Source organism: Levilactobacillus bambusae, assembly GCF_003124125.1.
In the GTDB taxonomy this organism is placed as follows: Bacteria; Bacillota; Bacilli; order Lactobacillales; family Lactobacillaceae; genus Levilactobacillus; species Levilactobacillus bambusae.
The window spans coordinates 57,231-114,901 of the sequence record NZ_QCXQ01000006.1 but is presented as its reverse complement, the minus strand read 5'-3'; the positions used below and the strand labels follow the sequence as shown (position 1 = coordinate 114,901).

At 46.4% G+C, this 57,671-nt stretch carries 54 protein-coding genes and 1 tRNA gene (1 of these 55 only partly in view); 7 read left to right on the top strand and 48 right to left on the bottom strand.

Annotated elements, in window-relative coordinates; all coding sequences use genetic code 11:
* On the top strand, positions 1-142 hold the 3' end of the coding sequence (locus DCM90_RS08345; RefSeq protein ID WP_109250910.1) for an LURP-one-related/scramblase family protein. It extends 446 nt beyond the left edge of the window; the window shows 142 of its 588 coding nt (coding positions 447-588); its start codon lies beyond the left edge, outside the window; the stop codon is at positions 140-142.
* A gap of 20 nt (positions 143-162) precedes the next feature.
* Here the strand turns inward: DCM90_RS08345 and smpB are convergent, their stop codons facing one another.
* The 9 genes from smpB to gap form a co-directional block, all read right to left on the bottom strand.
* Positions 163-636, bottom strand: a complete 474-nt coding sequence (gene smpB / locus DCM90_RS08340; protein WP_109250909.1) for an SsrA-binding protein SmpB — start codon at positions 634-636, stop codon at positions 163-165.
* A 21-nt stretch (positions 637-657) separates the two neighbouring features.
* Positions 658-3,000 carry a ribonuclease R gene (rnr, locus tag DCM90_RS08335; protein WP_109250908.1) on the bottom strand — a complete coding sequence of 781 codons (2,343 nt, stop codon included), beginning with the start codon at positions 2,998-3,000 and terminating at the stop codon, positions 658-660.
* Positions 3,001-3,120: 120 nt separating this feature from the next.
* Positions 3,121-3,357, bottom strand: a complete 237-nt coding sequence (secG, locus tag DCM90_RS08330; protein ID WP_109250907.1) for a preprotein translocase subunit SecG — start codon at positions 3,355-3,357, stop codon at positions 3,121-3,123.
* 86 nt (positions 3,358-3,443) lie between these two features.
* The gene (locus tag DCM90_RS08325) at positions 3,444-4,988 is read right to left on the bottom strand and encodes a ClC family H(+)/Cl(-) exchange transporter (protein ID WP_109250906.1); all 1,545 of its coding nucleotides are present in this window, start codon (positions 4,986-4,988) and stop codon (positions 3,444-3,446) included.
* Positions 4,989-5,032: 44 nt separating this feature from the next.
* Positions 5,033-6,091, bottom strand: a complete 1,059-nt coding sequence (locus tag DCM90_RS10170) for a hypothetical protein (protein ID WP_109250905.1) — start codon at positions 6,089-6,091, stop codon at positions 5,033-5,035.
* Between the two features lie 125 nt (positions 6,092-6,216).
* Positions 6,217-7,536 carry a phosphopyruvate hydratase gene (eno, locus tag DCM90_RS08315; RefSeq protein ID WP_109250904.1) on the bottom strand — a complete coding sequence of 440 codons (1,320 nt, stop codon included), beginning with the start codon at positions 7,534-7,536 and terminating at the stop codon, positions 6,217-6,219.
* A gap of 107 nt (positions 7,537-7,643) precedes the next feature.
* On the bottom strand, positions 7,644-8,408 hold the full coding sequence (gene tpiA / locus DCM90_RS08310) for a triose-phosphate isomerase (protein ID WP_109250903.1): 765 nt from the start codon (positions 8,406-8,408) through the stop codon (positions 7,644-7,646).
* A 149-nt stretch (positions 8,409-8,557) separates the two neighbouring features.
* Positions 8,558-9,760, bottom strand: coding sequence for a phosphoglycerate kinase (locus DCM90_RS08305; RefSeq protein WP_109250902.1), 1,203 nt, complete (start codon positions 9,758-9,760; stop codon positions 8,558-8,560).
* A gap of 156 nt (positions 9,761-9,916) precedes the next feature.
* Positions 9,917-10,927 (bottom strand): type I glyceraldehyde-3-phosphate dehydrogenase, encoded by a 1,011-nt coding sequence (gap, locus tag DCM90_RS08300; RefSeq protein ID WP_109250901.1) that lies wholly within the window; start codon positions 10,925-10,927, stop codon positions 9,917-9,919.
* Between the two features lie 375 nt (positions 10,928-11,302).
* Here gap and DCM90_RS08295 point away from each other — a divergent pair.
* Positions 11,303-11,374 (top strand) — tRNA-Arg (locus DCM90_RS08295).
* 227 nt (positions 11,375-11,601) lie between these two features.
* Entirely contained in the window at positions 11,602-12,195 is a 594-nt protein-coding gene (clpP, locus tag DCM90_RS08290; RefSeq protein WP_109250900.1) for an ATP-dependent Clp endopeptidase proteolytic subunit ClpP, read from the top strand.
* A 41-nt stretch (positions 12,196-12,236) separates the two neighbouring features.
* Here clpP and whiA read toward each other — a convergent pair whose 3' ends face one another.
* The 29 genes from whiA to DCM90_RS08145 all read right to left on the bottom strand — a co-directional run bounded on the left by whiA (position 12,237) and on the right by DCM90_RS08145 (position 43,080).
* Positions 12,237-13,175, bottom strand: coding sequence for a DNA-binding protein WhiA (gene whiA, locus DCM90_RS08285; RefSeq protein ID WP_109250899.1), 939 nt, complete (start codon positions 13,173-13,175; stop codon positions 12,237-12,239).
* A gap of 22 nt (positions 13,176-13,197) precedes the next feature.
* Positions 13,198-14,193 carry a gluconeogenesis morphogenetic factor MgfK gene (gene mgfK / locus DCM90_RS08280; protein ID WP_109250898.1) on the bottom strand — a complete coding sequence of 332 codons (996 nt, stop codon included), beginning with the start codon at positions 14,191-14,193 and terminating at the stop codon, positions 13,198-13,200.
* Positions 14,190-15,071, bottom strand: coding sequence for an RNase adapter RapZ (rapZ, locus tag DCM90_RS08275; RefSeq protein WP_109250897.1), 882 nt, complete (start codon positions 15,069-15,071; stop codon positions 14,190-14,192). Before rapZ ends, mgfK begins: the two co-directional genes overlap by 4 nt.
* Before the next feature lie 127 nt (positions 15,072-15,198).
* Positions 15,199-15,741 carry an HdeD family acid-resistance protein gene (locus tag DCM90_RS08270; RefSeq protein WP_109250896.1) on the bottom strand — a complete coding sequence of 181 codons (543 nt, stop codon included), beginning with the start codon at positions 15,739-15,741 and terminating at the stop codon, positions 15,199-15,201.
* A 210-nt stretch (positions 15,742-15,951) separates the two neighbouring features.
* The gene (gene uvrA, locus DCM90_RS08265) at positions 15,952-18,837 is read right to left on the bottom strand and encodes an excinuclease ABC subunit UvrA (protein WP_109250895.1); all 2,886 of its coding nucleotides are present in this window, start codon (positions 18,835-18,837) and stop codon (positions 15,952-15,954) included.
* A gap of 22 nt (positions 18,838-18,859) precedes the next feature.
* Complete coding sequence (gene uvrB / locus DCM90_RS08260; protein ID WP_109250894.1) at positions 18,860-20,863, bottom strand: excinuclease ABC subunit UvrB; 2,004 nt, start codon at positions 20,861-20,863, stop codon at positions 18,860-18,862.
* A 112-nt stretch (positions 20,864-20,975) separates the two neighbouring features.
* Positions 20,976-21,500 carry an acetyltransferase gene (locus tag DCM90_RS08255; RefSeq protein ID WP_109250893.1) on the bottom strand — a complete coding sequence of 175 codons (525 nt, stop codon included), beginning with the start codon at positions 21,498-21,500 and terminating at the stop codon, positions 20,976-20,978.
* A gap of 11 nt (positions 21,501-21,511) precedes the next feature.
* A complete protein-coding gene (locus DCM90_RS08250) occupies positions 21,512-22,144 on the bottom strand; it encodes an HD domain-containing protein (RefSeq protein WP_109250892.1) in 633 nt (210 codons plus the stop codon).
* A 274-nt stretch (positions 22,145-22,418) separates the two neighbouring features.
* A complete protein-coding gene (trxB, locus tag DCM90_RS08245; protein ID WP_109250891.1) occupies positions 22,419-23,366 on the bottom strand; it encodes a thioredoxin-disulfide reductase in 948 nt (315 codons plus the stop codon).
* A 105-nt stretch (positions 23,367-23,471) separates the two neighbouring features.
* The gene (gene galU / locus DCM90_RS08240) at positions 23,472-24,383 is read right to left on the bottom strand and encodes a UTP--glucose-1-phosphate uridylyltransferase GalU (RefSeq protein ID WP_109251085.1); all 912 of its coding nucleotides are present in this window, start codon (positions 24,381-24,383) and stop codon (positions 23,472-23,474) included.
* A gap of 34 nt (positions 24,384-24,417) precedes the next feature.
* A complete protein-coding gene (locus DCM90_RS08235) occupies positions 24,418-25,431 on the bottom strand; it encodes an NAD(P)H-dependent glycerol-3-phosphate dehydrogenase (RefSeq protein ID WP_109250890.1) in 1,014 nt (337 codons plus the stop codon).
* Between the two features lie 18 nt (positions 25,432-25,449).
* Positions 25,450-26,304 carry a prolipoprotein diacylglyceryl transferase gene (gene lgt / locus DCM90_RS08230; protein ID WP_109250889.1) on the bottom strand — a complete coding sequence of 285 codons (855 nt, stop codon included), beginning with the start codon at positions 26,302-26,304 and terminating at the stop codon, positions 25,450-25,452.
* Between the two features lie 14 nt (positions 26,305-26,318).
* Entirely contained in the window at positions 26,319-27,272 is a 954-nt protein-coding gene (gene hprK, locus DCM90_RS08225) for an HPr(Ser) kinase/phosphatase (protein WP_109250888.1), read from the bottom strand.
* A 70-nt stretch (positions 27,273-27,342) separates the two neighbouring features.
* A complete protein-coding gene (locus tag DCM90_RS08220) occupies positions 27,343-27,687 on the bottom strand; it encodes a phage holin family protein (protein ID WP_109250887.1) in 345 nt (114 codons plus the stop codon).
* An 11-nt stretch (positions 27,688-27,698) separates the two neighbouring features.
* On the bottom strand, positions 27,699-28,019 hold the full coding sequence (locus DCM90_RS08215; protein ID WP_109250886.1) for a PspC domain-containing protein: 321 nt from the start codon (positions 28,017-28,019) through the stop codon (positions 27,699-27,701).
* A gap of 105 nt (positions 28,020-28,124) precedes the next feature.
* Positions 28,125-28,778: a phosphate signaling complex protein PhoU gene (gene phoU, locus DCM90_RS08210; protein WP_109250885.1), complete on the bottom strand. Its 654-nt coding sequence runs from the start codon at positions 28,776-28,778 to the stop codon at positions 28,125-28,127.
* 15 nt (positions 28,779-28,793) lie between these two features.
* Positions 28,794-29,552: a phosphate ABC transporter ATP-binding protein PstB gene (gene pstB, locus DCM90_RS08205; RefSeq protein ID WP_109250884.1), complete on the bottom strand. Its 759-nt coding sequence runs from the start codon at positions 29,550-29,552 to the stop codon at positions 28,794-28,796.
* Positions 29,553-29,562: 10 nt separating this feature from the next.
* Positions 29,563-30,360, bottom strand: coding sequence for a phosphate ABC transporter ATP-binding protein PstB (pstB, locus tag DCM90_RS08200; RefSeq protein ID WP_370738411.1), 798 nt, complete (start codon positions 30,358-30,360; stop codon positions 29,563-29,565).
* Between the two features lie 35 nt (positions 30,361-30,395).
* Entirely contained in the window at positions 30,396-31,280 is an 885-nt protein-coding gene (gene pstA, locus DCM90_RS08195) for a phosphate ABC transporter permease PstA (protein WP_109250882.1), read from the bottom strand.
* Positions 31,280-32,206, bottom strand: a complete 927-nt coding sequence (pstC, locus tag DCM90_RS08190) for a phosphate ABC transporter permease subunit PstC (RefSeq protein ID WP_109250881.1) — start codon at positions 32,204-32,206, stop codon at positions 31,280-31,282. The genes pstA and pstC overlap by 1 nt, the downstream gene beginning before the upstream one ends.
* Positions 32,207-32,208: 2 nt before the next feature.
* The gene (locus tag DCM90_RS08185; protein ID WP_109250880.1) at positions 32,209-33,087 is read right to left on the bottom strand and encodes a phosphate ABC transporter substrate-binding protein PstS family protein; all 879 of its coding nucleotides are present in this window, start codon (positions 33,085-33,087) and stop codon (positions 32,209-32,211) included.
* Between the two features lie 169 nt (positions 33,088-33,256).
* Positions 33,257-34,612 carry a sensor histidine kinase gene (locus DCM90_RS08180; RefSeq protein WP_109250879.1) on the bottom strand — a complete coding sequence of 452 codons (1,356 nt, stop codon included), beginning with the start codon at positions 34,610-34,612 and terminating at the stop codon, positions 33,257-33,259.
* Entirely contained in the window at positions 34,605-35,309 is a 705-nt protein-coding gene (locus DCM90_RS08175) for a response regulator transcription factor (protein WP_109250878.1), read from the bottom strand. Before DCM90_RS08175 ends, DCM90_RS08180 begins: the two co-directional genes overlap by 8 nt.
* 11 nt (positions 35,310-35,320) lie before the next feature.
* Complete coding sequence (locus DCM90_RS08170; protein ID WP_109250877.1) at positions 35,321-36,478, bottom strand: PDZ domain-containing protein; 1,158 nt, start codon at positions 36,476-36,478, stop codon at positions 35,321-35,323.
* 118 nt (positions 36,479-36,596) lie between these two features.
* A protein-coding gene (gene prfB, locus DCM90_RS08165) for a peptide chain release factor 2 (RefSeq protein WP_109250876.1) occupies positions 36,597-37,713 on the bottom strand; the annotation gives its coding sequence in 2 pieces (ribosomal slippage) (positions 36,597-37,640 and positions 37,642-37,713; 1,116 coding nt in all).
* A 64-nt stretch (positions 37,714-37,777) separates the two neighbouring features.
* Positions 37,778-40,141 carry a preprotein translocase subunit SecA gene (secA, locus tag DCM90_RS08160; protein ID WP_109250875.1) on the bottom strand — a complete coding sequence of 788 codons (2,364 nt, stop codon included), beginning with the start codon at positions 40,139-40,141 and terminating at the stop codon, positions 37,778-37,780.
* A gap of 195 nt (positions 40,142-40,336) precedes the next feature.
* Entirely contained in the window at positions 40,337-40,909 is a 573-nt protein-coding gene (gene hpf / locus DCM90_RS08155; RefSeq protein ID WP_109250874.1) for a ribosome hibernation-promoting factor, HPF/YfiA family, read from the bottom strand.
* Positions 40,910-41,056: 147 nt separating this feature from the next.
* Positions 41,057-41,743, bottom strand: coding sequence for a ComFC family protein (locus tag DCM90_RS08150; protein WP_109250873.1), 687 nt, complete (start codon positions 41,741-41,743; stop codon positions 41,057-41,059).
* Positions 41,728-43,080 carry an ATP-dependent helicase ComFA gene (locus DCM90_RS08145; RefSeq protein ID WP_109250872.1) on the bottom strand — a complete coding sequence of 451 codons (1,353 nt, stop codon included), beginning with the start codon at positions 43,078-43,080 and terminating at the stop codon, positions 41,728-41,730. Before DCM90_RS08145 ends, DCM90_RS08150 begins: the two co-directional genes overlap by 16 nt.
* A gap of 79 nt (positions 43,081-43,159) precedes the next feature.
* Here DCM90_RS08145 and DCM90_RS08140 point away from each other — a divergent pair, with 79 nt between their 5' ends.
* Positions 43,160-43,798, top strand: coding sequence for a YigZ family protein (locus tag DCM90_RS08140; RefSeq protein ID WP_109250871.1), 639 nt, complete (start codon positions 43,160-43,162; stop codon positions 43,796-43,798).
* A 64-nt stretch (positions 43,799-43,862) separates the two neighbouring features.
* Here the strand turns inward: DCM90_RS08140 and DCM90_RS08135 are convergent, their stop codons facing one another.
* Complete coding sequence (locus DCM90_RS08135; protein ID WP_109251084.1) at positions 43,863-44,978, bottom strand: glycosyltransferase family 4 protein; 1,116 nt, start codon at positions 44,976-44,978, stop codon at positions 43,863-43,865.
* A 283-nt stretch (positions 44,979-45,261) separates the two neighbouring features.
* Here DCM90_RS08135 and DCM90_RS08130 point away from each other — a divergent pair, with 283 nt between their 5' ends.
* The gene (locus DCM90_RS08130) at positions 45,262-45,711 is read left to right on the top strand and encodes a CidA/LrgA family protein (RefSeq protein WP_109250870.1); all 450 of its coding nucleotides are present in this window, start codon (positions 45,262-45,264) and stop codon (positions 45,709-45,711) included.
* An 18-nt stretch (positions 45,712-45,729) separates the two neighbouring features.
* Entirely contained in the window at positions 45,730-46,524 is a 795-nt protein-coding gene (locus tag DCM90_RS08125; protein ID WP_109250869.1) for an LrgB family protein, read from the top strand.
* 53 nt (positions 46,525-46,577) lie between these two features.
* Here the strand turns inward: DCM90_RS08125 and DCM90_RS08120 are convergent, their stop codons facing one another.
* From DCM90_RS08120 to DCM90_RS08100, 5 genes are all read right to left on the bottom strand, one after another.
* The gene (locus tag DCM90_RS08120) at positions 46,578-47,486 is read right to left on the bottom strand and encodes a DUF956 family protein (protein WP_109250868.1); all 909 of its coding nucleotides are present in this window, start codon (positions 47,484-47,486) and stop codon (positions 46,578-46,580) included.
* 82 nt (positions 47,487-47,568) lie between these two features.
* A complete protein-coding gene (locus DCM90_RS08115; protein WP_109250867.1) occupies positions 47,569-48,420 on the bottom strand; it encodes a PTS system mannose/fructose/sorbose family transporter subunit IID in 852 nt (283 codons plus the stop codon).
* 17 nt (positions 48,421-48,437) lie between these two features.
* Complete coding sequence (locus DCM90_RS08110; protein WP_109250866.1) at positions 48,438-49,247, bottom strand: PTS mannose/fructose/sorbose transporter subunit IIC; 810 nt, start codon at positions 49,245-49,247, stop codon at positions 48,438-48,440.
* A gap of 109 nt (positions 49,248-49,356) precedes the next feature.
* Complete coding sequence (locus tag DCM90_RS08105) at positions 49,357-49,854, bottom strand: PTS sugar transporter subunit IIB (protein ID WP_109250865.1); 498 nt, start codon at positions 49,852-49,854, stop codon at positions 49,357-49,359.
* Positions 49,851-50,276: a PTS sugar transporter subunit IIA gene (locus DCM90_RS08100; protein ID WP_109250864.1), complete on the bottom strand. Its 426-nt coding sequence runs from the start codon at positions 50,274-50,276 to the stop codon at positions 49,851-49,853. Before DCM90_RS08100 ends, DCM90_RS08105 begins: the two co-directional genes overlap by 4 nt.
* A 472-nt stretch (positions 50,277-50,748) precedes the next feature.
* Here DCM90_RS08100 and ptsP point away from each other — a divergent pair, with 472 nt between their 5' ends.
* A complete protein-coding gene (ptsP, locus tag DCM90_RS08095; protein ID WP_109250863.1) occupies positions 50,749-52,476 on the top strand; it encodes a phosphoenolpyruvate--protein phosphotransferase in 1,728 nt (575 codons plus the stop codon).
* Between the two features lie 123 nt (positions 52,477-52,599).
* On the opposite strand, the gene kimA is transcribed toward ptsP, so the two are convergent.
* The 4 genes from kimA to DCM90_RS08075 form a co-directional block, all read right to left on the bottom strand.
* Entirely contained in the window at positions 52,600-54,435 is a 1,836-nt protein-coding gene (gene kimA / locus DCM90_RS08090; protein ID WP_109250862.1) for a potassium transporter KimA, read from the bottom strand.
* A 327-nt stretch (positions 54,436-54,762) separates the two neighbouring features.
* A complete protein-coding gene (groL, locus tag DCM90_RS08085; protein WP_109250861.1) occupies positions 54,763-56,385 on the bottom strand; it encodes a chaperonin GroEL in 1,623 nt (540 codons plus the stop codon).
* A gap of 49 nt (positions 56,386-56,434) precedes the next feature.
* Positions 56,435-56,719 carry a co-chaperone GroES gene (gene groES / locus DCM90_RS08080; RefSeq protein ID WP_109250860.1) on the bottom strand — a complete coding sequence of 95 codons (285 nt, stop codon included), beginning with the start codon at positions 56,717-56,719 and terminating at the stop codon, positions 56,435-56,437.
* 184 nt (positions 56,720-56,903) lie between these two features.
* Positions 56,904-57,551 (bottom strand): redox-sensing transcriptional repressor Rex, encoded by a 648-nt coding sequence (locus tag DCM90_RS08075; RefSeq protein WP_109250859.1) that lies wholly within the window; start codon positions 57,549-57,551, stop codon positions 56,904-56,906.
* Between the last annotated feature and the right edge of the window lie 120 nt (positions 57,552-57,671).

The following is a 57,671-nucleotide window of genomic DNA, read 5'->3' as shown; positions in this document are numbered from 1 at the left end:
CCGCTGGGCTAGGCGTCGTGATAAACATCGGTTCCCGACTTTAAGGTGGGGCCATTCCCAAAACAACCCCTTAACGTCGTACACCCTCAAACTAACCGTTTCTGAAAAGACAAAAAAGCCACAAAGGCACCCCAATTTTTAGGGCCTTTGCGGCTTTTTAAATTAATAATGCTTGAGTACGCGGTCAATTTGTCGCTGCTGATCGCGTTTCTTAATGGATTCACGCTTGTCATATTCATGCTTACCTTCAGCAACACCCAGAAGAACCTTGGCAAAGCCATTCTTAATGTACACCTTTAAAGGTACAATCGTAATTCCCTTATCCTTGGTCGCCTGTCCTAACCGTTGAATCTGTTTTTTATGCAGAAGCAGCTTCCGGTTTCTCAGGGGATCATGGTTAAACTGATTGCCATGGTCATACTCACTAATGTGAATGTTCATCAGCCAAGCCTCACCGTTTCGGATTTGAGCGTACCCATCCTTTAGGTTGACCCGGCGATCCCGGACGGACTTAATTTCGGTTCCCGTTAAAACCAATCCGGCTTCAACGGTATCACTAATTTTATAATCATGGCGCGCCTTTTTGTTGGTTGCCATCAGATTATCATCTTTAGCATGAGTTTTCCGTTTTGCCATCGGAACGCACCTCGCTTACTCTTAGTGTGACGAACGTTGGTTACTGTTATTTGTTGGTTTAGTCGTTGACCGACCGCCGTTATTTCGGCTATGGGTATTGGATGAATGCCGCCGGTTCCGGTTGTTACCTGATCCCCGGTGGTTACCACCCCGATCCCGCTGACGGTTATCACGTTTGGGCAGGTATTCAGACTTTGGGGCATCCTGTGGGTTGACGATATCAAAATCAATCTGACTTTGTTCCTTATCCACGTGAATAACCTTTACCCGAATGGGCTGACCAATCCGGTAGGTGCGTCGCGTATTCCGACCTACTAAGGCCATATACTTTTCAACGTATTCATAGTAGTCATCCTTCATCCGACTAATATGAACTAGCCCTTCAATAGTGTTTGGCAACTCAATAAAGAGCCCGAACTTCATGACCGAACTAACGACGGCGTCAAATTCTTCACCAACATGATCGGCCATGTACTCAGCCATCTTCATAGAGTTGGTGTCCCGTTCGGCATCAATTGAGCGTCGTTCGCACGTTGATGAATGACTGGCAATTTCATCTAGTAAGTCAGCGTACTTTTCCTTACTCTTTTGGTTAATTCCATTGTCTTCGTACCAGTGGATCAACCGGTGAACCATGGTATCTGGATACCGTCGAATTGGCGAAGTAAAGTGGGTGTAAAACTCGGCGCCTAACCCAAAGTGCCCAAGTGATTGATCAGCATAGCGCGCTTGCTTCAAGCTACGCAGCATCATCACTTGAACCGCAGCCTCCTCTGGCTTGCCAGCAACCTGCTTCAAAATATTTTGCAGCGTCTTAGGTTTGAGGTGGCTAGGATCTCCCTTGACGTTAATTCCAAACGCCGTCAAAAATTCAAAGAAGGACTTAACGCGGTCAGCATCAGGCGTTTCGTGAATCCGGTAAATAAACGGAACGTTCTTTTCAAAAGCATGCTGGGCAACGGTTTCGTTGGCAGCTAGCATGAAAGATTCAATCATCCGTTCCGCTAACCCACGGGTTCTTAGTTGAACGTCAATGGCATGACCATCCTTATCCACAATGATTTCTGCTTCGGTATCATCAAAGTCAATGGCCCCCCGCTTCTTCCGGTGCTTGTACAAAATCCGGTGGAGGTCACCCATGTCTTCAAACATTGGCACTAACTCTTCGTACTGCTTCATTGTTTCTGGATCGTGCGCTTCCAAAATTTTATTTACGGCGGTATAGGTCATCCGGGCCTTAGACCGCATAACGCTTGGGTGAATCCGTTCCTTAATCACGTTACCAGAGGGGTCAATTTCCATTTCACAACTCATACAAAGTCGTAGTTGGCCCTCATTTAACGAACAGATCCCGTTAGATAGGCGACGTGGCAGCATTGGAATCACACGATCAGTTAGGTACGTACTTGTCCCACGCTTGTAAGCTTCCTTATCAAGCGGTGAATTTTCTTTAACGTAGTGGGACACATCAGCAATGTGCACCCCTAAATGATAATTCCCGTTAGGTAATTTCCAGACGGTGACGGCATCATCTAAATCCTTTGAGGATTCCCCATCAATGGTGACCAAGGTCTGGTCCGTAATATCTTCCCGACCGGCCGTTTCTTCCTCGGTGACGTGATCTGGAATCGCATCCGCCTCTTCAATGACGTCCTGTGGGAATTCCACTGGAATTTCATGGGCGTATACAATTGATAGAATATCGATACCTGGGTCGTCAACGCTCCCAATAACCTGTTTGGCAATTCCGACCATGGCATTAGGGTGTTCCGCGTTAGGGTACTCCGTAATCTCTGCCGTAATCACTTCCCCAGGCGTTGGGTGAAGACCGACGTTCGTGACAAAGAAATCATACTTCATAATTTTTTTGTCAGTTAGGCGAATCCGACCTAAATAACCGTGATCGTCATCGGTAACTTGGAATTCACCAACTACTTGTTCATAGTGGTGTTCCACAATCTTAGTCACTTTACCCTCTGGTCCCTGATCCTTCTTAGCATCCCCGGGGCGTAACACCTCAATTTCCACTAAATCCCCATTTAACGCATTCATGGTGTGATCAGGTGCAATATAGGCATCTGGTTCAACCTTATTTTCATCATAGGCCACAAACCCAAAGCCCTTGTCGTTCGCATGAAAAACTCCGGTTAAGACCCGTTGGCTGGGGTCCAGCTGAAAGTTGCCCTGGGTTGTCACTTGCACTAAGCCGTCCCGCTCCATTTGGGCCAGTTCCTGCACAATAATTTTAAATGCTGCAGCTCCATGATAGTGAAGTGCATCTGAAAGCTGCTCCACCGAAAAGTTTTCGGCTGGATGCAACCGTAAATATCCTAATAAATCTTGTTGTAATGTTTTATCTTGCACGTTTTATTCCTCGTATTTTCAAATATTTCTTTGGTTATCTATCGTTCTTTATCACGCTAAAGGGCTTTACGGTCTCGTAAAAAAGCCCCCTGTGTCTTAATCATACAGGAGGCTTTCATGCTAATGAGCTGAAAGATATGCCAGTGCGATAGCAAATACAAAGAAAAGGATTCCTAAAACAACGGTCACCTTTTGCATAAATGCTTCGAACCCGCGCGGCTTTTGTTTAGCGAATAAATCATCCGCACCTCCAGAAAGGGCGGATAATGCATCACTTTGTTTTGCCGGCTGCATCATGACTGCGATAATAATTAAGACACTGACAATCAACATGCCTGTCATCAGTAAATTATACAAGAAAGATACCTCCTACCCTACTTAAAGGTGTGATCATACTCATATAATTTATCATATTTTCCCAAAAATTACCAGTCATTGACCGATCAGTTAAATTGCTTTGTTAACCGAATTAAATCTTCGGTCACTCGCTGCCGTTGCCGAACTCCAGTCACTACGACTAAGGTATCGCCACCCTTGATGACGGTGTCGCCGTGCGGAATTAGGTAACGGTCACCGCGTCTGACCGCCGCTAAAATGGCGTCTTTAGGCCAGTTAAGGTCTCTAATCATATGTTCCGTCATCGCCGCACCTTCAAATAGCGGAAATTCAAACCGATCAAGTGGCCCGTGCAAACTTTTTACGGTCGGAAATTGCATTTGTTTGAGTAAGGCATCATAAATTGGTTGTCCGCCGCACACATCAACAGTTAAGTACGCTACGATGGCCACCATGGCTAACGGTAAGAGATGCTGGAGTGTTCCCACCATTTCCGTAATAAGTAAAATGGCGGTAAACGGAGCTTTGCTAATGCCCGCAAAATACCCGGCCATTGCATAGACCATCATGTTGGCTGCCATATTAGGGGATAACCAACCTAACCCGATAAAAATACGACCTGCAATGGCCCCCAGTAACGCCCCTAACGTTAAAATGGGTAGAAAAATCCCCCCGGGTAACCCTGACCCGTAAGAAATCATTGAAAATACAAACCGCAATAAAAAATAACCCATTAAAGGTACCAATCCGGGAACGTGCTGGGCAAAGGTAATAATCATCTCGTTTCCCCCGCCTAACGTCAACGGTAAGGTTAACCCTATTGGAATGACTAATAAAAACGGAACGATTCCATCTAAGTAACGGGGTAAAAATTGGAGCAGCGAATACCAGTAACCAACCCGTAAAATAACCCACTGGTATAAAACACCTAAAAGTCCTAGTCCGATCCCTAATAAAAGTAGCAAAAAATACTGAGATTGGGGCAGTGAACGCGTTAACTTGATGTAAAGAACAGGTTGAAGCCCAAAAACCACCTTAGAAATATAATCGGCAGTTACCGCTCCCGTTAGCGAGGATAACCAAACGGCCGGGGAGAAATTGTGATATACCTCTTCTAAAATAAAGAGGGTCCCGGCAATTGGAGCGTTAAAGGCGGCTGATAATCCAGCGGCCGCACCACTAGCAATCATAATTCGACGATCGGCTCCATGAAGGTGACCAGCTTCTGCTAATCCCTGGGCCGCCGTTGCACCTAATTGAATGGACGGCCCCTCTCGGCCTAGATATAATCCGGACCCGATGGCCAAGATACCCCCGACAAACTTGCGCCAGAGGACTGGCCACCAAGCGTAATCAAAATCACCGGCCAGTTGACCTTCAACCTGTGGAATTCCTGATCCCTTAGCCATTGGTTCTTGTTTCATCCAACGGCCAATTATCACGGCTAGCCCAATCATCACCGCAACCCACAGCCAAAATCCAACGGACGTCAGGGATAAGTGCGCATAAATTTGTCGTGTCGTCCCTAATAACCATTCAATTAACCATCGAAACAGACTAACCCCCGCGCCAACGACTACCCCAACTAGGCACCCACGACCAGCCGTTTTGAGAATCGTCCAGTCCCGGTTATGCCGATTAACTTTACTCACTGCATCTCATCCTTACCTAATTTGCTACTTTTAGTTTAGCACAATTAGTGACGTTGTTTGAGGCGGTGCCAATATAAGCCTAAGAGACCTAAGCCAACCACCGCTAAGCCCCGTGAAAACCAAGTTTGCTCACCCGTTTGCGGCAACTTATCATTTGACCGTTCAATCTTTTCCCCAACGACTTTGGTCCCCGTCTTTAAGGTTGAGGTTTCTGACTGCCGTTTCTTTTTGGGGTCGCTTTGCTTATTTTCTGATTTTAACTTACTCCCTAATGCTGGTCCCGTAACCTCCGTTTGTTGACCTTCCCCCGTTTGACCTTGAGAATGTTGGTCATCTGGCCGGTGACTCGGTGTTTTTGTGTCGGAGGTTGAATGCTCAGGATGATCGATCGGAGTCGATTGGTCAGGATGCTTAGGCGATTCCGGCTGTAGCGGAGACTGCGGCAACTCCGGTTGTTTTGGGTCTAACGGCGATTCCGGACTTACCGGTTTTTCAGGCTGCTCAGCGGGTGGGTTAATGGGCCCTGGCTGAAGAGGTTGAGTCCCATTAGGGGCTGGTGAATCACGTTCAACGTCAATCAACTGTGATTCCCGGTTTAAGCACCAGTAATCTCCTTGGGAAGGATCGACTAGATGATAGCCCTTAGGAACTAGTTCTTGGACGTTAACATGATCCCCCATTCCCAACGAATGGGTCCACGTTGCCACGTTTTCGCCGCTGGTACGATCAAAGAGGACAATTTTGCCAATGACTAGGTGAGAGTAGGAAAAATAATTCACCGTGACCGTTTGCCCCGCTAAGTCTGGGGTAACCGGTACGGATGCTGGCTGACCCTTCGCTAAACTGAAGGATTCTGCATCTAAGATCTGTGGTCGAATAAACGTGTAATTCTCGCCGGCGGTTCCCGTAACCGTTTCTTCTTTTAACTGATACTGTCGGTCCATAATACTAATCATGTATCGAACCTTAAACGTTACGGTTTGCTTGTCTGGTGTGGTGGTTGCAGCATGAACGATTGGAACCGAGGCGTTACTGGGCATTAGCCCCGTCACCCCCATCAAACAACTCGCCGCAATCAAAACGTATGCCTTTGTCTTAATCATCCTAATTAATCTCCTTTAACTGTGATACTTATAGGTTCGTTAGGAGACGCCGAATCGACTAATTTAGGCAAAAAAAGATCAGACCTTGTCTATAAGGTCTGATCTTTTATGAATGATCAATTCAATTATTTGTTGATAATTGCTTGACGAGCTGATTCGCTCAAGTTGTAGAAGGAGTTAATTCCCTTGTATTCTGAAACGCCAGCTAATTGATCTTCAATCCGCATTAATTGGTTGTACTTAGCGATCCGTTCGCCACGGCTCATTGAACCGGTCTTGATTTGACCTGCGTTCATGGCAACAACTAAGTCGGAAATCGTGGTATCTTCAGTTTCACCAGAACGGTGAGAGATGATTGCCGTGTAACCAGCTTCCTTAGCCATGTTAACCGCGTTAACCGTTTCGGATAAAGTTCCAATTTGGTTTAACTTGATTAAGATTGAGTTAGCAACGCCCTTGTTGATACCCTTTTTAAGGTAGTCAGTGTTAGTAACAAATAAATCATCACCAACAATTTGAACCTTGCTGCCTAAGCGCTTAGTAGCCATTTCCCAATCTTCCCATTCGTTTTCATCCAGAGGATCTTCAATGGAAACGATTGGGTACTTATCAACAATTCCTTCAAGCAAGGAAACGAATTCATCAGCGGTGTAATCCTTACCATCGCCTTCTAACTCGTACTTCTTAGTGTCAGCATTGTAGAATTCTGATGCGGCACAGTCAAAGGCAATTGCAATATCCTTACCTGGCACATAGCCGGCACGTTGGATAGCGTTGATCAAAATTTCGAAAGGTTCTTCGTTATTCTTTAAGTCAGGGGCAAATCCACCTTCATCACCAACAGCAGTTGAGTAGCCTTCTTCATTCAAGATTGCCTTTAAGTTATGGAAGGTTTCTGAGCCCATCCGAATTGCTTCCTTGATGCTCTTAGCACCAACAGGCATAATCATAAATTCTTGGAAATCAACTTTATTGTTAGCATGCTTACCACCGTTGATAACGTTCATCATTGGGGTTGGTAAGACACGTGCGTCAAAACCGCCTAAGTAGTTGTACAAAGGAAGGCCGAGTTCGTCGGCAGCAGCACGGGCAGCAGCCAATGAAACACCTAAAATAGCGTTAGCGCCGAGCTTACCCTTGTTAGGTGTTCCATCAAGTTCGATCATGGTCTTATCGATGGCTAATTGATCCGTAACATCCATACCAACAATTGCCTTGGCAATGACAGTATTAACGTTGTTAACCGCCTTAGTAACACCCTTCCCCATGAAACGACTCTTGTCGCCATCACGAAGTTCAACGGCTTCATGTTCACCAGTAGAAGCACCTGATGGAACGATTCCGCGGCCAAAGCCACCAGCTTCGGTGTAAAGTTCAACTTCAACAGTTGGGTTACCACGTGAATCAAGAACTTCGCGTGCATAAATATCAGAAATTAAAGACATTATTTTCTCTCCTTTGTGAAATCTCATCACGGGATCCAAATTCTTCCCATGTTCCTATTTTATTAGTTTGTTCATGATCTTTCAATTAAATTTAGCGACTTTTCTTATTAATCTGCAAGTTTTTGGTAATTTGCCAATTGAATGAACGATTCCGACTTCAAACTGGACCCACCGGCCAAGATACCATCAATATTCTGTTTGGCCATTAACCCGACCACATTTTTAGGGGTAACACTGCCCCCATACAATACCCGAATACCATCGGCTAATTCATCTGAGTATAAATCAGCGATAGTCTGGCGAATGAGGTAGCATCCCTCTTCCGCTTGATCGGCCGTGGCTGAATCCCCGGTGCCGATTGCCCAACTTGGCTCGTAGGCGATCACCACACTCTTGGCATCCTCCTCTGACACACCCTTTAAGGCTGCCGCCACCTGACTAACGACCCAATGGATTTTTTCGCCGGATTCCCGGCGGCCCATCGTCTCGTTACAGCATAAAATGGGGACCATATGATTTCGATAGACGGCTAAAATTTTCTTATTAATGATGTCATCCGTTTCATTAAAGTACTTCCGCCGTTCTGAGTGGCCAATAATCGTATAGTGAACTCCCATGTCAGCTAGCATTAACGGGCTAATTTCACCGGTATATGCCCCAGAATCTTCAAAGTAACAGTTTTCGGCTCCGATCTTTAACGTTTTATCGGTCTGAACTTCCATCATTGACTCAATAAATAAATACGGTGCCGCAATTGCGGTTTCAACTTCGGTTGGATCTGGTAGTTGACCCGCAACTTCCTGCATAAACTCCTTTGCCGTATCAAGCGTTTTATTCATTTTCCAGTTTCCTGCAATGAAAGGCGTCCGCATGTGATTCACACCCCTTCTTCAATCTGCCTCAATCATACCGAATCTTTTGGCGTTTGACCAGTTGAACGATTGTTTTATGAACCAAAAATCCCCCAATCCTGTCATTAAACAGGGTTGGGGGTCATCTTAATCCGAACTTACCGGGTTAATTATTTGTTAGAGATTGCAGCGATCCCTGGTAATTCCTTACCTTCAAGGTATTCAAGGGATGCACCACCACCAGTAGAAATATGAGTCAGTTTATCAGCGACACCCAACTGTTGAACGGCAGCGGTCGAATCACCACCACCAACAATTGTGGTTGCATCGGATAAGGTACCTAAGAACTTACCGATCTCGAGGGTTCCCTTAGCATAGTTGCTCATTTCAAACACACCCATTGGGCCGTTCCAAACAACGGTCTTAGCATCCTTTAAGACGTCTTCAAATTCTTGAACCGTCTTAGGGCCAATGTCTAAGGCCATGTAGCCGTCAGGAATGTCGCCTTCAACGATTTTGTGAGGAGCGTCATTGCTGAATTCAGTCGCAACAACTGAATCAACTGGCAAGACAAGTTTGTCGCCAGCCTTATCCAAGATTTGCTTTGCTTCATCGATCTTATCTTTTTCAACTAAGGAATTACCAATGGTCATGCCCTTAGCAGCGTAGAAGGTATAAGTCATCCCACCACCAATAAGAATTTTATCAGCCTTATCTAAGAGGTTGTCAATAACCCCAATCTTATCGGAAACCTTAGCTCCACCTAAGATTGCAACAAATGGCCGCTTAGGATTATTAACAGCGTCACCTAAGAACTTGATTTCCTTTTCCATTAAGAAACCGGCCGCCGTTTGTGGCATATTAGAGGCAATCCCAACGTTTGATGCATGGCTCCGGTGGGCGGTACCAAAAGCATCGTTAACGAAAACGTCACCTAATGAAGCCCAGTATTTGCCAAGTTCTGGATCGTTACCAGATTCGCGCTTAACGTATTCACCATCTTTAACATCTTCAAACCGGGTGTTTTCAACGAGTAAAACATCGCCATCCTTCATGTTGTTGATGGCATCTTCAAGTTGTTTACCCTCTGTAACGGGAACAAAGGTAACGGGTTTGTTGAGTAAGTTAGATAAACGTTCTGCAACGGGACGTAATGATAAGTCCTTCTTGTCGTCTTCAGTCTTGATCCGACCTAAATGTGAGAAGAGAATGGCCTTACCACCCCGATCCGTAACGTACTTAATCGTTGGCAGTGCTGCCACGATCCGGTTATCGTTTTGGATAACCCCGTCTTTAATTGGCACGTTAAAATCAACGCGCATTAAAACTTTTTTGCCCTTTAAATCTAAGTCTTCAACAGTTAACTTAGCCATAAAGCTGACCTCCTAAAAGTAAAAATGATTTCCTTCACAATATTACAGCACTTCAGGACAAAATTCAAAACCCAATCTGCCCTCAAAACTAAAAAAAGCGGAGAAAGTCGCCCTCCTCCGCCTTTTCTATTCAACTAACCTGAATAAACCAGCGGCTTAGAGGGTAGCGAAGTGTTGTAAAGTACGAACCATGTTACAAGTGAAGCCCCATTCGTTGTCGTACCAAGCAACAGTCTTAACTAATTGCTTGTCACCGGCAGTGGTAACTTCAGTTTGAGTTGGGTCGAATACTGAACCGTGATCATCATCAATAATGTCTGATGAAACGATTTCGTCTTCGTTCCAGCCGTAAGCTTCGTTATCAATAGTGTGCTTCTTCATTGCTTCGTTAACTTCATCAGCCGTAACTTCTTTGTCAAGAACAGTCACAAGTTCAGTCAAAGAACCGTCGATTAAAGCAACACGTTGTGCGTGACCCTTCAACTTGCCATCCAATTCTGGGATAACAAGACCGATAGCCTTAGCGGCACCAGTTGAGTGAGGAATCGTGTTAGCAGAGGCAGTCCGGTTGTTACGCTTGTTCTTACCACGAGGTCCATCAAGGATCATTTGAGTGGCAGTGAAGGCGTGGATAGTTGTCATCGTACCAACGGCAATTCCGAAGTCTTGGTTCAAGAAGTATGCCATAGGTGCTAAACAGTTAGTGGTACATGAACCAGCTGAAACGATCTTATCGTCGCCAGTTAAGATGTCCATGTTAACACCAGGAACAACCGTCTTAATGTTACCAGCAGGTGCAGAAATCAGGACACGTTGTGCACCAGCATCGATGTGAGCTTGTGCCTTTTCTTCAGAGGTGTAGAAACCGGTACATTCGAGGACGAATTCAACGCCATCGTTTTCAACCCACTTAAGGTTACCAGCTTGAGGTTCAGCGTAAACAGGGATTTCCTTACCGTTAACAACGATACCCTTGTCAGTTGATGTAACTTCACCTGGGAAACGACCATGAGTCGTGTCGTACTTAAGTAAGTATGCAAGCATTGAAGGCGTAGTTAAATCGTTGATAGCAACAACTTCAATGTTGTCTGCACCAAGTTCAAAAATACGCTTGAAAGCAAGACGACCGATACGGCCGAAACCATTAATACCAATCTTTACAGTCATACTGTGATTTCCTCCTTCAGGAAGTAAATAAATTTTTAAAAGCAGTACAAAAGAATTGTATCACTTATTTAAACCCTTGTCAGTAGCGCTTTCAGCAGTTTTTCGCTAAATGCTGATTACGTGAGAATAATTGATTCGATTAACTGAGTCAACCCAACTATGAAAATCAGTTACAATAGAAAAGATCACTTTTCTACAGCCCTTAGTATATGCCGGGGCTCGTTCTTTTGCAAACGGTCTGTTCATGAAATCGGTCCGACAACGAAAGTTTATGGGGGGCCAATTCTTATAAAAATTAATTTTAAAATTCCCCTTGTATTTTTATTCAGTTTCAGCTATTATAGTTAAGTACTCAAGTGAATGCGTATGGCATTTGCGCCCGTAGTGTAATGGATCGCACGTAAGATTCCGGTTCTTGAGATGGGGGTTCGATTCCCTCCGGGCGCATCAGGTATAACGGCTACTAAGATGACTGATCATCTTGGCAGCCGTTTTTGTTTTTTACTATCAAATTGTTTGGTCTGCTTCCAAACCGTGCTATCATAGGGAGGAAGGTTATGGGGGTTGGCCAATATCCCTGATAAATGATTTGACCTTATCTGACCAATAGCCTAAACTAGTACCATATTCAGGAATGATAACCCATTCCAATAAATTATAAGGAGGCTGCAACTATGACTTTAGTCCCTACGGTTATCGAACAATCATCCCGTGGTGAACGGGCATACGATATTTACTCCCGTTTATTAAAGGACCGAATCATTATGTTGTCCGGGCCAATTAACGATGACATGGCTAACGCCATCATCGCACAATTGCTCTTCTTGGATGCACAAGATTCTGAAAAGGATATTTACCTTTACATTAACTCCCCTGGTGGTCAAGTGACTTCTGGGTTAGCCATTTACGATACGATGAACTTCATTCAAGCTGACGTTCAAACGATCGTTATGGGAATGGCCGCATCAATGGCCAGCGTCTTGGCTTCTTCTGGTACGAAGGGCAAACGTTTTGCACTTCCTCACTCCGAAGTCTTGATTCACCAACCATCCGGTGGTGCTCAAGGTCAGCAAACCGAAATTGAAATTGCTGCCGAAGAAATCTTGAAGACGAGAAAGTTGATCAATGAAATCTTAGCTGAGAATTCAGGTCAACCAATCGAAACGGTTAACAAGGACACGGAACGTGACCACTACTTAACTGCTCAAGAATCCGTTGATTATGGTCTGATTGATAAGATCATGACAAACAGCAAGGAACAAAAGTAACCTCGTAAAAAGGCTGAATCCATCTGGATTCAGCCTTTTTATTATGCCAACGCCCCTGACCGGAGCTTATCAGCATAGTCATTAATTTTTCGCAACCGATGGTTAATCCCAGATTTTGAGATGGGTCCTCCCGGCACTAACCCGCCTAATTCCTTTAAACTAACTTCTTGGTGCGCCAGCCGAGCTTGAGCAACATCCTGTAATTTTTGGGGCAGCTGGCTCAATCCCACCGTTTCATCAATAAATTGAATATTCTCAATTTGCTTAATTGAGGCGGAGGCCACCTTATCCAGGTTAGCGTTCTCACAGTTGACCAAGCGATTAACGGAATTTCGCATGTCCCGCATAATTCGAACGTCCTCAAATTTAAGCATGGCACTCGTCGCCCCAATTAACGACAAAAAGTCAGCAATCTTTTCGGCTTCCTTTAAGTAGGTAATGTATCCACTACGTCTTACCGTTGTCCGGGCATTCAAATCATACTTATTCATCATTTTTTCAATCATTGCGTTTTGATCTTCATACAATGAATAAATTTCTAAGTGGTACCGGCTTGTTTCCGGATTATTGACGGAACCGCCCGCTAGAAAGGCGCCCCTTAGGTACGATCTGAGCTGACCTTCTGAATTAAGAATTTCAGCTGGAATGGTATCTAGTAGCTGGAGACCATCAAAAATCCCGAGGTCCTTTAAAACTTCACTGGTCCCGTTCTTAACGCGGACAATGTATAAGTTATTTTTCTTGAGTTTCATTTTGCGTCGAACCAAGAGTTCACTATCGATTTCATAGAACTTGCGCAAAAGTTGATAGATCCGTCTGGCAATGGCGGGATTTTCAGATTGAACATGAAGGACAAACCGATGATCCTCAAGGCTCAAGGTTCCGTTCATTCGAATTAACGCCACTAATTCCGCTTTGGCGTTTTCCCGGTGAACTTCAAGAGTGGTTAATTCTTTTTTTACATCACTCGCATACGACATTGCTCACCCTCCCTTCCCTGGCTTAATAGTTGGTTTGACCAATTAAATTCAACAGTTCCCGAACGACTTCCTGTCCGTTATGAAAGGCACCGTTATCACGTAATTCTAGAAAATCGGACGAAATAACCCGGCACCCTAATCGGCGAAGACCGTTAAAATCATGGGTGACCTGTGTCGACATTTCTGTCCAGCGCTGGTAATCAATGTATTCGTCCGGAACTTTTTTTGAATTGACCAAAACCGTGTTAATGAATGGGGCCCCTAAGTGTTCGTTTAATACTTGAACATGGTCCGCATCCGAAAAGTTTTCGGTTTCACCCTTTTGGGTCATAATATTACAAATATAAACGACCTCGGCGGAGGTGGTCCGCACTGCCTCCCCCACGTTGCTAATCATCAGGTTCGGCAAGATACTGGTAAATAGGCTGCCTGGGCCTAATACAATCTGATCGGCGTTCATGATGGCATCAATCACTGGTTGAACTGCTTCTGGCTCATCATCAGAATCAGCGTCCTCTACCCAAACCCGTTGAATTAACTTGTGGGCCCCGGTAATTTCAGATTCGCCGGTCATAGTTGTTCCATCCGAGAACTGAGCGTGTAGCTCTAGCGGCTCGTTTGAAGCCGGAAAGATGTGTCCCCGAACCTTCATCATTTCAGACAGCTCCTGGACGGCATCAAAGATTCCGCCCTTCATTTCAGATAGAGCTGCAATAATCAAGTTGCCGATGGCGTGGCCCGCAAAAAAATCATCGTTCGTGTCGAACCGGTATTGAAAAATATCCTTCTCAATATTTGGCAGTTCAGACAGCGACACCAACACATTGCGGATATCTCCAGGCGGAACCACGTTAACATAGTGGCGAATAATACCAGAGGAACCGCCGTCGTCTGCGACCGTAACTACCGCCGTAATATCAACGTTTTGATCCCGTAAGTTACCTAAAATAACGGGTAATCCCGTTCCTCCGCCAATCACAACGATCCGTGGTTGACGGGTTGTCAGTGGATCTCTCATGAGCGATTAACACCCTCCTTTCGTCGGTTAACATCACGGTGACTTAAATTCACCGGATAGGCGTTCCCTAAATCATTAGCTAGCCGTCTAGCAATGGAGACGGAGCGGTGTTGACCACCGGTACAACCAATTGCAATCGTCAGGCTAGTTTTGCCCTCCGCCTTGTATCCAGGCATGACAGACACTAGCATTTCTAATAACCGCTGATAAAAATCTTCCGTTTGTGCCTGTTTCATCACGTAATCATAAACGGGAGTATCAAGGCCGGTTAATTCCTTTAATTCGGGAATATAGTAGGGATTAGGCAGAAACCGGACATCCATCACAATATCCGCATCAATGGGCAACCCGTACTTAAATCCAAACGATAACACATCAATGTGAAAAACTTGTTCCGTTTGTGTCTCAAATTTATGAAACATATCCTCGCGCAGTTGACGGGGGGTAATATTTGACGTATCAATGACAAGTTGAGCCCGCTGGCGTAAGGGTTCCAGTAACTGCCGTTCTTTTCGAATCCCATCAACCAGTCGGCCCTCCGTTGACAACGGATGCCGCCGACGGGTTTCCTTATAACGACTAACCAGCGCTTCATCGGACGCATCTAAAAAGACCGTTTTAGCGTGGGTCGCTGAAATCAGAGCATCCGTTTCTGGACTAATTAAATCCTGGTCAAATGCACGTGACCGCATATCAATCACCAAGGCAACCTTTTTCACCTTACCAGATTCTGATAACAGGTCAAAAAACTTTGGTAACAATGTGAGGGGTAAGTTATCCACACAGAAGTACCCTAAATCCTCAAGGCTTTGCATTGCGATCGTTTTGCCAGCTCCGCTCATCCCTGAAATGATAATTAGTTCAATCTTGTCTGACATTTTTATCTCCCCTAGGATTTAAACTTGTGGTAATGGTCAAATTATAGCATACCGGGCGTGTCATTTTAACTAGATTCCACAAAAAAAGCTCGAAGAATTAACTTCGAGCCCTAAGACTGCGGTTGTGTTATTTGTTTCCGTGGGCAAATGCAATGAAAATGGCGTTAAACCCAGCAATAAATAGGTAAATAACGACAAACATGGCTAATGCTGCAATCGAAACAACGGGAACAAAGATGAGGTAAAGACCAAGGATTAACATGATAATATCCAAGATCACTGATAACCACATCCAACCTGAGCCGAACGCGCTTAAGTGGTCAACCACGATGAGTCGTTCAATGGCATCAATAATGAACCAAATTGCAAAGAGGTAGCCTAATACGGCAATTCCTAGGTTAATGTCAACGAGAACCCAAATCCCCAGTAAAACATCAACAATTCCTAAAAATAAAGCAAACCAGCTCCGGCCTCCTGAAACCTTTCTCAACTTACTAAAAGCTGAAAATGAGGTTATGCCCGCAATAATGGCCATAATTCCAAATAAAATAGCTAAAACGGTTAAACCGACTCCTGGGTAACGTAAAACCCCACAGGCTGCAATAATAAAAAGAATTCCGAGAATAAACTCGCCCCAGTCAAATCCCCAGTGTTCGTCACTTGTAAACATACTAACATCTCCTTATTTCATACATCACTGATGTATGTCTCTAAAATCACTTTACTGTTTTTTTAAGAATTGGACAAGCGTTTACACTTGGCAATCGATTGTATTCGTTTTCAATCGTTTACAAACTAAAAATTCAGGCTAGATAACGGGTTCACTCTACTAAAAAGATCGATGAAATCATTCAGATTTCATCGATCTTTTTAGTTAACTTTACTTAGCAGTTTGCCGCTTTTTGGCTGGTTGCTTGGCCAACTGTTCCTGAGTTCTTTTTGTATCACGATCTAAAATCGGCTTTAGGTAGTGTCCGGTATACCCCTTAGTTTCATTAGCCAATTGTTCCGGCGTACCAGTAGCAAGGACTTGGCCTCCGCCTTCCCCGCCTTCTGGACCTAGATCAATCAACCAATCCGCCGTCTTAATCATATCTAAATTATGCTCAATCACAACTACTGTATTGCCCTTATCAACTAACCGATTCAAAACGTCCAATAGCCGCTTAATGTCATCGGAATGTAACCCAGTCGTCGGTTCATCTAGGATGTAGAAGTTGCGGCCGCTTGCCTTCTTGTGCAGCTCGGATGCCAGCTTCATTCGCTGGGCTTCCCCACCTGATAACGTCGTCGCAGACTGACCTAGGGTGACATATCCTAGACCAACATCATGAAGGGTCTGAACTTTCCGGGTAATCTTGGGAATGGCAGAGAAAAAGTCAAGGGCTTCATCCACGGTCATCTTAAGAACGTCCGAAATCGTCTTTCCCTTGTACTCCACTTCCAACGTTTCCGAATTATAACGCTGACCATGACAAACCTCACAGGGAACGTACACGTCCGGAAGAAAATTCATTTCGATTTTGATGATTCCCTCGCCCTTGCAGGCCTCACAGCGGCCACCCTTCGTATTAAAACTAAACCGGCCCTTGTTGTAACCCCGTAGTTTGGCGTCGTTCGTTTGGGCAAACAGGCCCCGAATATCATCAAAGACCCCCGTGTAGGTAGCTGGATTGCTCCGGGGGGTCCGACCGATGGGGCTCTGGTCGATATCCACCAGTTTTTCAACGTTGCTGATTCCCGTGATGGTGTCAAACTGGCCCGGTTTAGCTGAGTTGCGGTACAACTTTTGGGCCATCGCCCGTTTTAAGATCTGGTTGACGAGCGTTGACTTTCCGGACCCGGATACCCCGGTAACCACCACAAACTTACCTAACGGAAAGTCAACGGTAATATTCTTGAGGTTATTTTCCTTAGCTCCAGTAATCGTAATCACTTTCCCGTTGCCTTCCCGCCGCTTTTGTGGAATCGGAATAAATTTCCGACCGGACAAATACTGACCGGTTAAGGATTTCCGACTGTGGGAAATTTGTTTGGGAGTTCCCGCTGCCATCACCTGGCCCCCGTTAACTCCAGCACCGGGGCCAATGTCGATAATGTAATCGGCCGCCAGCATGGTATCTTCATCGTGTTCAACTACCACTAACGTATTTCCAAGGTCGACCATTTGTTTGAGGGATTGAATTAACCGATCATTATCGCGCTGATGAAGTCCAATTGACGGTTCATCAAGTACGTATAACACTCCGGATAAGTTCGACCCAATTTGAGTGGCCAGCCTTATCCGCTGAGCTTCCCCACCGGATAAGGTCCGGGCACTTCGGCTTAACGTCAGGTACTCTACCCCCACGTTTTTTAGGAAGGTTAATCGGTCCCGGATTTCCTTCATAATGGGTTTGGCAATTATAACGTCCTGTTCGTCAAATACAAGGCCCTTGAAAAATTCCATTGCCTGATCAATCGATAAGGCGGAGACCTCGCCTAAGTGGCGTCCGTCAATCTTAACGGCCAGCGCTTTCCGGTTCAACCGGTAACCCTGACAGGTCTGACAGGTGAGCTCCGTCATAAACTGGTGCATGACGTTTCGGGTGTAGTCACTGTTCGTTTCCTTGTAACGACGCGCCACGTTGTTGACGACCCCTTCAAACGGGGCATCAGTATCCCGTACCCCACCAAAATCACTATTGAAATGGAAGTGGAAGGTTTTGCCCTTAGAACCGTATAGCACAAAGTTCTGATCCTCTTTTGGCAGATCCTTAAATGGAATGGTCATATTAATGTTAAAGGCTGCGCACGCCTGCTTCAACAGTTCGGGATAGTACTGTGAACTAATCGGATTCCAAGGTTCTAATGCACCGTCAGCCAATGACTTAGTTGGATCTGGAACCACAAGGTCAGGATCCACCTCTAGTTTGACCCCGAGCCCGTCACAATCTGGACAGGCTCCATAGGGTGCATTAAATGAAAATAACCGGGGTTCTAATTCACCCACCGTAAAACCACAGAGGGGACAGGAATAATGTTCTGAAAACGCCAGAGTTTCCCCGTCAATAATATCTGCAGAAGCGTATCCCCCGCTTAACCGTAGCGCCGCTTCAAAGGAATCAAACAACCGGGAGCGCACGCCGTCCTTAACCACGATCCGGTCCACCACGATCTCAATACTATGGGTTTTATTCTTGTCAAGTTCGAAGTCCTCACTAATATCGTGCACTTCACCATCCACTCGAACCCGAACAAACCCTTCGCGCTGAATCTTTTCAAAAACCTTTTTATGCTGTCCCTTTTTTCCCCGAATAATGGGCGAAAGAACCTCTAACCGGGTTCGTTCGGGTAAGGCCAAGACTTCATCCACCATCTGTTCGACGGTTTGACTGGTAATCACGGTCCCATCGTTTGGGCAAATTGGGGTACCAACCCGGGCCCACAGCAATCGGAGATAATCATTAATTTCAGTTACCGTTCCGACCGTTGACCGCGGATTTTTAGACGTTGTCTTTTGGTCAATGGAAATCGCTGGGCTTAACCCTTCAATTGAATCAACATCCGGTTTATCCATTTGACCTAAGAACTGCCGGGCGTAAGCAGAGAGGCTTTCAACATAGCGCCGCTGCCCCTCCGCATACAGTGTATCAAACGCCAGCGAACTTTTTCCCGAGCCAGAAAGACCGCTAATGACCGTTAATTTATTTTTAGGAATATCAACGTCAATATCCTTTAAATTATTCTCACGTGCCCCATGAATTTTAATCTTGTCGTTTGCCAACTATGCTCCTCCTTGTTCGGCGTTAAATCTGAGTCTTCAACTCCATAATGGTATCCCGTAGTGCCGCAGCATGTTCAAAATCCAACTGCTTTGCAGCTTCTTGCATTTCGGCCGTTAAGCGATTTAGCATGTCCTGCTGGTCTGCCTTACTCATGGCTTCAAAGTCCGACTCAATAAAGTCATCCTTTTCGTGCTCATCACCATCGCCAGACTTAGTCGGTGCAATTAAATCCCGAACCGGTTTAATGATGGTCGTTGGCGTAATGCCGTGTTCATCATTATATGCCATCTGAATTTGCCGCCGCCGGGCAGTTTCATCCATTGCAGCTTGCATTGACGCTGTGACCGAGTCTGCATACATAATTACCGAACCCTCTGAATTCCGGGCCGCCCGCCCAATCGTTTGAATTAAGGACCGTTCATTCCGCAAGAAACCTTCCTTATCGGCATCCAGAATGGCTACCAGGGAAACTTCGGGAATATCAATCCCTTCACGCAACAGATTAATTCCAACGAGAACGTCGTACTTGCCTAACCGCAAGTCCCGCATAATTTGCGTCCGTTCCATCGTTTTGATATCACTATGGAGGTAGGCAACCTTAATCCCAAAGTCCTTTAGATAATCGGTCAGATCTTCCGCCATCTTCTTAGTTAAGGTGGTAATAAACACCCGTTGATCCTTCTCAATCCGTTGGTTAATTTCCCCAACGAGGTCATCCATTTCACCCTGAACGGGCTTCACCGTAATGGTAGGATCCAGTAATCCGGTTGGCCGAATGATTTGTTGAACGACCTTATCCGTTTGCGCCTCTTCGTACGGGCCGGGAGTAGCTGACATGTAAATAACCTGATTAACATGCTGCTCAAACTCCTCTAACTTGAGGGGCCGATTATCGAGCGCACTCGGCAGACGGAACCCATAATCAACCAACTGTTGTTTTCTAGCCTGATCACCGTTGTACATTCCCCGGACTTGGGGCATCGTTACGTGTGACTCGTCCACAACCAGTAAAAAATCATCCGGGAAAAAGTCCAGTAATGTGTAGGGCGGCTCCCCCGCTTTTCGACCGTCCATCCACCGGGAATAATTTTCAATCCCACTGGTATATCCCATTTCCCGCATCATTTCGAGGTCGTAGGTCGTTCGCTGTTTTAACCGCTGAGCCTCTAACAACTTACCGTGGCTCTCTAACCACTGAACCCGATCAACCATTTCCTGTTCGATCCCAGCTGTGGCACCCGCCATAACATCATCGTTGGTTAAAAAGTGGGTGGCAGGGAAAATGGCAACATGTTCCCGGTCGCCAATAATTTCGCCCGTTAAGGAATCAACTTCCCGAATTCGGTCAATTTCATCACCGAAAAACTCAACCCGGAGTGCGTGTTCATCGTGGGAAGCCGGAAAGATTTCGACAATATCGCCGTGAACCCGGAACCGGCCCCGCTGAAAGTCAATGTCGTTTCGTTCGTACTGAATATCAACTAGCTGCCGTAACAGTGCGTTGCGGTCAATTTCCTGACCCACCCGAAGTGACAGGGTGTGAGCCCGATATTCCTTCGGATCCCCTAACCCAAAAATGGATGACACACTAGCAACCACGATCACATCGTTTCGTTCAAGCAGCGAACTCGTTGCAGAATGCCGCAGTTTATCAATTTCATCATTAATCGCCGAGTCCTTTTCAATGTAGGTATCACTCGATGGGACGTAGGCTTCCGGTTGATAATAATCATAATAACTGACGAAATACTCAACCGCATTATTAGGGAAAAACTCCTTAAATTCCCCGTAAAGTTGGCCAGCTAACGTTTTGTTATGCGATAACACTAACGTGGGTTTATTAACGTTCGCAATGACGTTTGAAATCGTAAACGTCTTTCCCGTTCCCGTGGCCCCTAATAAAATCTGAGCCTTATCCCCGTCATCAAGTCCCTGGGTTAACTCTGCAATGGCCTGGGGCTGGTCACCGGTTGGCGAATACTTTGAAACTAGGTCAAACTTACGATCATCTTGTCGATCAATCATCCTACTACCTCCCAACGGTTAATTTCATTCTCATCACAAAAAATAGGAAAGTTAAACAACTCTCCTATCAGCTATGCTATTCTACCACATCGAACATACTTTCGCTATTAAATTATACTAAACTCTTTTGCAAGATAATCACGTTACCGCTCATATCCCCACGCATAAAGGTGGTCCGTTTCTTTTCGGTAAAATCAAGGGCCCGCCAAAAGGCTTCTTCGCTTGTCTCCCCAATGTAGACGGCGAGTTGAACCACCTGAGCCCCGGTTGCTTTGAGTATCCGTTCCAAGGTTTGGTAGATATCTAGCCGCGCCGATTGGGGGAACTTAGGATCCGTCATAAATCGGCCAATCCAAACCATTTGTGGGAGGGGATAATCGATAATAATATCTATCGTCGCCACCAGCGTATGACCTTGAAAAATTCCAAGGTAGGTCTTTTGATCCGCCATGGCGTCCCGTGGTAAATCGGTCAGGTCCATTAGCGCTTCCTTTTTCGTCACCGAATGGTTGAGAAAATTATCAAAGTAATCCGGGTGCTGTTTCTGGAGTTGAAAGATCAGATCGCCATCATCGGTCGTTAACTCCCGGACTGAAAACGCTGAAAGTTCCTGGTCTAATAGTGTGGCTAGTTCCACATGAATTCCCCCTAATCTTCTAAAATCGTTTCAGTAATACTACGGAGTTTATCGCGGTCGGAAAACTTTTCATCTAATAAATCAGGCAGTACCTTCGCCAAGAAATATTGAACGCAGGCCATTTGGTCAAACTGCTTGATCGTTTTGAGACTTTCTTCGTAAATCTCCGTAAAAACGGGATCCGGATTCCCCTTCTGAATTTCCCCGAAGGATTCGTACAGAAGGTCTACCTTATCCGCAACGGACAAAATCTTCCCCTCTAAGGTGTCGTCCTTCCCCTCGGAAAGACGACGCTGATACGCAGCCTGAAACTCAGCCGGAATTTCATTATCAATGAAGTTTTCCGTTAAGGAGTCCTCCACGTCCGCTAACATCTGACGTAAAGTTGGGGTGGCATACTTCACGGGTGTCTTAATATCTCCGATAAACCGTTCGGTATAATCATGGTTAAGGGCTTTTTCATAAAGCAGCCGCCAGTTAACTTCATGCCCGGCATTTTCCTCAACGTCCCCCAAAAATTGGGCAACTTCCGTAACCTTCCACGAGTGTGATGCCACGGAGTGCTGTTCAAACTTAAAGTACCCCGGTGCCCGATTAATGGTTTCCAAGTCACTTAAACTCTGTAAATACTGATTCATCCCCACAATAACCGCCTCCTTAATTCGCTGTAACCTTTTTTCCTTAGTATACAAGCCCCATCCGTAAAGATAAAGGGAAGGCTGCGATTAACTTTTTATTCGCAACAGGCCTTAGACCTTTCAGCCCCTTCACTCCTATATCCTTCCCTGAATTCACGTTCAATAAAACAGGCAGCGGAACCGCCTTCGATCAAAATACAATCAAAGCTGGTCACGCTGCCTGTTTAGTAGGTGCTAATCTTCTGATGGGTCCCCCAATTAAGGGGAACCCTCACCTTATTTAATCGTTAACGGATTCAACCGATGAATGGAGACCTTCAAGGTAATTAAATACTTGTTGGCCAGCCAAGCCACCATCACCTACGGACGTCGTAATTTGCCGGAGGTCCTTCTTACGAACGTCACCCGCAGCAAAAATACCGGGGACAGCCGTTTCCATGTGATCATTGGTGATAATCCAACCGTCACCGTCCGTGATTCCTAAGTCACGGAACTGTTCCGTCATCGGCAGGATTCCTACGTAAATGAAGACTCCTGCGGTATTAATCACGGATTCGTCACCGGTCTGATTGTTCCGAACCTTAACCCCGGTGACCTTCATGTCGTCACCTAAGATTTCTTCCACGTTGGTATTCCATACAAAATCGATCTTTTCGTTTGAAAAGGCCCGGTCTTGAATCACTTTTTGGGCCCGAAGTTGATCACGTCGGTGAATAATCGTCACGTGGGAAGCAATACCAGCTAGGTAGGTTGCCTCTTCCACAGCCGAATCGCCACCGCCGACAACAACGACTTCCTTATTCTTAAAGAATGCTCCGTCGCAAACTGCACAGTATGAAACCCCACGGCCACCATACTCTTGTTCACCAGGGACTCCCAGTTTACGATACTCTGAACCGGCGGCAATGACTAAGGCCTCCGTTTCATATTCGTCGCTATCCGTCTTAATTATTTTCAGATTGCCGTCAACCTTAACGCTCTCAACGTTGCCGTACGCGTATTCCGCACCAAATTTAACGGAACCGTCATACATGTTCTTTGCGAGATCAGGTCCTAAAACGGAAGGAAATCCCGGATAGTTTTCGATCTCCGCAGTATTATTCATTTGACCGCCAAAAATTCCACGATCAAGCATCAGTACGGATAAATTAGCCCGTGAGGCGTATAGGGATGCCGTCATCCCCGCAGGACCAGCACCAATGACAATGACATCATACTTTTTTGCCATGAACAATCCACTTCCTTCGTTGTATAAAAGGGTTGAGATTACCTCAACCCTTTTAAAAGTTACTATATTTTACTATTCAAAAGTAAGTTTGTCTAGTCATTCAACCTACTTTGTTTTCTTAGGGGATTGGGCAGCATCTTCCTTTGAAAGCTTAGCCCCTAATTCCTCTATGTACTGTCTTAAATCATTCTTTGTTTGTGGGTGGGTTAGACCGTATTCAATGTTGGTTTCTAACCAGCCAATCTTACTCCCAACGTCAAACCGTTCACCCTTAAACTCATGGGCAAATACCCGCTGCGTCCGGTTTAAGGAATCAATGGCGTCCGTCAGCTGAATTTCGCCACCAACACCAGGCTTCGTTTGTTCCAGTGCATCAAAAATTTCGGGTGTAAACAAGTAACGCCCAATAATAGCTAAATCGCTTGGGGCATCTTCAGGGGCTGGTTTCTCAACAAAGCTTGAAACGTCAAATAAGCCGGGTTGAATTTCAGCCGATGGGTTAATGACCCCGTACTTTGCTGTATCTTCATGGGGAACCCGTTTAACGGCTAACGTTGAAGCCCCCGTTTGGTCAAATCGATCAATTAACTGCTTAGTCAACGGAACGTCACTCTTCATCATATCGTCACCCAGGAGAACAACGAATGGCTCATCACCGATAAAGGCTTTGGCCGTCAAGACTGCGTCCCCAAGTCCACGTGGATAAGGCTGGCGGATAAAGTACAGGTTAATGTCCGTTGTCTTTTGAACCTCTGCTAGTGCTTCATCCTTGTGCTTGTTACGTAAATTGGCCTCTAATTCGGGGTTGGAATCAAAGTGGTCTTCAATGGACCGCTTTGACTTTCCGTCTACGATCACGATGTCTTCAATCCCTGATTTCTTAGCTTCTTCAACAATAAATTGAATTGTTGGCTTATCGACAATGGGAAGCATTTCCTTAGCTAACGCCTTAGTTGCCGGGAGAAAACGTGTTCCTAACCCCGCAGCTGGAATAATTGCCTTCTTTACTTTTCTCATCATTAATTTCCTAACCCTTCTTGGATAATTTTGTTTAAAATTCCGCCTTACCCTCACGTCTCATCAAGTCCGACACGGCTTGGCGAATCTCCTTACCATTATATAATACATCGTAAATTGCCTCAGTAATCGGCATGGATACGCCACGTTGCTGAGCCAATTCATAAGCGGCCTTGGTCGTTGCAACCCCCTCGATAACCATTCCCATGTTATCAACAACCTCGTCTAGAGTCTGACCCTTGGCCAATTCGTTACCTGCCCGCCAGTTACGGGAATTTTCACTCGTCGCCGTCACAATAATATCACCGACACCTGAAAGTCCGATGAACGTCATCGGATCGGCACCAAAGGAAGTTCCCAGACGAGAAATTTCTGCTAATCCCCGCGTCATGAGCGCAGCTTTTGCGTTATCGCCGTAGCCTAAACCATACAGGGCTCCTGCTCCAAGTGCAATGATATTTTTAAGCGCGGCACCGAACTCTACCCCAATAATATCATTATTCGTGTATACGCGGAAATAGTGATTCATAAATATTTTTTGGACGTGTTCTGCGGCATCCATATCTTCACTAGCTGCCGTCACCAACGTAATATCACGCCGGGCAACGTCTTCAGCCTGACTGGGACCGGACAAGACGGAAATTCCCTTTCGCTCCGACTGGGGGATTGCTTCGGCTAAGACCTGTGACATACGCTGATAGGTACTCTGTTCAATTCCCTTGCTGGCATGGACAATCTGGGGACGATCTCCCGTTTTCTTAAGGATCTTGGCCACTTCTTCTGCCACTGAACGGGTGGATTGAGCGGGAACGACAAACAAAATGGTGCCAACCCCCGTAATGGCCTCCTCTAAGTCATCGTAAGCCACCATCGAATCAGAGAACGTAAAATTCTTCATGTACCGTGAATTCGTATGCGCTGTGTTTAATTCCTCAACCTGTTTGGGGTTATAGGACCAAATTCGAACTTCATTCCCGTTTTCATCAAGAAGATTTGCTAAAATGCTTCCCCATGAACCGGCACCAAGTACCGCAATCTTTTCCGTCATAATGCCAAATTCCTCACTTTACTCTGTTTTTTCTGATGCTGATTGATATGGATTTCCCGCTAAGTAGTCTGGTAGCCCTGGGTCATGGCGCCGGCGGTAAAACATCACCCCAATTGCCGTAACAAATAGGAGTAGCGACAATAGCTGCGAAATCCGGATCCCACCGAACAGCATCAGGCTGTCCGTGCGCATACCTTCAATGAAGAACCGGCCAAAGGAATACCAGATAACGTAGGAAAGAAAGACTTCCCCCTGTTTAAAGAGGCCGGGATAATGCCTTAGACTCATCAGGACGATAAACCCCATGAAGTCCCAAGTTGATTCGTATAAAAAGGTTGGCTGGCGGTAGTACCCCGTAATAAACATCTGCTGGATAATCCAGTGCGGTAAATGCAACCCCTCTAAAAACGCGAGGGAGGTTACCCGGCCAAACGCTTCTTGGTTCATAAAATTACCCCAGCGTCCGATTGCCTGTCCCAAAATAACGGTGGGCGCCGCAACATCCAGCATTAACCAGACCGGAATGAAGCGTGAACGGCAAAACAGCCAAACGACAATTCCGGCACCGATCAGTGATCCATAGATCGCAATTCCACCGTCCCAGATTGCAATAATCTGATCAAGATGGTGCTGATAGTACGCCCATTCAAAGATAACGTAGTATAACCGGGCAGAAATAAGGGCAACGGGGAGGGCCCACAGGATCATATCATAAATATCATCCGGATTAATTCCCCGCCTCTGCCCCTCCCTGGTGGCCAGCAAAACGGCTAAGACAACCCCGCACGCAATAATAATTCCATACCAGTGGACCTGGATGGGGCCTAAGTTAAAGGCAATCGGGTTGAGAGCTAAACTAAATGGTGAAACCACCTTGACACCCCTAACTATGAGTTTTCTTTCGTATCATGTTCCGAATTTTGCTGAATTAAGTTCCGTAGGTTATTATCAAAGGTTTGGGTCGCATCATACCCCATCGACTTAGCCCGGAAATTCATGGCAGCCGATTCAATAATGATGGCCAAGTTCCGACCAGTCTTAACTGGGATCGAAATCTTAGGGACCTCAACGTCAAAAATCTTTTGGAATTGATCCCCATTTCCAAGTCGATCAAACTGAGCATCCTTCGACCACAGCTGAAGGTTCACAATCAGGTCAATATCAACCTCACTTCTAACCGCACCAGCCCCAAACAGGTTCATGACATCAATAATCCCAATCCCTCGGATTTCTAGTAGGTGATTTAAAATTTTAGGGGCCGCCCCAACCAAGGTCTGTTCATCCTGTTGGTAAATTTCAACCCGGTCATCAGCCACCAGTCGGTGCCCACGTCTTACTAGTTCCAACGCGGTTTCCGACTTCCCTACTCCGGAATCTCCGGTAATCAGAACCCCAATCCCGTAAATATCCACTAGGACCCCATGAAGAGATTGCCGCTCTGCAAGTTGGCCTTCCAGGTAGTTAGTCATATTACTTAGAACCCGGGAGGTCGTTAGCTTCGTCCCTAAAATGGGAATTTGTGCTTCATCCGCCGCGGTAATTAATTCTTCCGGCGGATCTAACTGCGTTGAAATGACAAAGGCTGGTGTCTCGGGTTGGCACATTTTCCGCATCACCGCCAATAGATTTTCGTGGGTCATTCCCTTTGCAAAGGACGTCTCCGTTATCCCAAGCAGTTGCACTCGTTTGGCGGGATAGTAGTTAAAGTACCCCGTTAGTTCCAAACCTGGTCGTGAAATATCACTGGTCGTAATGACCCGATTATTTAAATAATCTTGGCCGTAATAAACGTCTAAGCGGGTCTTTTCAACTAAATCTGAAACCGTTACACTTTCCGTCACATCAAGCCCTCCTTAATTATCCCGGTTTACGTTTATTTTATCACTTTCCCGATCATATTTTGACCCCAAATCAATTAGCAAAGTGGTTAGATATAATCGCATTGCAAATGGACATAATAATGGCAATCACCATGGTGATCCCAAAGGATGAGAATTCAAACCCGGGGCCCACAATTGCGGACGTCAATTCCAGCATGGCTGCGTTAATGACAATGCTGAAAAGGCCTAACGTTAAAATTGTAATCGGCAGTGAAAGAATTTGCAGCACCGGTTTAATGAGCGCATTAAGAATCGCTAACACAAAAGCTGCTAAAAGTGCCACCCACACGCTGGAAATAAAAAAGGAATTTCTAAAAAATCCTGCTAACGCCAGAAAGATAATCCAATTCACAAAAATTCTTGACCAAAAACCCATTTTAATTCCCCCTACCGATTAACATCATGTTCTTCAGCGTCATGAATCACACGCCGATCAGACTGCTGCTGAGATTGATGTGGCTGATTAAACCCGGTAAACCCACTGAATGGGTTGGATTGAGAAGTCGACCGATCAACCGGCATAACCATAACAAGAATCGCGTAAATTAAGACTCCTATCCATACATGAAGGCCTAGGGTAATGATAACAAAAATCACCCGCAGTAGGGTGGCGTTCCAGCCAAAGTAATTGGCAATCCCACCCAGAACCCCTGCAAAAACCCGGTTATTCTGTGAACGTCCGAACCGTTTTTTAGATGTTGATTTCATATTGTCTTTGTCTCCTTCGTTCCCCAATTTCATTTGTGTTTATACCGCAAGAATAACGAAAGAAGCCCTTGATTGCAACTAATCAAGGGCTTCTTTTGAATAACTTTAATCCAACTCCACGATCCGCCCAGACTTCAGGTAAATAATCCATTCGCAGACGTTAGTCACGTAATCGCCGATCCGATCAAGGTCTTGAGCAACGTTGACATAAATGGAAGCCGCCGTTTTAAATTCAGGGTCGGACTTCATATGTTCATAACTCAAGTTTCTGGCGTCATGGTTTAATTCGTCCAACTCCTGGCCAATTTGAGCAATCTGTTTAGCCCGGTCTTCATCCACCGATGTATAGGCCGTCAAGACGTCCCGGATCATCTGCGTTGTCTTCGTTCCCATCTGATTAATTAGCGCCTCTAATTCCGGAATTCGTTCCTTATCCGTCACCTTTAACGCGGCATGCGCAATATTGCGAGCGTGATCTGCGGCCCGCTCTAAGTCTGACACCGCCTTTAGAATAGTAACGATTTCACGCAGGTCGGTCGTGACCGGTTGGTAAAGGGCAATCATTTCAAATGATTTTTGCTCTAATGCAATTTCCCGTTCATTAACCTCATGATCATGATTAATAACCCGGTCGGCTAACTGAGTATCTCGGTCCGTAAAGGCGGTCACAGCGGCAGAAATGCGGTCCGCCACTAAGAGTCCCATCTCAGTAAAATCTGAATCCAATTCTTCTAGTTCATCGTCAAATAATCGTCGCACGTGATTTCCTCCTCGCTAACCAAATCGCCCGCTTAAATAGTCTTCCGTCTTTTTCTTTTCGGGATTTAAAAACATTTCCTTTGTGTTCCCCACCTCAACCAGTTCGCCATCCATAAAAAACGCCGTTCGATCTGAAATTCGGGAGGCCTGCTGCAAGTTGTGGGTCACAATAATAATAGTATAGTCATGCCGTAAATTCAGCAGTGTAGCTTCAATCTGGCTCGTCGAAACGGGATCCAGAGCGCTCGTGGGTTCATCCAGTAGAATAATATCGGGCGAGACCGCTAGAACCCGGGCAATACAGACCCGCTGCTGTTGTCCCCCGGATAGGGCCAATGCGCTTTCATGTAGGTGATCCCTGACTTCATCCCACACGGCTGCCTGCCGCAGGCTCTTTTCAACCGCCTCGTCTAAGACACTTTTATCCCTGACCCCCGCAATCCGCAATCCGTAAACCACGTTTTCATAAATGGAAAACGGAAACGGATTTGGCTGCTGAAAAACCATTCCAATTTCCTTGCGAATTTCAACCGTATCAGCTTGGGGCGCATACAAATCCCGGCCCTGAAACTTGACTTCCCCGGTAATGGTCACGTCAGGGATAAGGTCGTTCATTCTGTTTAACGTTCGTAGGTACGTCGATTTGCCACATCCCGAGGGTCCGATCAAAGCGGTAATGCCCAACCGATTAAAGTCGAGGTTGATCCCCTTTAAGGCTTCCTTATTGCCATAATACAGGTGAAGATCGTGTGTTGTTAATATCTTTTCTGTCATTCTTTCACCCCTAACCAAAGTTTCCTGATACGTAGTCACTGGTAATTTGGATTTGCGGGTTAGTAAAAATGTTAGTCGTTGTATCATATTCTAACACCCGTCCCATATTAAAAAACGCTGTATATTCGCTAATTCGGGAGGCCTGCTGCATATTGTGGGTCACAATAATGATTGTATAGTCCCGCTTTAACTCCAGCAAGGTATTTTCTAATTGACTTGTCGAGACCGGATCTAACGCACTTGCAGGCTCGTCCAGTAACAGAATATCGGGCTTAACGGCAATTGCTCTGGCAATGCATAATCGCTGGGCCTGCCCCCCCGATAACGATAGCGCGCTTTTATTGAGGTCGTCCTTCACTTGATCCCAAAGGGCGGCCCCCTTCAGAGATGATTCTACAATATCGTCAAGCTCGTGCCGGTTCGTCACTCCCCGCTGACGCAAGGCAAACGCAATATTTTCATAAATCGACTTAGCAAATGGATTCGGTCGTTGAAACACCATCCCGATTTGGCGCCGCATTGCGTAAATATCCACGTCCGGCTGGTTTATATCAATCCCCCGGTAGTTAATTTCACCGGTTACTTTGGCTACCCGATCGTTCATCCGATTGAGGGACCGTAAAAACGTTGATTTTCCTGAACCTGACGGCCCAATTAACGCGGTAATTTCGTGTTCATTAAACTGTAAATCAGCATCCTTTAACGCTTCTTTTTGGCCGTAAAATACCTTTAGGTCATGCGTTTCTAAAATAACCGGATGGGCCGGATCGGATAGCAATTCAATGTGCCGTTCCTTTGATGGGTCCACTGCGTGACTTGGATTAACAAGCATGGTTTTCCTCCTTAAGACGACGTCAGCCGTTTGTATAAGCGCCGCCCAATAAACCGGGCCGCAAAGTTAAATAGCAGGATTGCAATCACTAAAACGGCGGAGGAACCCGAGGAGATGGCCTTAGCGTCCGGCATAATCCCCTCGGAATTAATCTTCCAAATATGAACCGCTAAAGTTTCTGCTGGTCGCATGGGGTTCAACGGACTTGAGATGTTAAACGGGTTCCAATCCGCAAAGTTTAGGGCTGGCGCACTCTGCCCCGCCGTATAAATCAAGGCCGCCGCTTCCCCAAATACCCGTCCGGCACTGAGAATAACTCCCGTGATAATGCTTGGAACGGCCGCTGGAACAATAATTTTTGTGACCGTCTCCCACCGAGAGAGGCCAAGCGCTAACCCTCCCTCTCGTTGTGCATCAGGGATGGCAGATAGTGAATCTTCAATGGTTCGTGTCAACAAGGGAAGATTAAAAAACGTTAGGGCGATGGCTCCGGATAAGATGGAAAACCCTAACCCAAAGTAGACCACAAACAGCAAGAACCCAAATAACCCAACAACAACGGAAGGTAGGGAACTCAAAATTTCAATGGCGTTTCGAATTAATGCCGTCACCCAATTTTGCTTGGCGTATTCGTTCAAATAAATTGCCGCTCCCAGGGCAATTGGAAAACAAATTAGCATGGATAAAATAAGAAGGTAAAAGGAGTTAAAAAGCTGAATCCCAATTCCACCTCCCGCAGTAAAGGCTTTAGCTGGGGCCGTTAGGAAGTGCCAACTAATAACGGGCACTCCGTTATAAAGAATGTAACCCAGTAGGGAAAGTAGAATCAAAACGACGATCAATGCAATCAGGTAAAGCGTTGCAACGGCAATTTTATTACTTGTCTTAGCGTTCATTATTTCATTGCCCCCTTCTTCCCAATAAGTCGAATAATTAAATTAAAAAGTAAGGACATGAGCAACAGAACGAGGGCCAGCGACCAGAGAACGTTATTTTGCAATGATCCCATCACTGTATTTCCCATCCCAGTGGTTAAAACCGAGGTTAACGTTGACGAGGGTGAAACCAAGCTCGTTGGCATGAGGGCCGCGTTCCCAATCACCATTTGAACGGCCAGCGCTTCTCCGAAGGACCGAGCCATACCAAACACAATGGCCGTTAAAATTCCTGGGGTAGCAGCCCGTAAGATAACCCGCCAAATCGTCTGCCATTGTGTGGCGCCGAGGGCAAGGGAGGCTTCCCGATAATATCTGGGCACCGAGCGTAAGGCATCTGCCGTCATGGACGTCACCGTGGGTAAAATCATGACGAAGAGCACCAGCGTTCCGGAGAGAATCCCGAAGCCGCTCCCGCCAAACAGTGTTCTAACCGTCGGAACAACCACCATTAACCCGATAAAGCCGTAAACCACGGACGGAATCCCCACTAACAGTTCCGTCACCGGTTGCAAAATTTTTGCGCCCCGTTTAGGTGAAATTTCAATCATAAAAATAGCCGTCCCAATGGCAAATGGTGTTGCCAGTAACGCAGAGAAAATGGTAACCAGAAAGGAACCGGTAATCATCGGAAGGGCGCCCGCTTCTGGCTGTCCATTTGCCCCTTTAACGCTGGGATTCCAGTCACGACCGGTGAAAAAGTCAATCACGTTCACGTGGTTTTGGGTAAACGCGGCTAATCCCTTCATTGTCACAAATAGGATAATGGCTGAAACCGCCACAACAATCAAGGCCAGAGCGGAAAAGCTAATGAACTTCCCGCGCCGTTCCTGTTTGGCTGCCTTCGACGGCCGAAAGAGTTCCCGCTTTAGTTTTTCGTTATCCATACTTATTTCACCTCCGTTACGTGTCCAGCTGCATCCCGTTCAACCTTCATCTCGTTAGGTGATAAGTAGCCAAGCTGTTTCACTAAAGTTGATTGAACTTCATGTGATTCTAGGTACTTCACAAATTGACGGGTTAACGGTTTCGGGTGCTTCTGGGTGTAGACATGTTCGTAAGACCAAATTGGCCATCGATTGGTCGTTACATTTCTATCCGTTGGCTGAACGTGATCAATGCTCAACGGTTGAACGCCGCCGTTAACGTACGAAAAGGCAACATAACTAATGGCCCCCGGCGTCGAGGCAACGATTTGCCGCACCATCCCGGATGAATCCTGTTCCTGAGAGGCTACTGACTGTTGACCGTTCAGCGCCCATTTTTCAAAGGTTGCCCGGGTCCCGGACCCCTGCGCCCGGTTAAGGATGACAACGGGAACGTCTCGCCCCCCGACCTGCTTCCAATTCGATACCTTCCCCGTAAAGACCCGAATTAAATCCGCTTGGGAAATGTTTTTGATGCCCACCTTAGCATTAACAATGGGGGTAATCCCAACCACCGCAATTTTATGGTCGACAAGCGTGTTAGCTCGAATCCCCTTCTGTTCAGCTGCGAACAGATCCGAATCCCCCATTTCAACCGCGCCCTCTTGAATCTGACTCAAACCAGTCCCCGTACCACCACCTTGAACGCTAATAAAGGTCCCCAGATGTTCCGAGGTGTACTGTTCACTAGCAGCTTCAATCAGAGGCTGAAGTGCCGTCGATCCTACCGCAGTGACGGATTCTCCCGCATGCCCCACCTGCCTCGTTGTATAGGCCGTCAGCGTTAAAATTCCAATAACACTCGCAATAATTAGTCGCCGCCACGTTTTCGCTGTCATCATGGCACTCTCCTTTTGTCTTGATCAATTTTTAAGTTAAGTATAACGGGAGCGTGTAACGACTTCTTAGTGGCTTTGTAAAGGTTGTGTAAATGTCAGCGAATAAAAAAACCACCCCTGATTAATTGACCATTACGGCCGGTTAATCAGGAGCGGTTCTTAAGATTGTGACTTAAATCATGGGAAAGCTCAATGTTATGGTGGTTCCGATCCCCAACTGGCTCTGGAGCTGAATGGTCCCGGACAGGGACTCAACGAGTTCGCTTACAATGGCTAATCCTAGCCCCGTCCCTGAGACGACCTGGTTAGAATGGGACGTTTCTGCCCGGTAAAACCGTTCAAATACCCGCTGAGAATCTGCCGATGAAATCCCAATCCCGTTATCCTGGACGATCAGGCCCCAGTTAGCCTGATCGGTCCAGTAACTAACAGTAACCCTGCCATTTGGCCGGTTATACTTAATGGCATTGCCGATCAAGTTCTTAAGAATCTGGGCTAACTTTTGGGGATCACTCTGTTGCTTAATTTCGGCTGGCACCCGATTTTCCAAGGTCACTTGATCGAGATCCGCCATGCCAGTTAACACCGTAATTTGTTCCTCAACCGCTTCCTGAACGGAAACGGTCGTTAACGGATGGCTGGTTTGGCTAGATTCCAACCGCGACAATGACAAAACGTCGTTAATTAATTCTACCAGTCGGTTACTTTGCTGGTCAATAATCGTCAAAAACTTAGTCAGCGTTTCGGGATCGTCCTTTGCCCCCTCTAACAGCGTCTTAGCAAATCCCGAAATTGCGGTCACGGGTGTTTTTAACTCGTGGCTAGCATTACTAACAAAGTCCATCTGCATCCGTTCAATGGCGTATATTTCTGAAACATCGTACAGCATGACAATAATTTGGAATTCCCCCTCGGGATCATCCGTATAGACGACCCGGGCCTCCACCCTTTTGTCCGCCGGTTCCGAACGGAGTTGGATTACCTTTCGCTGGTTAGTCTGTTTGGTATAGGCGACGTTAACCAGGTTAGCTAGTTCAAACTGTTTAATATCTTGCGTATAGGGGTGCCGGCGGTTTGAAATCTGTTCCTGCAGGAGCGACTCCATTGCTGGATTGGCTAACTCCACTTTGCGATAACGATCAAGTACCATTACGCCCACCGGTAAGTTAGCTAAAATCGTTGTCATTTCCCGGCTCTGATTTTGAAACTGCCGGTCGATCCCCTGCTCCTCCGTCTGCAAATGATTTAACTGCATCGCTAATTCATAAAAGGGATCGTGGGGGTGGAGCAGCACGTGGGGCGGCGACTTTTTATCTGCCATCCCACGTGCCTTTTCAGTTAAAGCCGTAATTTTTCGTTGGGTCGCCCGTATCCACCAGAAGCTCATGAGGCCTTCGATTAAACTAATCCCGCAGAACAAAATAACGGCCGGTCCAGCGGCTAAGGTGGTAAGCCGACTCAAAAACAGAACCCCCACCGCGTTAACCCCCGTGGTACTCAACCAAAAACTCAGCCACCGTCTAATCATGGTTGGGATCCTCTAACGTATAACCGAATCCCCGGACCGTTTTTATTAATTCAGGGTGTTTAGGGTTCCGTTCAACTTTTTCACGGAGGTGTGAAATATGGATATCAACCATTCGAGTCTGACCACTGTAATCAAAGCCCCAAACGCTTTCTAGCAGCTGATCCCGTGACCACACCTTACCCGGCCGCTTAGCCAAAAATAGAAGGAGTTCAAATTCCCGGGGGGTTAACTCCACCACCTGGTCCCCGCGTTTAACCTGGTATTTATCTTGATCAATGATTAAACCACCAACCTGAATCAGGGGCGAGTCAGTTACATTGCGAGTTGGCTGCTGATCATAACGCCGAAGGACGGCTTTAATACGGGCTAAAACTTCCCGGGGCGCAAACGGTTTGGTAATGTAATCATCCGCCCCCAATTCTAGCCCGAATACTTTGTCAAATTCGTTATTCTTGGCCGTGATGATAATAATGGGGGTCGTTACCTTTTCTTGCCGTAACCGCTTCGTGACCTCAAGGCCATCCAGCTTGGGTAGCATCAGGTCCAGTAAAATCACGTCAAACGACTGGGTCATTGCTAAGTTAAGGGCCGTTTCGCCATCGCTAGCACTAACAACCTCGTGGCCGGCCGCCCTTAAATTGTACTCCAGCAGTGTCACAATACTTGGTTCATCATCAACGACTAAGACTTTTACCATGGTTCAGCCCCCTAGTTTTGATCCTGAAAAAGAACGATCCCGATTTCGTGCGGTGCGCCCGTGTAAATGGCCGTTTCGGTTATTTGAAAATTACCGTCCCTGTCCTGCACCTTCAAATGACAGTAGGTTGGATTAATGAGCAGTGCTTCATAGAGTTCCGTCTCACTCCGCACCTTTTTATGGTTGCATTCTAAAATAACATCCCCAATATGTAGGTTCATCTTAGTAGCCGGGGTGTTCGGCCGAATCCCTAAGACCCGAATGCCATTATCCACCTTTGAGTACCAAAACGGATAGTGCCGGTCCCCCTGCTTAGTGCGCCAAAGCAGCCAGAGGTAACCCACACAGAGAATGATAATTCCCACCCAGGCCACAGCTGGAATAAAGTAGGTTAGCATCACGGTTAGCAGCCCGAGGCCCGCTAACCCGCTCAACTGCCGGCCCAACCGTTGGTAAACCTCCCGGGGAACCCGCCGAAAAACGGTAAACCGGACCCCAATTAACAGGGGTAAAACCAAGATGGTATAGGATTGACCCTGAATTTGAAATAGGGGCCAAAACGGCAGAACATTCGAAATTGCTGAACCAGGGATTAAAATCACTAGTGGCGCCAGCAATAGCTCACGCCAGGGATAGTTTGCAATTTGCTTGCCCCGCCGTTCATCCACCAACTGCGGGGACGGAAAGCGCCCGGCATACTGCCAGACAAAAATGGCGATTCCCAAGAGTACCAGCGTTAGCCAAAGCAGGCCGTTCCCCAGTGCCGTATCCGCCCGGGAAGCCCCGAAGACGTTAGCAACTGGTTGCAGCCACTCGGTTTCCATCTGCGGCATAAATTGGGCGACTAAGATCACACCTAACACAATCAGCACCGGAAAAATTGCGCCTGGCACAATAATTAAACTAATCGCCACCACTATTTCATACAGAACCACACTCGAAAGTGGGAGGGTTAATCCGACCAACCCACTAATGAGCGATAAAATTAACCCAATTTCAATTCCGCCCGTTAAAAAGTGGCGCCATTCAAAATGATCCGAGTAAACCGCGCTGGTAAACGACTTCCGTTCCCGGCTAATGCGGCGGTTGCTCGTTACAAAGACCCGAATAATGGCGATCCACAGTGCAGGTTGTAACAAATAAAATCCAATTGCAAGTAACGTTTTCATCGCTAGACATCCTTCTCAAGTAGTTGTTCAGTGTAAGTATATCATGTTTTTTCCGTTAAAATTTTACGCCACCCAAAAAACCGAACCAACAAAATAATTCGCTGGTTCGGTTGAAAATCTACTGTGGATTTCGTTGTTGTAACTGCCATTGCAAGTAGGCGTTGATAAATGGATCCAAATCCCCGTCCATGACGGCATCTGTATTAGCCGTTTCATGGTTGGTCCGGTGATCTTTCACCATTGAATAGGGATGGAAAACGTAGGAGCGGATCTGGGACCCCCAACCGATTTCCATCTGGTCACCCTCCAAGGCCGCCTTCTCCTTAGCCTTCTTCTCTTCTTCAAGTTCATATAGCTTGGCCCGCAGCATGCCCATTGCCGTTTGCCGATTTTGCAGTTGGGACCGCTGCGCCTGACTTTGCACAACGATTCCGGTTGGAATATGGGTAATCCGCACCGCAGATGACGTTTTATTAACGTGCTGTCCGCCGGCACCGGAAGCTCGGTAGACGTCCACCCGAAGGTCCGCGGGATTAATTTCTAAATCAACCGTCTCATCCAGTTCTGGTAAAACGTCCACAGAAGCAAACGACGTATGCCGGCGCCCTGCTGAATCAAACGGTGAAATCCGAACCAGCCGGTGAACTCCCTTTTCGGATTGCAGGTAGCCATAGGCATTATATCCTGAGATCAGAATGGTTACCGAACTGAGTCCCGCAACTTCCCCAGCCTGGTAGTCCAACGTTTCAACCTTAAAATCATGTTGATTGGCCCACCGGGTGTACATTCGTAGAAGCATTTCGCCCCAGTCTTCGGCTTCCGTTCCTCCCGCTCCGGGATGAATTTCCAAAATGGCGTTGTTATGGTCGTAAGGCCCGCTAAGCAGCATGTCCAACTGGTACGCATCCAGAGCTTGTTGGGCCTGCTCCAGATCGCCCTCGAATTCTGCTTGCATGTCAGCGTCGGGTTCCTCGGCTAACAACTGACTCTCGACTTCTAGGTTCTCTAGCTTTTCGTCCAGTTCATGAAACTGCTCGGCCTTTTTCTTCATCCCGTTCGTTTCATTGATAAGTTTTTGTGCGGCATCAGCGTCGTCCCAAAACCCGGGTTCCCCCATTTTGGCTTCGTTGACCGCGATGTTTTCGCTTAGCCCTTCAAAGTCAAAGCGACCCCCTAAAGCCATCGACTGCGCGTCTCAAAGCTTCTATTTGGCGGTTTGCGTCACTTAATTCCATAAGTTTCATGCTCCTTTAATAAAAAGAACCGTGCCAATTGATCAACCGGCGCAGCTCCTCTTTGTTATCGTGTAATATTTTGACGAATTTCCGACTTCATGAACAACCGAGTGGCGTCGTATTCAATGTCCGAGATCATTTCTTCAAACATCCGGAAACCATCTTCCTGATATTCAACCAACGGATTTAACTGTCCGTAACCCCGAAGTCCAATGGATTGTCGCAGCTGATCCATCGTATCAATGTGGTCGGTCCAGTGAGAATCCACCACCCGTAAGATAACCACCTTTTCGAATTCAAGCATTTGCCCGTCTTCGTAAAGTTGCTTGTTCTTATCTTCGTAGTTAGCGTGGGCTAACCCCATCAAGTACTCCTTGATTTCCTTTGGCTGCTTGTTTTGTAAGTCGGCTAACGTAATCTTATCCGGACTAACTAACGCAGAAATCGCAAAGTCGAGAATAGTTTGTAGATCCCAATCATCCTTATCCCCCTGGGTGTGCAGGTCCACAATCCGGTTAATGGTTCGTTCAACCATTGGTTCTAAGACCCAGTCGAGGGAGTTATCGGCATCGATCACTTGGTTCCGCTCCGTGTAAATCACATCACGCTGTTGCCGCATGACGTCATCGTACTGCAGAACGTTTTTCCGGGAATCGTAGTTATTTCCTTCAACCCGTTTTTGAGCGGATTCAACCTGACGAGTAATCATCCGACTTTGAATGACGGCATCTTCGCCCTCAACGTTCATGTGTTCCAAGAAGGTCTTCACCCGCTCCGAACCAAACCGGCGCATCAGGTCATCTTCTAACGACAGGTAGAACTGCGTCATTCCAGGGTCACCCTGTCGGCCTGACCGACCACGAAGTTGATCATCAATCCGCCGGGATTCCGACCGCTCCGTTCCGATAACGGCTAAACCACCCAGTTCGACAACTCCGGGACCGAGTTTAATATCGGTCCCCCGACCTGCCATGTTGGTTGCGATTGTTACGGCTCCCCGCTGACCAGCGTTAGCCACAATTTCCGCTTCCTTAGCGTTATTCTTGGCGTTCAGGACCACGTGGGGAATGTCTTCTTCATCTAACCGGTTTGAGAGGTACTCCGATGTTTCAACGGCGACCGTCCCAACCAACATTGGCTGACCCTTTTCATGTAGTTCCTTAATTTTGGTCACAACCGCTTCAAACTTGGTCTGAAGGGTCGGATATAAAACATCCGCTTCATCGACCCGGACAACGGGTTTATTCGTTGGAACTGAGATAACTTCCATGTTGTAAATTTCACGGAATTCTTCGGCTTCAGTCTTGGCTGTCCCCGTCATCCCCGCTAATTTTTTATACATCCGGAAGAGGTTTTGGTAGGTAATGTTAGCCATCGTTTTAGTTTCTTCCTGAATCGGAACGTTTTCCTTAGCCTCAATGGCTTGGTGTAGACCGTCGGAATAACGGCGACCCTCCATCACACGCCCCGTAAAGGAGTCCACAATTAAAACTTCATCGTCATGAACCACATAGTCCTTGTCTAAGGCCATAATAAAGTTGGCCCGCAAGGCTTGGTCCAGATGGTGGGTTAACGCGGTATTGTCGGTATCAAAAAGGTTATCTAAGTTAAAGTACTTTTCGGCCTTTTCAATGCCTCGATCGGTCAGCGAAACGGTCTTAGTTTCAAGGTCCACCTTGAAATCCGTGTCCGCATGAAGCGTCTTAGCAAACCGATCAGCCCGTTTATAGAGTTGACCACTTGCTTGGGCTTCCCCACCAATGATTAACGGTGTCCGGGCTTCATCGATTAAAATGGAATCAACTTCATCAATGATGGCAAAATTTAGGGTTCGTTGAACCCGATCTTCCTTATAGACCACCATGTTGTCCCGCAGGTAATCAAACCCGATTTCACTATTTGTGGAGTACGTAATATCACAATCGTAGGCCTCCCGCTTTTCATCGGGGGTCTTTTCGGCGGAGTTAAATCCGACCGTGAGCCCCAACCAATTATAGAGCTGGCCCATGTCTGTTGAATCACGTTCGGACAGGTATTCATTAACCGTCACAACGTGAACCCCTAACCCGGCTAAGGCATTTAGGTAAACGGGCATTGTCGCCGTTAACGTCTTACCTTCACCGGTTTTCATTTCGGCAATGTCGCCCTGATGCAGGACAATCCCACCCATAATTTGCACGTGGAAGGGAAATAGGCCAAGAACCCGCTTTGCCCCTTCACGACAAACGGCGAAAGCCTCGGGTAGCAAGTCATCTAGCGTTTCGCCTTTTTGATAACGTTCTTTAAATTCTGGTGTTTTGGCTTGAAGTTCTTCATCTGATAATGCTGCATATTCAGCTTCGTAAGAACCAACCTTATCCGCCAGTTTGCTGAGTCGTTTTAAATCGCGCTTATCGCTTTCGACCCATTTCTTTAACAAGTTGGCCATTTGATAGTTCCCTTCAGTGCTTATTTTGTTTAAATGCATAGCTATCTTAAAAATATCATAGCAAGTCAAACGTTATTTTACCATTTTTGCGACAATTTTTAAACTCTCGACTAAATTCGGCCGGTATCATCACAAAAAAAGAGTCCCCGGTACCTAATCCGATCGACTCTTTTTCGATAATTATATTTCCCTTAACTAACCTTCTGTTGCTTCAATCAAGCCATAGCGACCATCATTGCGACGGTAAACGATACTAATTCCGTTAGTTTCGGAATCTTCGTAGATAAAGAAATCGTGGCCTAGCATGTCCATTTGTAAAATGGCTTCTTCATTATCCATCGGCTTTAATGAAACCCGCTTAGTCCGCACAACATCTAAATCTTTGTCGTCGTTTAATTCTTCTTCAGCTTCTGCTTCGGAGGTTGTATTCACAGCAGCAAACTCAAGGTCCTTGTAGCCCTTTTCACGGGACTTCCGGTTAACCTTTGTCTTGTACTTCCTGATCTGACGTTCCAGCTTATCCGTCACTAAGTCGACGCTGGCGTAAAGATCAGGTGAGGTTTCTTCTGCCCGTAAAGTCAAGTAAGGCATCGGAATTGTGACTTCCACCTTAGATGTCTTGTTAGGGTAAACCTTAAGGTTAACGTGCGCGTTAGCATTAACGCTGGAGTCGAAGTACTTTTCTAACTTACTAATCCGTTTTTCAACGTAGTCCCGGATTGCGTCAGTTACCTCGATGTTTTCACCACGAATATTAAATGTGAGCATAAAACTTCTCTCCCTTCAGCACAAGATTTCGCTTGGCTTGCTCCTGGCTGGAATTATTATTCCTTAACCAATTGCTTGATTCCATTATAAAGGAAGCTCTTTCATTACACAATCAATGTGTGTTTATTTCCAGTAATTTACGCCTCATTAGCGGGCCAGTGTCATTGACGTGACGGTCAAAGCCCCCGCCTGTTTGAGTAAGTGCGCAGCATGGTGCAGCGTTCGACCAGTAGTATAAACATCGTCAACCACAACAATTCGGTTACCCCTTATTAATTTATCCGCCCCCGCGGTTAGCTGAAACGGCTGCTCGGTTAAAAGCCGCTGCTGCCGATTCTTACTGGACTGCGGGATGGCCTTATCAACGTGCCGCGTTTCAAGGGCGGCCGTCGTGGTTAGGTTTCCCAGCAGACCTAAAACCTGGTTAAACCCCCGAGTTCGTTCCGTTTTTGGGGTAACGGGAATGGGGACAATCATAGCCCCTGCCCGTTGCTTAATCCGAGCTTGGATTTCCGCTGAAAAGGCTTGGCGAAGGCGATAATCCCCCAGAAACTTATATTGGTGCATAAATTGTTTCATCGCCCCATTATACTGATAAAGGGCCTGGTTAACGAGGGGTAAGCTCCCTTCTTTTTGCCAGCGCAAGCAGTCGTGACAGACGGTCGTCTTAGTCTGTTGTCGCCCACAAATTGGGCAAGTCGGACCTTCAATTCGAATAAACCGTTGCTGACAACTCCGGCAAAGGACGGGAGCGTGAATGGAAGCCATCATTAATAACTGGGCCAAACTGGGCTGCTCTGAAACCCAATTTTGACAGATTAAGCATTGACCCATGCTTTTCCTCCCATGCGTTGACCTCGTCGATTTAACTGTTGAATCATCCGACGGGCACCCAAAACATTTTGGGCCATTCCATGACAGAAGAAATCAACCTGGCCGCCTGGTCGACTGGGTTTCCGACCAACCCGACCCGCGATTTGAACTAGGGCCGCAACCGAAAAAACGGGGTCATCAGCGCCTAGTACCATCACGTCAATTCCCGGAAAGGTCACACCCCGCTCTAAAATTGTGGTCGTTACTAAAAAATCCAGTTGCTCGGTTCGCATTCTCATGACGATGTCGGCTCGGTTCGGGTGAGCCGCATGAACGGTGGCAAAACGTCCTGCTAAATTGAGCTGATTTAACGCCGATTCAACCGGATCGAGATCGGTAACCCGCGGAAGAAATAACAAAAATCGCTGGTGATGCTTAACGTTCTGCTGAATTTTTCGTTGGACTAGTTGAGGCAATCTTCCCCGGGCCAATCGTTTCCGCCAGTTAAACGCTAAGTGCCGGTGAATTTCAGGCAGTAAAAAGCCATGGTAGCGAAGGGGTAAATAGGTCACCCGCAACCGATTTTGCTTGGCCAGGCGCAATAGAGTTGTATCCGGAGTCGCCGTCAAATATAAGAGCGCTCCAGATGCGTTTAAGGCGTGCTCGGCTGCGAAATGTAGTCCGACGTTACCCGCAAACGGAAATGAATCAACTTCATCAATCACTAAAACGTCAAAGGCCCGGTAGAACCGAAGCAACTGATGGGTCGTACAAAGTGTCAGCTGACAATAATGGTAAGGTTCCGGCGATTTGCCGTACAACACCGTTAGTTCAGAATGGGCAAACGCCGCTTGAATTCTCGGAGCCAGCTCCAAAATAACGTCAATCCGGGGCGAAGCAATTCCAATCCGTTTGCCCGCTTGAATCGCCTCCGCAAGACCCGCAAACAGCATCTCCGTTTTGCCCGCTCCCGTCACCGCCCACAGTAAATGGGGAACGGTTTGCTGAAAATTGGCGGCAACCCGATTGGACGCTGCCAATTGATTAGGGCTTAATCGCCCCTGCCACGTCAAAATCGGGGTTTGGCTTTGACGAAAGGTATGATTTTCGGCGATAGTGTATAATTTAGTTAGTGTTGATACCCGGCCCAGCTGAATACAATGTTGACAGTACATCTGCTGATGGGGCAACCGAGTTTGTGAGGTCAACTGTTGACCACAACGGTTGCAAACCCACCCACTCGTGGTTTTTTTAATTGCTGGCCGACTCTGAACCTCTGGTCGTTCTAATAATTCTGGGGTTAAATCGGCCGCCAGCAATTGCCGGCCAATCAAGTCCCGTAAGTCATTAATTTGCATGTCATCACTCCCTACGCCCTTAAATTCGTAAACGGCTAGAGAAATGACGATTATTTTAAAAAGAAAGTCAGGTTAGCTGATGCCACTTAATCTCACCATCACCGCTCCAGGTGAAACCACCCTAGAAATTAAAAAATCCCGGTTTATCTGCTACGTCGCCCGAATTACGGATGAATCGGATGCTAAACAAATCATTAATGAGGTTCGGCTTGCCCACCCGAAGGCCAACCACCATTGTTTTGCCTACGTCCTGGGCGACCAAGATCAGATCCAACGGGAAAGCGACGCTGGCGAGCCATCAGGCACAGCGGGCGTCCCGATCTTAGAGGTTCTTAAACGTAAACGGGTCCATAATGTCATTTCAGTCGTTACCCGTTACTTCGGTGGTGTCAAGTTAGGTGTTGGCGGCTTAATTCGGGCTTATAGTAACGCTACCTCCCAAACCATTGACTCAGTCGGCTTAGTGAACCTCGTGACCCAAACCCGGCTGGCACTATCGATTCCCTACTCCAGTTACGATCAACTCGTTTACGACCTGAATGAGGCCCACGTCCTCATTGAAGAAACATCCTATGCCACCGACGTTACCGTTCACGTTTCCGTTGATCGTCAATCCGTAGAGCAGTTCAAGCAGCAAATTCGCAACCGATTTAATAATCAGGTCACCTTTGTTGAAGGCACGGATCACTTTGCTGAGGTCCCCTACAAGCTAAACTAAAAACCAGGTTCCCACATCCCTTGTGATCCAAAGGGATGTGGGAACCTGGTTTTTAGTTCAAGGTCTACTTATTATGCTTTTGCTCTTCGTTTGAGGTTCGAGAGGTAAACGTTTGGACGATCTTTTTAATCCAGTTTAGCAGCGGCTGCCGATCAGGGCCCACCAATCCAATCGTTTCCACAAAAATTTCGAGTCCGACTAATACCGCTAAGGTAAGTAACACGGAGCCCCACATCGTGGACATGGGGTATAGGAGCGAAATAAACGAAAAGATCAACGCCAGTCCGTAAATGACGAGAACGGTTTGCCGGTGGGTCAACCCCATTTGCATCAGCCGGTGATGCAGGTGATGCTTATCCGCGTGGGTAATGGACTCCCGGTTTAAAATCCGGCGAATCATTGCAAACACGGTGTCCGTGATGGGAACCCCCATAATAACAACCGGAATAATGATTGAAATAAAGGTCGCATTTTTTAACCCGTACAGGGAAAAACAGCTGATCATGAAACCAATAAACAGGGAACCCGTATCCCCTAGATAGATCCGGGCGGGGAAAAAATTATAGGGTAAAAATCCGATCAACGCTGCAACCAGCGCAAAAATCATGATGACCACGTACGTATTTGACACCGTTAAAAAGAAGTACCCCGTAATGCCGATGGTACTTAAAGCAATAATGGAAACCCCCGTTGCTAAACCATCTAACCCATCGATTAAATTAATGGCGTTAGTAATGGCCGCAATCCATAGCCACGTCACCGGTAGGCTTAACCAACCTAAGGGATAGTTACCAACGAAGGGAATGGTTAATTCGGTCATCCGCAACCCCGCAAAGAAATAAACTTCTAGGGCCGCTAATGTAATTCCCAGCATCTTTTGCCTAGGCTTAAGTTCATAGATATCGTCAATCATTCCCGTTGCAATGATAATGAGTTCCCCACCAAAAAGCCCCCATAACTGTTGGGTAGGAAACTGACTGCGAAGTAAAAACATGGTTGCAAACGTGAAGGCTAAGAAAATGGCCAGCCCACCCAATGTTGGCATTGGGATCTTATTGACACGCCGCTTATTAGGCCTGTCTTCGGCCCCGATTCGAAAGGCAAATTGCCTGACAAAGGGGGTCAGAACAGCTGAAATCAGCATTGTGGCGAACAAACTCACAATGATTTCAAATCTCATCATATTGGGGTTATCCTCTTTCCTTAACATTGGTTACATCAATTATACAAACCAAACCTACTTAACACAATACGTTTAATGAAAGCTAAATGAATTGGTCTGGAGGTGAGATTACCGTTGATCCTAGCCGGCTCTGATCCCACCGTGATTTTTCAAAGGTAAACCGTTGTACAGAGTTGCAAGTTAACGTATAATTAGGTTGGATGGGGAGATTGTCAAGTAATCTGGTCGATCTTTCTTGATTCTTTCCCTACATTTATATTTTCTTTAGAAAGGAGTTTTTATGATGAGTCAAAACGCTAAGAACCAAACTGATAAGAATTCCGCTGTAAAGGAAGAAGAAAAGGATAGTCCCGTACTAATCCAAATGGCGATTTTCGCTTCGATCCTATTCGTATCAAGCTTAATTTCACCACTGTTCCCAGCTTCCTTCCCTGTTCCAACCCCGGTAATTGGTCTCGTGCTTTTATACTTATTATTACTTACTGGCGTTGTGAAACTTCACATGGTAAAGAAGTTTGCTGAATTTATGATTGGCTTGATCGCCTTCTTATTCGTTCCATCTGGAATTCAGCTGGCCGCTTCCTTGGACATTATGAAGCAACAAGGTTGGCAATTAATTATTGTCATTATCTTGTCCACGATTATCCTGTTGGTCGTAACAGCTTACACCACAAACGGTTTTATGTGGTTACGGAAGCACGTCTTACACCGCAGCACAGATGTTGAATAATAGAAAGGATCTTGACCTATGATTTTAGAATTAACCCAAACGTCAACCTATCCGTGGGCTAAGTGGCTCGGAGATGCTTTATCAGTCGTGCCTGGCAAGAACCTTTACTTTGGTATTTTCTTGTCAATTATTGTCTTCTTAATTGGCCAATGGCTCTTTAAGATTAGTAACGGTTTCTTCCTGTTCCAACCCCTCTTTGTTGGAATGGTCTTAGGAATCTTTGTTCTCTGGCTGATGGCCAAGGGCTTCCATACGGATATCGCAACTTTTTACACGTCCGCATACAAACCCGGCGGTGATTTAATCTTCTGGTTCTTAAACCCCGCAACCATTGCCTTTGCTGTTCCACTGTATGAACGGAACGACATAGTTAAACGTTTCTTCGTTGAAATTTTCCTTTCCCTCATCGTTGGAACGGTTATCTCGCTTTACGCCATTTACTACTTATCACGGCTCTTTGGCTTATCCGCTCAGGGAATTGCTTCAATGCTTCCCCAAGCTGCCACGACTGCCGTAGCCATGCCAATCTCAACGGCAATCGGTGGTAATGCCGCCGTTACCGCAATGGCATGTATCTTAAACGCCGTCATTATTTACGCGTTAGCTAACTGGTTAATCAAGATTTTCCACTTAAATGCCGATCCAATCGGTGCGGGTCTCGGGTTAGGGACTGCCGGTCACACGGTAGGTTCTGCTAAGGCGCTCCAATTAGGTTCCGTCCAAGGATCAATGGCTTCCATCTCCGTGGTTGTCATCTCCATTGTGGTTGACCTCGTTGTGCCACCGTTTGCTCATTTAATGGGCCTCATGTAATTAACGCATAAAAGTCTCGCCCCGTCAGGAACTACTGATGGAGCGAGGCTTTTTTAATTACTGTAACTATTTAATATGGCAACGGCAAACCCGAGCATGGCGGGGGTCATTTCTTCATTCTCAATTGCCAGCACGAAGTAGTCCCCCCGCTGAGGATCCCGGCGAAGTCCCATCACCTTATGGCCCGCCTCATCACTCATCGAAAAATAGGTATTCGCATGCGCAAACTGGATGGTATAGGCTTGGTTATCCCAGGTTGCCGCGTAAACCTGTTTTTGATGAATCATGTGCTTGTCCAGGTGCCCAACGGATTGTCCGTCAACCTCAATGGTATACTTCCCGGACATGACGCTGACCCGTCTTCGAACCGTCACTGAGTGTCCCCGCAGCGTTTGAAAGGCAAACGTTGTGGGCGCATTTAACAGCCAACCAAACATCATGTTCCAAAAATCAGCAACGTTTTGGACGGGGACCTGAAAGATAGGCGTTTGTTCCCGGTTATGGAACCGGTACTTGAAGCGAAACGACGGATTTACTTCAACATAAAATTTTTGTACCCCGCCCTGCTCAATATCCAGCAGGGGCAGGTCATGATGAGCCTGCTTTTTTTGCATAAAGGCGGGTAAAATAATTTTTTGGCTCGGTAACTGATGAACCAGAAGTTGAACGGCCCGTTTAGCGTGGGACACGACAAACCGGAGCCGACCACCCCCGACCATGTTGACGGCAAAGCCACGGACGAAATGCCGGGCGACGATTTGGACCTGAACCGACGAAATTTGATCGTATGGGATTTGGGCCACCGATTCGGTTACCCCACCAAAGAATTCAATTCCGGTTTCACCCAGTACTATGGTGCCGTAAATTGACTTAAATCCACTCGGGAAGCAGTTTGCCCGGGCGTGAAAAAGTTCTTCTTGGTTAAGGTGCCCCTGTCGGACAACTAATTTTTGGTTCATCATAATCTCGTTCTCCTTTGCCTAAACGGGGCCGTACCACTAAACCAGCACTGCCCCGTTATTTTTCTCTCATTGCCACGTCAGTCTACCCGAACAATCCGATCCAGTATCCGAAGATCCCAAGTGCGAAAAGCAGGAAGATGATCCAAACGGCGTTTACCTTTTTCCGGAGTAGCCATAAACAGAAAAACATTAATAGTAATGGGGCTAAACCAGGAAGTAATTGATCAAAAACATCTTGCAGGGTTGTGACCGTTGTCTTACCATCCGTGGTCACCTTAGAAATAACCAGTGGCATGTTAACGGCGGTCCAACGAGGAACCAGGGCCCCCATAATGAACATTCCCAAAATGGAAGCCCCCATGGTTAACTTCTGAACTAAGCCACCGCCAAGGTTTTCAACGATGTTAGTCCCCTGTTCATACCCAATCTTCTGAAGGTACCACCGGGAGGACAGCCGAATGGCGTTCCAAACGATGAAAAATATTAAGGGAGCGACGATTCCTAACCCACTTAAAGCTAAGGAAGCGGCGAAAGCACCGAGAACCGGGCGAATGGTTCCCCAAAAAATGGGGTCCCCAACACCAGCCATTGGGCCCATCATCCCCACCTTCAGGGAGGTAATCGTTGCATCGTCAATATCCGTTCCGTTGGCCTTTTCTTCCTCCATGGCCATCATAATTCCACCGATTAAAGAAGCCATGATTGGTGTAATTTGCATGAAGGTTAACTGCCGTTTCATGGCGTCGGCCCTTCCCTGCTTATCATCCGGATAGAGCCGCCGAATAGCTGGAATTAATTGGAAGCAAAATCCAATATTTTGGACCCGTTCGTAATTCCACGATCCCTGAAAGAAGCCAGACCGCCAAAATGAGGCCACCATATCCTTATGCGTTAGTTTACGTTCTGGAGTTGTTACTGTTGCGTTATCAGCCATAATTCATTACCTCCTTCCTACAAATCTTCAAGCTCTCGGTCAATTTCATCCTCCGTACTCGAACCCGGTGTTGCGGCCGCATCAATATCACCAACGGCAAACCGTGGTGAAAGCTGAATGTAAATTAAGGCCATGCAGAGTCCGATAATCCCGAATGCAATCAGGTTCAGTGACTTGACCGCAGCGAGAGCAAAACCAAGGAAGAAGAATGGCCATAGATCCGTGGATGCCATCATGTTAACCACCATGGCAAACCCAACGGCCACGATAAACCCACCGGCAATGGCTAAACCATTGGTAATCACCTTAGGCACCGCGTTCAACGTGTTTTGAACGGTTTGTGGGCTAACAATGGTCACCAAATAGGCCGGAATCGCAATCCGCAATCCTTGAAGACACATATCAAAGTAATGAATTCGATCAAGTCCACGCCAGTCCCCATTTTCAGCCTTCTTATCAACTAAGTGGGCCATGAAGACGATGATGGTCCGAACAAAAATGTTCAAGACCTGACCTGCAATAGCTAACGGAACCGCGATCGCAATCCCATTATGAATACTCATTTGGGCTGGACCACAAACTAAAATAGCAGAAACAACAGATGCTAGTGCAGCGTCAGGTGGAATGGCAGAACCAATATTCATCCATCCCAGTGCTAACAGTTGAAGATGGGCTCCTAATAGAATCCCATCTTGAACGTCTCCGACAGCCAGGCCGACCAACGTACAAGCTACGATTGGCTGGGCTAACTCCCATTCATCCAGAATCACGTCAACCCCCGCTAAGAAGGCTACAACAATGAGACCGGTGATCGCTAAGCCGCTCATATAAATCCCTCCTACAAATCACACAATTTTTTAAAACCAACTGACCCGCCTCGCTGAACGAATCAATTGTGAATTAACAAGTTATTTATGGAACCGATTTCAGTTTAGCCTACTCTAAGTCGGCCTTTTTCAAAAGATCCATCACGTCAACGGCAGAGTCACCTGGCACCATTTGCCGAGACAGTTTTACCCCTTGATCATGCAAGTAATTAAAGGCATCGACGTCTTCTTGGCTTACCGCTAAGTTAGAAGCAATGACCGTCTTACCATCTTCAAAGGTCATGTTCCCAACGTTAACTTCGGGAATTGATACTCCGCCCTTAACCATTTCTGCCATGGCCTCAGGTCCCTTTGTCAGTACAAGTGCCTTAATGACATCAAACTTAGGGTCCCCCCAGATTTGAATCATCTTTTCAACGGTAATACAGTTTACCTTCATTCCAGCTGGGGCCGCCTGCTTCAATAACGTCTTCTGCAGGCTATCTTGCGCAACGGTATCATCAACCACCAAGATCCGGTTGGGTTGAGCTACCCGAGCCCACCCGGTTACCACTTGGCCATGAATTAATCGGCTATCAATGCGGGCTAATTTAATGGTTAAACTCATAGTAAATCGTCTCCTTCTTCATCGTTTAAACTAGATAAATCTAAATGCTTAATTCCTTCGCGCCCAACCTCTTCCAAGTGGCTGACCACTTCATCTAGGGGTTGGTCCCGGTAAGTGTATGATTCTACGAGCATGGGCAGATTCAGACCCGTAATCAGTGCCATTCGATCTGAGTTTTGTGCCACAATCTGACTGGCCTGATTAAATGGTGTTCCGCCCCACAGGTCACAAAGGAAAAGGACTTGATCGGTTTCATCAAATTCTGCCAAGGATTGGTCAAACCGTTTTTTCAAATCTTCCGGTCCCTCCCCGGGTTTGAAAATATCTGCAACGACCTTTTCCTGTTCACCTAGAATCATTGTGGCGGATTGTAAAATCCCCTTTGCAAATTCGCCGTGACTCGTTAAAACAATTGCTATCACACTCGACACCTCCAAGTTAGTCATCCAACCGTTCTGGTTACATAGTTAATATAGACCACTTAAGCGCTTTCATCAAGACTAAAATTTTAGTAAATTCATTATTTTGACCTACTACTGGCCTAATTTTCAATTTGGTCTAAGCTTATGAATCCCCTTTCTTTTTAGACAAATTTTATGGTTTGTCAAATTGGTTTAGGTTAATTATTTTTTTATTTTTTTGATAATTTTCTTAATTAAAAGGTGAAAACCAAACGCATATCGCCAATCTAAGCGGAGTTTGTTATCATATAGAAAAACTTTCAAATTTTCTTCAGGACTTTTTTGAAGACTCTTGCAAAAGGTTAAAATCATAATTAATTATTGAAAGCGCTTATTTTTACTGGTAATATCAATTATGAAACCATAGTGATTATTTGTTAGGTGTCTTGAACCTGTTTTTTGAAAACTTGTTTTAGGAAAGAGGACGTAAAACATGAGTAAAAAAATTACTGGGATCGCGGCAAGTGATGGAATTGGAATTGCAAAGGCCTACCGATTAGTTGAACCTGATCTTAGCTTTGAAAAAGCGACTATTGAAGATACATCGGCAGAAACGAACCGCCTTCACGCCGCCCTTGATACATCAGTTGAAGAACTTCAACTGATTCGCGACACGGCACAAGCCAACCTCGGCGAGGATGAAGCCGCAGTTTTTGATGCTCACATCGCCATTTTGTCCGATCCAGAAATGATTGGCCAAATTGAGGCTAAGATAAAGGATGACCACCAAAATGCCGAACAGGCGCTATCCGAAGTCACCCAGCAATTTGCTGAAATGTTAGCCGCAATGACCGATAATGCCTACATGCAGGAACGTGCCGGCGACGTTCGCGACGTTGCCAAACGGGCGTTGAGCCACCTATTGGGCAAGAGTTTGCCCAATCCCGCCCTCATTGACGAACCCGTCATTGTGATCTCACACGATTTAACGCCTAGTGACACGGCCCAAATGAACCAACGGTACGTGAAAGGATTTCTCACCGACTTGGGCGGCCGAACCAGTCACTCCGCCATTATGTCGCGGACCCTTGAGATCCCAGCCGTTGTGGGCTCAGAAATTGCCACAGAAACCGTATCAGACGGTGATTTAATCATTCTCAACGGATTAGACGGTTTTGCCATTGATAACCCCACTGACGATGAGATTCGCACCTACCAAGCGGAAGCCGAGCGGTACGAAACGGACAAGGCTGAATGGGCTAAGCTGAAGTCAGAACCCTCCGTCTCTAAGAACGGTCAGCACTTTGAGATTGCCGCTAATATCGGGACGCCTGATGATGTTCAAGGCGCCTTAGATGCCGGGGCCGAAGGTATTGGGTTAATGCGGTCCGAGTTCTTATACATGGATACGGATAAGCTGCCGTCCGAAGACGATCAGTTTGAAGCGTATAAAACGGTCGTGGAAAAGATGGCGGGCAAACCCGTTACCATCCGGACCATGGATATTGGGGGCGATAAACACCTGCCTTACCTGACCCTACCAGAAGAAATGAACCCCTTCCTGGGTTACCGGGCCATCCGGATCTCATTAGATCAGGAAACCATCTTTCGGCCCCAGGTTCGGGCACTTCTCCGGGCTTCCCACTACGGTCAATTACGCATTATGTTCCCAATGATTGCTACCCTCAATGAATTCCGGCGGGCAAAGGCAATCGTTCAGGATGAAATGACGAACCTCAAACAGGAAGGTATTCCGTTTGACGAAGAGATCAAGATGGGAATCATGGTGGAAATTCCGGCTTCAGCCGTTTTGGCGGACCAGTTTGCAAAGGAAGTGGACTTCTTTAGCATCGGAACCAACGATCTGATTCAGTACACGTTTGCGGCGGACCGTGGCAACGAACAGGTATCCTACCTTTACCAACCTTATAACCCAGCCCTCCTCCGGCTAATCAAGCACACCATTGACGCTTCCCATAAGGAAGGCAAGTTTACGGCAATGTGTGGGGAAATGGCCGGAGATCAAACCGCGGTTCCACTGCTCATGGGAATGGGCCTTGACGAATTCTCAATGAGTTCCTCTTCCATCCTCAAGACCCGGAGCCTCATGAAGAAGCTGGATACCACTCAGTTGCAGCCACTGGTTGACCAGGCATTGAACGATTGCGATACCTGTGAAGAAGTGGAAGCACTCGTTAAAAAGACCGTTAAAGTAGATTAAACGCCAACTAATAAAAATAAGACCCGCTTCCAAACTCGAGTTAATCCTCGAAGATGGAAGCGGGTCTTATTTAGTGTGTGATCTGACCGCCTAATGGCCCAGTCTTCACACTGACTAGTTTAGTTAATGTTTCAAGTGGTAGTTATACGTTGACACAATAATGTTTTCCCGGGTCTTTAACGTTCGCCTTAACCTTAATGCCGTTTGGTTATGCAAAATTTGTTGCCAATGCTTCTTAGGCACAAACTGAGGCACCAAGATGGTGGTCGTAAAATTACGTTCCCGGGCTCGTTTGGCAATTACATCAACGAATCTTAGTGTTGGCGTAATAATGGATCGATATGAGGAATGGATATCAACAAACCGAACGTCAGGAAACTCCGCCTTAAATTCATCGGCCGTTTTGTGTTCCTTTTCTGGGTTTTCGTCAAACGAAACGTGCATGGCAATAACGTAGTCCCCGATGGAACGGGCATAATCGACGGCATCCGTTGTTACCCGTGTAACGTTAGAGACCAGGACGATGACCGTTGATCCGTCAAACTTATGCGTTTGTGAGGGACTCTTTTCTGCCACCCGTAACTGTTCGGCCACGTTCAGATAGTGCGCGTGGATTCGGTAGAACATGTAAAGAATCAAAGGCATCACAATCAAGTATGGCCAGACGTTTGAGAAGTGCAAGAAGAGGAGGAAAATCACTAAGAACAGTGAAATTAGGGCCCCTAAGGCGTTAATACAGGCCTTTAGAATCCAATGCCCCTCCCGCGTCCGGTTCCAGTGAATAATCATACCCGACTGGGACAGGGTAAACGGCACAAACACCCCAACGGCGTACAGCGGAATTAACAGGTTCGTTTTTCCGTGGAAAATTCCGATTAAAATAATGGCCCCCACGGCAAGTGAAATAATTCCGTTAGAGTAACCTAACCGGTCGCCCCGGTCAAGGTAGGCGTGCGGTAAGAACTTATCCTTGGCTAAGTTATAGGCCAGGATGGGAAAGGCCGAGAACCCGGTGTTAGCAGCAACGGCTAAGATCAATGCCGTTGAAATTTGCAGCAGATAGTACATGAAGCCCCGGCCGAATACTCCGGCCCCGATTTGCGATAGAACCGTTTGGTTGCCACCGGGTTGAATTCCCATGTAGTAACTCAAGTAGGTAATGCCGGCAAAGAAGAACGCGAGAATTATCGACATAATGGCAAGTGTCATTGCGGCGTTGCGACTCTTTGGTTTCTTGAAGTTTGGCACGGCATTACTGATGGCCTCAACCCCCGTTAGCGAGGAAGATCCGCTTGAGAATGCCCGGAAGAAGAGGATCAGGGTCATTCCTTTAACCGGGGTACCAAGCTGGGCCGCTGCGTGAAACGCAACTTTGCCCGTCGCAATATTGTAGCCACCCCATAGGATCATGGCAAAGATGATAGCGATAAAGAAGTAGACGGGAATCGTCAAAAAAGCCGCCGATTCTCGCATTCCACGTAAGTTTAACGCCATAATTGCCAACACAATCAAAATGGAAATTCCCACCTGGTGGTTCGCTAACGCAGGAATTGCTGACGTAATGGCCTCGGTTCCACTAGTCGTAGAAACGGCCACGGTCAGCATATAATCTACTAACAAGGACCCCCCCGCTAGTAAGCCCGCCGACTGACCCCAGTTGGTGCTAGCAACAACGTACGCTCCTCCTCCAGAAGGATAGGCATGGATAATTTGCTGGTAAGACAGTGTAATGGCCGCTAAAAGGACCAGTACCAACAAAGCAACCCATAATTGGTAAACTAATGCCGCAGCTGATAAGGTGATCAGAACCGCCGTAATCTGTTCCGTCCCGTATGCAACTGAAGAAAGCGCATCTGATGAAAGCAAGGCCAACGCCTTAAACTTAGTAATAGATTGACCACCTTCATCCATCGTTTTCAGTGGTTTACCGATTAAAACACGCTTAATATAATGCCACATGAAAATTGCTCCTTATCATGAAAGATATTAGGCGGCCAAGTGGTTCTAGCCGCCCAATGAATTATAATGTCAATTTCCGGTTTCAGTCCGGTAAAACAGTAGCTATTTTACTACATCCATAACCACAATACCACTTTTCTTGGTCCCATAGCATAACTTTATATTGGAACTTCATTTTTTTACGGGGAACTCCTCATTTATCTCAAATTAGGCCGTTGGTTTTGAAACTCGCTCCCCCATAAAAAATAAGAAGCAGCACTGAGTTCGGCCAAAATTCCACCGAATTCAATGCTGCTTCTTATTTTTGGATTGATGTTTAAGCTTAGCTTACATCATACCGCCCATGCCTGGTTGTGCAGGAGCTGCTGGTGCTGCATCATCCTTTGGTTGTTCAGCAACAACGGCTTCAGTCGTTAATAAGAGGGCTGAAACTGAGGCTGCGTTTTGAAGTGCCGAACGGGTCACCTTAGTTGGATCCGTAATACCGACAGCAACCATATCTTCAAATTTGTCGTCCGCTGCGTTGTAACCAACGCCTGGTTTTTGGTCCTTCATCTTAGCGACGATAACGGCACCGTCTAAACCAGCGTTTTCAGAAATTTGACGTAAAGGTTCTTCAAGAGCCCGTAAGACAATCCGAACACCGGTCCCTTCATCGCCCTTGGCATCGATCTTTTGAACGTCAGGAATGACATTCATCAGGGCGGTACCACCACCAGGAACGAAACCTTCATCTACGGCGGCCCGGGTGGCATTCAATGCATCTTCAATCCGGTACTTCCGTTCCTTTTGTTCCGTTTCAGTTGCAGCACCGACACGAATCACGGCAACCCCACCGGCTAACTTAGCTAAGCGTTCCTTTAACTTATCCCGGTCAAAGTCAGAAGTCGTCTTATCAATTTGGGCCTTGATTTCATCAACCCGTGATTCGATGGCTTCCTTAGAGCCAGCGCCTTCAACGATGGTTGTGTTGTCCTTAGTAACGGAAACGCGGGAAGCTTGACCTAATTGATCAAGTTCGGTGTCCTTCAAGTTCAACCCAAGGTCGTCGGTAATGACGGTCCCACCCGTTAAGGTAGCGATATCTTGTAATTGGGCCTTACGACGGTCGCCAAAGCCAGGGGCCTTAACGGCAACAACGTTAAACGTTCCACGCATTTTGTTCAATACTAACGTTGGTAAAGCTTCACCCGTAATATCATCGGCAATGATTAAGAGTGACCGACCTTCTTGCACAATGGCCTGTAGCATTGGCAAAATATCTTGAATGTTCGAAATCTTCTTATCCGTGATTAAGATGTATGGATTTTCAAGGTCGGCTTCCATCTTATCGTTGTCGGTCACAAAGTACTGTGACATGTAGCCACGGTCAAATTGCATTCCTTCAACAACGTCCATGGTTGTTTCAACCCCACGGGAATCTTCAATGGTAATCACACCATCGTTTCCTACCTTCTCCATGGCATCAGCAATTAAATCGCCAATGTGCTTGCTTGAACTGGAGATTGAAGCGATTTGAGCAATATCACTCTTCGTCTTAACGTCGTGGGACATTTTGTGGAGGGAATCAACAGCGGCTTCAGTAGCTTGTTCAATTCCACGCCGGATACCCACTGGGTTCGCTCCGGCCGTTACGTTCTTCATTCCTTCGTTAACGATTGCCTGGGTTAACACGGTGGCAGTGGTTGTCCCATCTCCGGCAACGTCGTTCGTCTTAGAAGCAACTTCCGCAACCAACTTAGCACCCATGTTTTCGAAATGATCGGGTAATTCAACGGACTTAGCGATGGTCACCCCATCGTTAGTGATTTCTGGGTTGCCATATGATTGTTCAACAACCACGTTGCGCCCCTTAGGTCCTAAGGTTGACTTTACCGTATCTGCAAGTTTGTTTACACCAGCTAACAATGAGTTTCTGGCGTCTTCATCAAATTTTAAATCTTTAGCCATGTTTATTTCACCTCATACTATATTTTTTAGAGTATTTGATGCTCGGGATTTAGTCGATTACTGCGACTAAGTCTTTTTCGTGTAAAACTAAGTAAGATTTGCCGTCATATTTGACTTCAGTACCGGCATACTTGTCGAATAAAACGTTATCGCCAACTTTAACAGAAGGGGTAACCTTTTCTCCATTATCTAGTACGCGGCCGTCGCCGACAGCGACAACTTTAGCGGTCGATGGCTTGTCCTGAGCGTTGCTTGCTAAGACAATTCCCCCAACGGTTTGTTCTTCTTCTTGTGGTTCATCTAAGATGACACGGTCTCCTAAAGGTTTTAACACTATTATCCCTCCAATATTTACTGACTATTTAAATATTAGCACTTGTCTGTGTTAAGTGCTAATTACAGTATTTACTATAGTGGCTTCTCAAATAAAATGCAAGATATTTAACAGTAAATTCACGACAAATTAAAAACCGGTCCACCATCGATTTGGCTGACCGGTTCTAACGGACCCGAAGTGCTTACCCCTCTTCGTTTCCCGCGTTGTAGTGTTCTAAAAAGTAAATTAAGGTTTGCAATTCGTTCGTTAAATCCACGTTTTGAACCCGAACGTCCTTTGGTACGGACAGCCGTAGTTGCGTGAAATTTAAAATTCCCTTGACCCCGGCCTCAACGGCTTCATCAGCCACGGCTTGCCCAACTTCGGATGGCACCGTCAAGATAACCACCTGAATCCGTTGATCTTCCAACTGCAGTTTTAAATCAGACATGGGGTAAATGGGAACCCCACTCTGAATGGTATTGGCAATTTTTTCGTTAGTATCAAAGGCGGCGCTGATCCGGACGTTGCTATTCTGGTGGAAGTTAAAGTTCAACAGAGCATGCCCCAAGTTGCCGACCCCCACGAGGGCCACGTTCGTTAGCTTATCCTGATTCAGGATTTTCTTAAAGAACTTAATGAGGTTTTCAACGTCGTACCCGTAACCCCGTTTACCTAACGCCCCAAAGTAGGAAAAGTCACGCCGAATCGTTGCTGAATCGACCTTGACTGCTTCAGAGAGTTCCGTCGAGGATACCCGGGTTTTATCAGCGTCTAACAAGATGTTCAAGTAGCGGTAGTATATGGGCAGCCGCTTGGCAGTTGCCCGTGGAATCTTTTGTTCAACCAAAAAATTGGCCTCCTGTCTTTTGTTCAATTGATCACTCGAACACGTCTTCGAGTTTGTTCGAAAAAATTTCCGATCAGTCTGGTTTGTGAAAGGACCGTAACGTAAGACTGAATCCGTTAA

Coding starts and splice junctions, on each gene's coding strand:
- DCM90_RS08130 (WP_109250870.1), top strand. CDS start 45,262: ATGATGAGTCAAAACGCTAAGAACCAAACTGATAAGAATTCCGCTGTA.
- DCM90_RS08270 (WP_109250896.1), bottom strand. CDS start 15,741: ATGTTTACAAGTGACGAACACTGGGGATTTGACTGGGGCGAGTTTATT.
- ptsP (WP_109250863.1), top strand. CDS start 50,749: ATGAGTAAAAAAATTACTGGGATCGCGGCAAGTGATGGAATTGGAATT.
- eno (WP_109250904.1), bottom strand. CDS start 7,536: ATGTCTTTAATTTCTGATATTTATGCACGCGAAGTTCTTGATTCACGT.
- clpP (WP_109250900.1), top strand. CDS start 11,602: ATGACTTTAGTCCCTACGGTTATCGAACAATCATCCCGTGGTGAACGG.
- DCM90_RS08145 (WP_109250872.1), bottom strand. CDS start 43,080: ATGCAAATTAATGACTTACGGGACTTGATTGGCCGGCAATTGCTGGCG.
- groL (WP_109250861.1), bottom strand. CDS start 56,385: ATGGCTAAAGATTTAAAATTTGATGAAGACGCCAGAAACTCATTGTTA.
- DCM90_RS08180 (WP_109250879.1), bottom strand. CDS start 34,612: ATGATTAGACGGTGGCTGAGTTTTTGGTTGAGTACCACGGGGGTTAAC.
- DCM90_RS08170 (WP_109250877.1), bottom strand. CDS start 36,478: ATGAAAACGTTACTTGCAATTGGATTTTATTTGTTACAACCTGCACTG.
- kimA (WP_109250862.1), bottom strand. CDS start 54,435: ATGTGGCATTATATTAAGCGTGTTTTAATCGGTAAACCACTGAAAACG.
- DCM90_RS08105 (WP_109250865.1), bottom strand. CDS start 49,854: ATGAGTTTAACCATTAAATTAGCCCGCATTGATAGCCGATTAATTCAT.
- DCM90_RS08135 (WP_109251084.1), bottom strand. CDS start 44,978: ATGAGATTTGAAATCATTGTGAGTTTGTTCGCCACAATGCTGATTTCA.
- pstB (WP_109250884.1), bottom strand. CDS start 29,552: ATGACAGAAAAGATATTAACAACACACGATCTTCACCTGTATTATGGC.
- DCM90_RS08150 (WP_109250873.1), bottom strand. CDS start 41,743: ATGGGTCAATGCTTAATCTGTCAAAATTGGGTTTCAGAGCAGCCCAGT.
- DCM90_RS08220 (WP_109250887.1), bottom strand. CDS start 27,687: ATGGGTTTTTGGTCAAGAATTTTTGTGAATTGGATTATCTTTCTGGCG.
- DCM90_RS08235 (WP_109250890.1), bottom strand. CDS start 25,431: ATGACGGAAAAGATTGCGGTACTTGGTGCCGGTTCATGGGGAAGCATT.
- DCM90_RS08120 (WP_109250868.1), bottom strand. CDS start 47,486: ATGATGAACCAAAAATTAGTTGTCCGACAGGGGCACCTTAACCAAGAA.
- tpiA (WP_109250903.1), bottom strand. CDS start 8,408: ATGCGGACGCCTTTCATTGCAGGAAACTGGAAAATGAATAAAACGCTT.
- DCM90_RS08115 (WP_109250867.1), bottom strand. CDS start 48,420: ATGGCTGATAACGCAACAGTAACAACTCCAGAACGTAAACTAACGCAT.
- DCM90_RS08125 (WP_109250869.1), top strand. CDS start 45,730: ATGATTTTAGAATTAACCCAAACGTCAACCTATCCGTGGGCTAAGTGG.
- pstC (WP_109250881.1), bottom strand. CDS start 32,206: ATGGATAACGAAAAACTAAAGCGGGAACTCTTTCGGCCGTCGAAGGCA.
- gap (WP_109250901.1), bottom strand. CDS start 10,927: ATGACTGTAAAGATTGGTATTAATGGTTTCGGCCGTATCGGTCGTCTT.
- hpf (WP_109250874.1), bottom strand. CDS start 40,909: ATGCTCACATTTAATATTCGTGGTGAAAACATCGAGGTAACTGACGCA.
- whiA (WP_109250899.1), bottom strand. CDS start 13,175: ATGTCGTATGCGAGTGATGTAAAAAAAGAATTAACCACTCTTGAAGTT.
- DCM90_RS08175 (WP_109250878.1), bottom strand. CDS start 35,309: ATGGTAAAAGTCTTAGTCGTTGATGATGAACCAAGTATTGTGACACTG.
- DCM90_RS10170 (WP_109250905.1), bottom strand. CDS start 6,091: ATGATTAAGACAAAGGCATACGTTTTGATTGCGGCGAGTTGTTTGATG.
- secA (WP_109250875.1), bottom strand. CDS start 40,141: ATGGCCAACTTGTTAAAGAAATGGGTCGAAAGCGATAAGCGCGATTTA.
- DCM90_RS08305 (WP_109250902.1), bottom strand. CDS start 9,760: ATGGCTAAGTTAACTGTTGAAGACTTAGATTTAAAGGGCAAAAAAGTT.
- DCM90_RS08140 (WP_109250871.1), top strand. CDS start 43,160: ATGCCACTTAATCTCACCATCACCGCTCCAGGTGAAACCACCCTAGAA.
- trxB (WP_109250891.1), bottom strand. CDS start 23,366: ATGGCAAAAAAGTATGATGTCATTGTCATTGGTGCTGGTCCTGCGGGG.
- pstA (WP_109250882.1), bottom strand. CDS start 31,280: ATGAACGCTAAGACAAGTAATAAAATTGCCGTTGCAACGCTTTACCTG.
- galU (WP_109251085.1), bottom strand. CDS start 24,383: ATGAGAAAAGTAAAGAAGGCAATTATTCCAGCTGCGGGGTTAGGAACA.
- DCM90_RS08110 (WP_109250866.1), bottom strand. CDS start 49,247: ATGAGCGGCTTAGCGATCACCGGTCTCATTGTTGTAGCCTTCTTAGCG.
- DCM90_RS08215 (WP_109250886.1), bottom strand. CDS start 28,019: ATGAAATCAACATCTAAAAAACGGTTCGGACGTTCACAGAATAACCGG.
- smpB (WP_109250909.1), bottom strand. CDS start 636: ATGGCAAAACGGAAAACTCATGCTAAAGATGATAATCTGATGGCAACC.
- mgfK (WP_109250898.1), bottom strand. CDS start 14,193: ATGAGAGATCCACTGACAACCCGTCAACCACGGATCGTTGTGATTGGC.
- DCM90_RS08185 (WP_109250880.1), bottom strand. CDS start 33,087: ATGATGACAGCGAAAACGTGGCGGCGACTAATTATTGCGAGTGTTATT.
- rapZ (WP_109250897.1), bottom strand. CDS start 15,071: ATGTCAGACAAGATTGAACTAATTATCATTTCAGGGATGAGCGGAGCT.
- uvrB (WP_109250894.1), bottom strand. CDS start 20,863: ATGATTGATCGACAAGATGATCGTAAGTTTGACCTAGTTTCAAAGTAT.